Origin of the sequence: Hymenobacter cyanobacteriorum (assembly GCF_022631375.1) — a bacterium.
GTDB lineage: Bacteria > Bacteroidota > Bacteroidia > Cytophagales > Hymenobacteraceae > Hymenobacter > Hymenobacter cyanobacteriorum.
In genome coordinates this window covers 1-56,528 of record NZ_JALBGC010000002.1, presented here as the reverse complement: position 1 = coordinate 56,528, position 56,528 = coordinate 1, and the positions used below count along the sequence as shown (strand labels likewise).

Genomic DNA, 56,528 nt, shown 5'->3' with positions numbered 1-56,528 from the left:
TACGCCCACCAACGGCACGCTCATGGCCATGCTGGCGGCTACGGGGGTCCGCTTCGAGCAGTGGCTGAAGTTTGCCGCGCCGCTCTGGGCCGCGCTGTTTGCGCTCGGGGCCGTGGCGGTGGTGGTGGGCATCATGGTAGGGGTGTAGCGCGGACTTTCAGTCCGCGAGTAGGGCCATGACTCCGGCAGTCAATGGCATGACTCGCGGATTAAAAGTTCGCGCTACTCCTAATCCGCCCGCAGCTCATCGGCCGCAAACACGCGCGGCAGCTTGCGCTTGCGCTCCACAATCTGGTAGGTGGCGGTGTCGGTGGCTTCGTTCCAGAACACGTCGGACACGTGGCCGAAGTGGCGGTACTGGCCGGGCTGGGGCGTCACTTCCTCCACGGCGTCGCCGAAGCTGAATTTCGGCTTGTGGTAGATTTCCTTGAATAGCTCGGGGCGCACCAGAAACTGCTGCTCGTCGTAGCGAATGGTAATCCACTCGCCTTCCTCGTCTTCGGCAATTTTCTCGAAGAGCTTGCCCACGGGCTCCAGCAGCTCGAAGGCGCGGCGGTTGGCGGGGTGGATGTAGCGGAAGCCGTACTCGGGCGACCAGCCGTAGAGGCCAAAAATGACGGGTTTGGGACGGGTTTTCAAGCGCAGAAGTTCAGAATCGGAAAACAAAGCAACAACGCAGGCGGGCAAAAAGCTTCCGCTGCAAGAGGTGTAGCGCGGACTTTTGGTCCGCGACCCAGCACGTTGGGATACGCACGGCACGAGGGCGCGGACTAAACGGCCGCGCTACGTCTTGCGCCGGTCCGAATCGGCCAAAAAGCCCGCTCACCCGTATACCCGGGCTCCCCTGCCCAGTACCGGCCGCATTTTCGGCTGCCCGGGCGGCGGGCAGTTGTCTTGTTACATGTCTCACGCTTCCGCTTCCAAAACTGCTGCGCCGGCTCCAAAAACCGCCAAAGCCCCCGCTGTAAAAGCCCCCCAAACCGCCCCTTCCGCTCCCGCCGGCCCCGCGCCGCAGCCCGGCATGGGAGCCGTGCCCCACGCCGCTGGCACCACCTTCCGGGTATGGGCCCCCCACGCTGATGCCGTGGCCATTATCGGCTCGTTCAATAATTGGAAAGGCGACAAAAATCCCCTCCAGCACGAAGCCGACGGCTACTGGGCCGTGGACGTACCCAACGCCAAACCTGGCGACGAATACAAATTCCACATCACCAACGGCAAGCAGACTTTCGACCGCAACGACCCCTACGCCCGCCAGGTGACGAACTCGGCCGGCTCGTCGGTGGTGCACGACCCGAGCTTTGACTGGGGCGACGACAATTTCCAGATGCCCGCCTGGAACGAGCTGGTGATTTACGAGCTGCACGTGGGCACCTTCAACGCGCCCGATATGGAGCATGTGGGCACGTTTATGAGCGTGGCCGAAAAGCTGCCGTACCTGCGCGATTTGGGCATTAACTGCATTGAGCTGCTGCCGGCTACCGAATTTCCGGGCAGCCGCTCGTGGGGCTACAACCCGGCCTGCCCGTTTGCGCTCGAAAGCGACTACGGCGGACCGGTGGCCTTCAAGGAAATGGTGAAGGCGGCCCACCACCACGGCATTGCGGTGGTGCTCGACGTGGTGTACAACCACTTTGGCCCCGGCGACCTCGACCTGTGGCAGTTCGATGGCTGGCACGACAACGACGGCGGGGGTATCTACTTCTACAACGACTGGCGCGCCAAAACGCCCTGGGGCGACAACCGTCCCGACTACGGCCGCCCCGAAGTGCGCCAGTACATTCGCGACAACGCCCTGATGTGGCTGAACGAGTACCGCTGCGACGGCCTGCGCGCCGATGCCATCGCCTTCATCCGCAACGTGAACGGCGAGGAAAACCCCGGCGACGACCTGCCCGACGGCTGGAGCCTGATGCGCTGGATTAACGAGGAAATCGACAAGACGATGCCCTGGAAAATCACCATCGCCGAAGACCTGCGCGGCAATGCCGCCATCACCGAAGCCACCGAAAAAGGCGGCCAGGGCTTCGATTCGCAGTGGGATGGCTCGTTTGTGTACCCCATCCGCGACGCCCTGACGACGCCCAACGACGCCGACCGCGACATGAATGCCGTGGCCGGGGCCCTCACGCAGTTGTATAACGACAACGCCTTCCGCCGCGTCATCTACACCGAAAGCCACGACGAAGTAGCCAATGGCAAAAGCCGCGTGGCCGAGGAAATCATGCCCGGCGCGGCCGACCACTGGTTTGCCAAGAAGCGCACCACCCTGGGTGCGGCGCTGGTGATGACGGCCCCCGGCATCCCGATGATTTTCCAGGGCCAGGAAATGCTGGCCGATGGTGCGTTCGTCGACACCGACCCCATCCGCTGGGAGCGCGCCGAGCAGCGCGGCGGCCTCGTAAGCCTCTACCGCGACCTTATCAGCCTGCGCCGCAACTACCACGGCACCACGCGCGGCCTGAGCGGCCAGCACACCCAGGTTTTCCACGTGAACAACGACGAAAAACTGGTGGCCTTTGCCCGCCAGGCCGGCGAGGGCGGCCCCGGCGACACCACCGTGGTACTGGCCAACTTCGCCAATCAGGCCCACGAGGGCTACACCATCGGCCTGCCCGGCCCCGGCCACTGGCAGGTGCGCTTCAACAGCGACTGGCAGGGCTACGACGGCGAGTTCAGCGACATGCCAAGCTTCGGCATCGAGGCCGAAGAAGGCGAATACGACGGTTTCAACTGGCACGGCAGCATCGCCCTGGCCCCCTACGCGGTGCTGATTTTGTCGCAGGAAGGGTAACGTTCGCGCCGTTGCCCGTATGTAGGGGCGGGGCTTGCCCCCGCCCGTCGTTGAACAGCTCGATGCTGAATCGTTCAACGACGGGCGGGGGCGAGCCCCGCCCCTACCCGTTTCAATCAGCCGCTATCAAGTCTACCCGAGCACCTAATCCCCCAGTTCTATGCATCCAACATCCTCCCCTGACCCTACAGCGCTCGAAAACCCGGCTTCGCCCCTGGCAGCCCAAATCAACCGCCCCAATTCCGAGCTGAAAAACACTTTGTTCATCATCGCCGGGGTTATTTCGGCGGCGTTTGGCCTCAAGTCCTTCCTGCTGTCGAGTCACTTCATTGATGGCGGCGTGACGGGTGTTTCGATGCTGCTGGCGGCGGCTTTTCGGCTGCCGCTGTCCATCCTGATTCTCGTTATCAATCTGCCCTTCATTGCCTTGGGGTATAACCAGCTGGGCCGGCGCTTTGCCGTGCGCAGCGCGCTGGGCATTGGCGGGCTGGCGCTGGTGCTGGCCGTGGTGCCCTTCCCCGACGTGACGCACGATTTGCTGCTCACGGCCGTGTTCGGCGGCGTGTTCATCGGGGCCGGCATCGGGCTGGCCATGCGCGGCGGCGCCGTGCTCGACGGCACCGAAATAGCCGCCCTGCTGGTGAGCCGTTTTCTGGTATTGCTCAAAGTCAGCGACTTGATTCTGATTCTTAACGTCGTTATTTTCGGCGTGGCGGTGTTGGTGCTGGGCACCGAGCCGGCCTTGTATTCGATGCTGACCTACTTCGCCGCCGCCCGCGTGCTGGAGTTCGTGCTCAACGGCATCGAGCAGTACACCGGCGTCACCATCGTGTCGGAGTACAGCGACGCGGTACGCAAGGTCATCACCGAGAAGCTGGGCCGGGGCGTGACGATGTACCAGGGCAAATCGGGCTACGGTAAGCGCGGCGAGCTGGGCCTGGCCCGCGACATCGTGTTCACCGTCGTCACCCGCCTGGAGCTGCCCGCCCTGCGTGCCGCCGTGCAGGAAGTCGACCCGCGCGCTTTCATTGTGCAGTATCGGATTGATGACGCGCAGGGTGGCATCATCAAGAAGCGCGCACTGCACTAGCGGCACTGGTTTCTTTCAGACAAAAAGAATGTCATGCAGAGCGCAGCGAAGCATCTTGCCAGCGGCAGTAATCAGTAATCGTTGAACGATTGGATTAGTGACTGCGGGCAAGATGCTTCGCTGCGCTCTGCATGACGTTTTGGTTTCCTTCATTCCCAATCCTTTCAAGTCACTTCCCTTTGCAACCTACCCCCACTGCGCCCCAATTCCATGCCCCGGCCGGCACCATCATCGGCCGGGCTGATGGGCCGGTGCTGCGCGCCACGGGCATCCGCTACGCCCGGGCCGCCCGGTTTTGCCCGCCCGAATCCGAGCCGGACGCTTTGGAGCCCATCCACGCCACATCGCCCGCGCCGGCCTGTCCGCAGCTCGCCGACCCGCGCGTGGACCAGGTGATGGGCAGCCTGTTTGAAGCGCTCAAGTTCGACGAAGACTGCCTGCGGCTGTCCATCACGCTGCCGGCCGATTACCGAGCCGGGGAAAAACTGCCCGTCATCGTGTGGGTGCACGGTGGCTCCTACGTGTCGGGCGCGGGCGATTTGGCGATTTACGACCCGGCCGTTTGGGTGGCCGAGCAGCGGGTGGTTTTTGTAGCCGTGACGTACCGGCTGGGGCTCTTCGGGTTTCTGGGCAGCGGCAGCATGCCGCCCAACCTGGGCCTGCTCGATTTGCTGGCAGCCCTGAACTGGGTGCAGCGCAATATTGGCGCGTTCGGCGGCGACCCGGCCTTGGTAACCATGTTTGGTCATTCATCAGGGGCCGATGCCATTGCCCAGCTCATGCTGACGGATGGCGCGGCCAGCCTGTTTCGCCGCGTAATGCTGCACAGCGCGCCGCTGGGCCTCACCCGCAACCGCCAGCGCATGCTGCGGGCCATGAGTGCGGCCGTGGGCAACATCCCGCCCACCGCTACCGCCGCCGAGGTGCTGGCCCGCGAAAGCGCCGTGATTAAAGCCGCCCGCTGGCAAGGCCTGAAAAGCGGCATGCCCTTCGGCCCGCAGTACGGGGCCGCGCCCCTGCCGCCCGAAACGGAAATTGATGCTACTTGGGCCACAGTGGCCCCGCACATCGATGTCCTCATCGGCGCCACGGCCGAGGAAACCCGGTTTTTCGCCGTTATCGACCCCACGTTCAACTGGCTGCAGCGCCTGCCGCTGGCGGGCGGCCCGGTGGTGCGACTGCTCACAAGTGTCACCTCGAACCGTATTTACCTCGACCCCGCGCGGGTGTTTGCCACGCACCAGGCGCGGGCGGGTGGCCGCGCCTGGCGGTTTCTGCTCACGTATCAGCCGCCGGGCAGCCCATTCGGAGCCGCGCACGTTGTCGACTTACCGCTGCTGCTGGGCAACCGGGCTAGCTGGGCCGAAACGCCGTTGCTAGGCACGGCCGATTGGGCGGAATTTGACGCGGTCGGCCGGCAGGTGCGGCAGTTGTGGGCCGATTTCGCCCGCTCGGGCGAATTGCCGGCGCAAGTAGTCATTCCCGGTGTGCTGGAGGTGGAAAAAGCATAACGTTTGTCATCCTGAACGCAGTGAAGGACCTTATCGCGTTAGAGCGCTTTGTGCGGACGTGATAAAGTCCTTCGCTGCGCTCAGGATTACAGGCGTGCTACCAAACAGAACCGAACATCAGGCCCAGCCCACGAAAAAAATGCCTTCCGCAGTTGGCGCGTGCGGTCCAAACCGGCTTACCTTTCAGCCACGTTCTTTCGCCCGCTTCGCCCTTCCTCAAGCCTATGCAACCCACCCCCCACGCCCCCGATACCCTGTTTCCCGATTCGCTGCTGGTTGAAGTGGCCTGGGAAGTCTGCAACCAGGTGGGCGGCATCTACACCGTTATCCGTTCGAAAGTACCGGCCACCATGCCCGCCTGGGGCGACCGGTACTGCCTGCTCGGGCCGTATTTCCCCAACATGGCCCAGGGTGAGTTTGAGCCCTACGACGACCTGACGGTGCACACCGGCGCCGACCCGTTTGCCGCCGCCGTGCGTACCATGCGCGCCCAGGGCTACGACGTGCAGATTGGCACCTGGCTGGTAACCGGCCGGCCGCGCGTGGTGCTCATCAACCCCTTCCAGACCTACGACCGCCTCGGCCAGCTGAAATCGGACCTGTGGGCCCGCCACGGCATCCCGGCCCCCGACAACGACGACCTGCTGCACCAGGTCATCGCCTTCGGCCACCTCACCACCGTTTTCTTCCAGCACCTCGCGGTCCAAAAAGCTGCCGGGCAGCGCCTGCTGGGCCATTTCCACGAGTGGATGACCGGCGTGGCCATCCCGGAGCTGCGCCGCCTGCAAGTGCCGGCCCACCTGCTCTTCACTACGCACGCCACGCTGCTGGGCCGCTACCTGGCCATGAACGACGCCAACTTCTACGACCACCTGATGTGGGTGAACTGGGAAGCCGAGGCGCGGCATTTCAACATCGAGCCCGCCGTGCGCATGGAGCGCGCCGCCGCCCACGGCAGCCACGTGTTCACCACCGTGAGCGAGCTGACGGTGCGCGAGTGCATCTATTTGCTCGACCGGATTCCGGACGCGGTACTGCCCAACGGCCTCAACATTGAACGCTTCGTGGCCCTGCACGAGTCGCAGAACCTGCACCAGCAGTACAAAGCCAAAATCCACGAATTCGTGATGGCGCACTTCTTCCAGTCGTACGCCTTCGATTTAGATAAGACGCTGTACTTCTTCACCTCGGGCCGCTACGAGTACCACAACAAGGGCTTCGACCTCACGCTCGAAGCCCTGGCCCGCCTCAACTATCGCCTCCAGCAAAGCGGCTTAGAAGGCCAGGTGGTGATGTTTTTCATCACTAAGCGGCCCTTCACCAGCATCAACCCGCAGGTGCTCGAGCGCCGCGCCATGCTGAACGAGGTGCAGGAAACCTGCCGCGCCATCGAGCGCCAGGTAGGTGAGCGCCTCTTCTACGCCGCCGCCGCCAGCCAGGACCACAAGCTGCCCGAGCTCGGCGCGATGGTGGACGACTACTGGAAGCTGCGCTACCGCCGCCAGCTGCAGAGTTGGAAAACCAACGCCCTGCCCCCCGTCATCACCCACAACCTGGTGAACGACGGCGACGACGACATCCTTGATTTCCTGCGCCGCTCCGAACTGCTGAACCACCGGCACGACCGGGTGAAAATGGTGTACCACCCCGATTTCGTGTCGCCCGCCTCGCCGCTGCTGGGCATGGAGTACGGCCAGTTTGTGCGCGGCTGCCACATGGGCATCTTCCCGAGCTACTACGAGCCCTGGGGCTACACCCCGCTCGAATGCGTGGCCCGCGGCGTGCCCGCCATCACCTCCGACCTGTCGGGCTTCGGCGACTATGCCCTGCAAAACGTGCCCGAACCCGAAAATAAAGGCATTTTCGTGGTCCACCGCCAGGAAAAATCCTTCGATGAGTCGGCCGAGGAGCTCTGCGACATGCTCTGGCATTTCGTGCAGCTCAGCCGCCGCGAGCGCATCATCCAGCGCAACGCCGTGGAAAGCTCCGCCGATATTTTCGACTGGAAAAACTTGCGCGTGCACTACGACCGCGCCTATGCCTTGGCGCTGGAGCGGCAGTAATCAACATGCATTGCCCATGAAACTGCCCTTTGGCGATAAGCTCGAGATAATGTTGCGGGATGGCCGCCTGCCAATGGGAGCCCTTGCTTCACTCATTGCCTCAGTAAATCTGATTTCCAAACTGTCTGATTCAGATTATTCGCTACCAGAGTTACTGATAGCCGCTGTCTTAATCATTTTTGGCTTATTTCTAATTTACCAAAGCATTGACAGGCATAAATTGCTGTGGGAGCTAGCTGCCGACACCAGCCGCGTTACCGGAAGCTTTGAACCATCCCGCACAACGAGCCAAGAGCTTGACGGGACAACTTACTATCGCGTGGCTTATAGCTACCAGTTTGAAGGGGTGGTTTATACCCACTGTGTAGAGACGAGCTATCCAGAAAAGTACAGCGGCCAAGAACTCATTTTCATTCAGCGTCTTCGGCCAGAAAATGCCGTATTCGCCGCGGACTTGCCAGGAGTAGTACGAAAGAAACTACTGGCCGTGACTTCTCTCTGATTTATGCGCCGCAATGTGAATATGCTGGCAGTAGCCGGCATCATATCGATAGCCTCCGCCGCCTTCGCCCACGAGGTCTGGCTCGAAGCTCCGCGCTTCCGCTTGCAGCCCGGCGAGACGGTGCACGTGCGCGCCTTTGTCGGCACCAACTTCTCCGGCGGCCCCTGGACTACCAAAGCCGCCAAAGTGCAGCGCCTGCGACGTTTTGGCCCCACCCCGGCCGATACCGCCAACCTCACCCCGAAAAACTTCACCGAAACCGATACTTTCCGCACCGCCTTCACCTTCGCGCAGCCCGGCACCCACGTGGTGCTGCTGCAAAGCACCAGCTCTTTCATCGAGCTGCCCGCCGACCAGTTCACCGCCTACCTGCGCGAAGAAGGGCTCGACTACGCCCTGAAGCTGCGCCAGGAAAACGAGGAAACCACCAAGCCCGGCCGCGAAACCTACAGCCGCTGCGCCAAAACCCTGCTCCAGGTGGGCGACCCCGCCCTGGTGCCGCTGGCCGCCGACAGTGCCTGCCGCCACGCCTACGGCCTGCCGCTGGAACTGGTGCCCGAGCAAAACCCCTACCGCCTGGCCGCCGATAAAGCCCTGACCGTGCGCGTGCTGCGCGGCGGCAAGCCCGCCTTTGGCGCGGCCGTGCAGGTATGGCAGCGCCAGCCCGGCGGCCTGCCCACCACGCATTACACCACCCGCGCCAACCAAAGCGGCCGGATTTTGTTACGTTTATCCGGCCCCGGCCCCTACCTGCTGGCTACGGTGGACATGCGCCCGGCGCCGGCCCGCCTGCACACCCGCGCCGACTGGCAATCGACCTGGGCCTCGCTTACTTTTGCCGGGCCACCCGCCGCAATCCGGCCAGCAATAAAACATTAGCCAGCTTCACCAAAGATTTTGGTTTTTCTCTTTACCTTCGCCGTTCTCTTACCCCTCTTGCCCTACGCTGTATGAAGTACACGATTGATAAAAAAGATAGCTACACCATTATTACGATTGAGGAGAAGAAGCTCGACACCACCGTTGCGCCCGACCTCAAATCGGAATTCGTGAAGCTGAACGCTGAAGGCATTAACAACCTGATACTCGACCTCACTAACGTGAAGTACACCGATTCGTCGGGCCTCAGCTCCATCCTCATTGCCAACCGCCTGTGCAACTCTACCGGCGGCCTGCTGGTGCTCACCGGCCTGCAGGACCACGTCCTCAAACTCATCACCATCAGCAAGCTCGAATCGGTGCTGCACATTCTGCCCACCGTGGAAGAAGGCATCGACCGCGTGTTTCTGCACGCCATCGAGCGCGACCTGACGGACAAGGAGTAATTTTTTTAGCTACAAGCTATAGGCTGCAAGCTGCAAGCTGATGTTCTGCTTTTAGCCAGAACGACGGCTTGCAGCTTGCAGCTTATAGCTTGTAGCTTTTTCACCGTATGACGTTCGAGCTGAAAATTCTTGGGTCGGCCTCGGCCACACCCACCGTGGGGCGCCACCCCACGGCGCAGGTGCTCACGGTGGGCGCCCAGCACTACCTCATCGACTGCGGCGAGGGCACCCAGTGGCAGATGCTGGAGTACCGGGTGCGCCCGCATCACCTGCGCGCCATTTTCATCTCGCACCTGCACGGCGACCACTATTTCGGCTTGTTCGGCCTGCTGGGCACCATGCACCTGCAGGGGCGCACGCAGCCACTGTGTATCATCGGCCCGCCCGGCCTCGACGAGGTGCTCGTGACGCAAAGCCGCGTGTCGGGCGTGCAGATTGGGTTTCAGCTGGAGTTTACGGTAGTGGATACCGAAGTGCACGCTCTCGTGTATGAGGATGCCGGCCTGCGCGTGCATTCGCTGCCCATGCGCCACCGCGTGCCCTGCGCCGGCTACCTGTTCGAAGAGCAGCCCCGCCGTGCCAACCTACTGAAGGAGAAGCTGCCCGCCGGCCTCACGCCCGGGCAGCTGGCCCGCCTGGCCCAGGGCGACGACCTGCCGGCCGACGAGCACCAGCCCGGCCTGCGCCACGCCGATGTGGCCGGCCCCGTGCCCATCCCGCGCCGCTACGCCTTCTTCTCCGATACGCTCTATACGCCGGCCCTGGCCCCGCTCATCGCCGGGGCCGACCTGCTCTATCACGAGGCGACCTTCCTGGACGAACTGCGCGAGCGCGCCGCCCAGACCCATCACAGCACCGCCCGCCAGGCCGCCCTGCTGGCCCAGGCCGCCGGCGTGAAACAGCTGCTGCTGGGCCATTTCTCCAGCCGCTACAAGGCTCTGGAGCCGCTGCTGCACGAAGCCCGGCCGGTGTTTCCGAACACAGCGCTGGCGGTGGAGGGGCTGGTGGTGAGCCTGTAAATTATTGATTCATGGGTGTAGGGGCGGGGCCTGCCCCCGCCCCTACCTCCTGCTTGCTCCCCAATCTTCCTATGAACACCTACGCTCACAAGAAGCAGCAGCTCTACCTCGTGCTCAGCGGGATTTTTCTGGTGAATGCGCTACTGGCCGAAATCATCGGTGTTAAAATTTTCTCGGCCGATAAGCTGATGGGGCTGCCCGGCAACCTTACGGCGGGCGTGCTCATCTGGCCGGTGGTATTCGTGACAACGGACATCATCAACGAGTACTTCGGCAAGGCGGGCGTGCTGCGCATCAGCTACCTCACGGTGGCGCTGATTCTGTTCGCGTTTGGCGTCATCTACCTCACCACCAAGTTGCCGCCGGCCGATTTCTGGCTCGACGTAAACAAGACCGATAACGCCGGCCGGCCTTTCAACATCGACTTTGCTTACCAGAGTATTTTCCGGCAGGGCCTGGGCATCATCACGGGCTCGATTGTGGCCTTTGCGGTGGGGCAGATGCTCGATGCGACGATTTTTGCCGCCATCCGGCGGGCTACGGGCGGGCGCTACGTGTGGCTGCGCGCCACAGGCTCGACCTTGATTTCGCAACTGGTCGACTCGTTTGTGGTGCTCTACGTGGCCTTTTACGTGTTTGGCAACTGGACGATGGACCAGGTGCTGAGCGTGGCCAATACCAACTACTGGTACAAGTTTGCGGCAGCCATTCTGCTCACGCCGGTGCTCTACCTGGCGCACTTTCTGATTGACAAATACTTAGGCGACGAAGAAACCACCGAACTGCAGGAAGAAGCGGTGGAAAACGTGAGCGTGTAACTTTTTTCCGCCCGTCTGCCTTTCAGCGCCATGCGATTCTTCCATTTTCTGCTGGCGGCCGGGGCCTTTTTGCTGCCCGCCGTGGCCCGTGCCCAGTTCAACTTCGCCCCGGGCACCTACCAACTCGCCAACGGCTCGAAAGGCGAAGCTTCGCTGAAGCTGGCGCTGGCCGAAAACGGCAGCCCGACGATGATGGTAGGCGTGAAAAACGGCAAGGAACGGAAGTTTCGTGCCGCCGAGGTCACGGCTTTCACCGTCGAAAACCACCGATTTGTGCGGGTGAACGACTTCCGTTTCCTCAGCGGCACCGATGCCGATTTCAAAGACCCCGCGCTGCTCGAAATCCTGGAATCCGGGCCGGTGGAGCTGTTTTACTACTACTACCAGGTCGAGATGGGCACCAACTTCAAGGCCCATGTGAAACTGCCGGTGCTGCGCAAAGCCGGCACAACGACTTTCTTTGCATACTGTCCCGGCCGCACGCCGGGGTTCGACCAGAAACTGGCGCCAGGCGGCTTCGTCGCGGCCCTGTTTCCGGCCGACCCAGTGTTGCAGCGCCAATTTGCTACCAATGCCATCAGCCGTGCCCAGCTCGCGGCCGCCGTGCACGCCTACAACCAAGGCGTGCGCTTAAATCCTTAATTAGCCGAACCCCTAGCCCACTGTAGTTGTGAAAAAGTGTATCTGCGGCCTTGCACTGTTGCTGGGGCCGCTACTGGCTTCGGCCCAGTCGGGCCTCGGGACGTATATTCTGGTCGATAATCGCACGGTAGTATATAAGGGCGACTTAGACGTTTCCGGGCGGGGCCTCGTAGCCCGACCAGAGAATGGCAAGAAACAAGTATGGCAAGCGAGCGAGGTGTACTGGGCCCGCATCGGAAACCGCCGTTACCTGCCCGTAGGCGGGTTTCAGGTGAATCCGTCTCCCCGCTCCCGCGTCGAACATGGCTTGGCCCAGGTGCTGGATAGCGGGCGCGTGTTGTTGCTACGCTACGACTACGATGTGGGCGGCGGCTTCAGTGGCATGCCGGGCACTAACATGGTGGTCAACCCCACCTCTACGCGGTCAATTTACCTGCTTCAGGTTCCTGCCGAGGATGATGCGCTGGCAATTCCGATGAACCTGCTTTCGGGCAAAGGCCCGGAGTTCCGCCAGATGCTGGCCCCGTACTTTGCATCTCGTCCCGACCTGATTCAACAGCTGGAAAGCGGAGTCGTTGCCCGGCGCAACCTGCCGGCCTTCGTTCACGCTTTTAATACTGGTCAGCCCTTCATACCCAAAGCGGATGAAGGGACTTCTGAATAACCTAATTACCACCATGTCCCGCATTCTTACCGGCATCCAGAGCACCGGCCGGCCGCACCTCGGCAACCTGCTCGGCGCCATCCTCCCGGCCATCGAGCTATCGAAAAACCCGGCCAACGACTCGCTGTATTTCATCGCCGACCTGCACTCGCTCACCACCGTGCGCGACCCCGCCGTGCTGCGCGCCAACACCTACGCCGTGGCTGCCGCGTGGCTGGCCTGCGGCTTCGACACCGAGAAAAACCTGTTTTACCGGCAGTCCGACGTGCCGCAGGTAACGGAGCTGACCTGGTACCTGAGCTGCTTCACGCCCTACCCCATGCTGGCCAACGCGCACAGCTTCAAGGACAAGAGCGACAAGCTGTCGGATGTGAACGCCGGCCTCTTCACCTACCCGGTGCTGATGGCGGCCGACATCCTGCTCTACGACGCCGACACCGTGCCCGTGGGCAAAGACCAGATTCAGCACCTCGAAATTGCCCGCGACATTGCCAAAGCCTTCAACAACCGCTACGGCGAGACGCTGGTGGAACCCCAGGCCCGCGTCGATGCCGAGCTGATGACTATTCCCGGCACCGATGGCGCGAAGATGAGCAAGAGCTACGGCAACATCATCGATGTTTTCGCGCCCGAAAAGGAATTGCTGAAAGTCGTGAAAACCATTATTTCGGACAGTACGCCACTGGAGGAGCCCAAGAATCCGGACACGGACGTGACGTTCAAGCTGTACGCGCTGCTGGCCTCGCCAACCGAGCGCGAGGCCATGCGTGCCAACTACCTGGCGGGCGGCTACGGCTACGGCCATGCCAAGAAAGAGCTGTACGAGCTGATTCTGCGCCGCTTCGGCCCAGAGCGAGAGAAGTTCGATTTTTACATGAACAACCTGCCGGAATTGGATGCCGCGCTGGCCATCGGGGCCAAGCGGGCGCAGGAGTACGGCGCGGGCGTGCTGGCCAAAGTGCGCCAGAAAGTGGGCTACGGGCGTTAGTCAGAACGTCATGCTGAGCGCAGTCGAAGCATCTTTACCGCGAGAGTAATTATTTACTTGCACGATAGAGATGCTTCGGCTGCGCTCAGCATGACGTTCGTTCTTTTGGTTTAAAACGTCTGCTGGGCCGAGAAGCTGAAACCAACTTTGCTGCCGCGGCTCACCTGTTGGTTTTCCAGCTTCTGCTTGACGCTGATTTTCTGAATTTCGGGCAGCGGCGGGGCAATGAGGTCATTATTGACGGCGGCAATCATGGCGCTTTCCACGAAAAGCTTCATCATTTCGGGCGTGATGACGTTGTCGCTCATGTCGTTGTCGGGCAGTTCGAGTTGCTGCACGCCTTCGAGGAAATAGTGGCTGTTGATGTTGACGAGCAGGCGGCCAACGAGGTAGCCGGGGTCGTTCAGGCGCTGGTACTTGATGCTGTCGGCCATGAAGTTGTAGGCCATGATGTGGCCGAAGAAGCGGCGGCGGAAGTCGGCTTCGACGTATTTGCTGGGCATGGGGCCGTAGTCGTCGGGAAAGGTGACGATGTTGGAATGCATGACGAAGACCAGCAAATCGCCCGAAAACCGGATATGAAATTCCATGTCGTTGATGGAGCGGTACTCAATCACCACACTCGAATCGAGGGGCGTGAGCTTGCGGCTGAGCTCCACCACGAGCTCCTGCGACACCAGCCGCAGGCAGTCGAACGCGGCCTGGGTGTTGCGGTAAATGGCCTGCTTGGCGGTCGATTTCTGCTTAAGGCCCTCGAAAATCTGGTTGAGGCGGTCGGCCGGGGCCTCGGTGGGCGAGCCGGCTTCGGCGGTGGGGCGGTTGTCGGTAGCGGTGGCGCCGGAATGCGTGGCGGCTACATCGGCAGGCTTGGCCGGAGCAGCTTCGGCTGCAGTTGGCTTTGAAGCTTTGCCGGTGCGTTTAGTGGTTTTTTTGGGAGCTGGAGTCGGTTTGGAATGCGCTGGCGCAGGCGGCGAACCCGCCGTTTCGGTGGTGGTGAACAGCTCGGGTTCAGCGCTTTTCTTGGATGGGGATTTGGCCATGCGGAGAGGAGATGATGCCGCTACAGGCAGCGGCGCGGAAAAAGGCAGCCGATGAAGTGGCAACGGCTGCCCCGCCCGGCTGCTGTCTGCCCTCAGGCTACGGGAGGTACGCAAGCAGCCCCGGCCGTAGTTTCATCGGGCTCGAATGAATCGTCGCGAAACCCGGCGCCTTCGGCGATGCCCAGCGCCGGCGGCGCGCTCAGTTGCGCTACCACGGGCCACTGCGGGCTGCGGAAAGCCACCGTGCGCAACCCGTTCGGGCTAGTGCCATGAGCCGGCAATAACATGCCAGCGGCCGACGCCAGCGCTAGGGCTTCCCCCACCGACCGAACGGCCCCGGCCGGCACGGTGCGGCGCTCCAGTTCGGCCAGCAGCACGTCGCCGTCCACTTCGGCAATTCGCTCGGTGAGCATTTTCTCCAATGCGGCGCGGTGCGCCACGCGCGCGGCATTGGTCTGGAAATGGGCATCGGTGGCCCAATCGGGCCGCTCCAGAGCGGCGCACAGGTGCCGGAACTGGCCATCGGAGCCCACGGCAAGCACCAACTGGCGACCATTGGCGGCGCGGTACCCGGTGCCGTAGGGCACAATGCTGGGGTGGCCCGAGCCCAGCGGCTGCGGGTCGTGGCCGGTCACGAGGTAGGTGGCGGCCTGGTTGGCGAGGGCCGAGAGGGCGCTGTCGAGCAAACTCACCTGCACCAGCGCGCCGCAGCCCGTGCGCTCGCGCTGAAACAGGGCCGTGAGCAGGCCTTCTTTCAGCTGGTGCGCGGCCAGCAGGTCGACCATGGCCACGGGCATTTTCTGGGGCGGCTGGCCGGGGCCGGCGGCATTGAGATACATGAAGCCGGCCTCGGCCTGCAGCACGGCATCGTAGCCGGCGCGCGGGTTGTCGGGGCCGTAGCCGGTGAGGTGGCCATAGAGGAGGCGCGGGTTTGTGGCGGCCAGCGTGGTGTAGTCGGCGCGCAGTTTTTCGGCATCGCCGGGCTTGTAGCTGGCCAGCACGATGTCGGCCTGGGCGGCCAGGCGGTGCAGCTCGGCCTGGCCGTTGGGTGTAGTCAGGTCGAGCACCAATGACTTTTTGCCCCAGTTGGAAGCTGAGAAGTAGGCCGAAACCGAAGATTCCGCAGCAGCTTCAGGAGCGGCCGTTTCGGCGCTGGTTTTCCAGGTGCGGGTGATGTCGCCGGCCGGGCTTTCAATTTTTAGCACTTCGGCTCCGAGCTCGGCAAAGAACTGGCCTACCTGCGGGCCGGCCAATACTGAGGCGAGTTCGAGGATGCGGAGATGGGCGAAAGGAAGCGACATACCGAAATGATGGGAAAGCCAGCAAGCTACGTGCGAAGCCACAAATTGCCTCAACTCGCCAAATAGCCATAATCGCGCAGCTGCTCGCGCACATCGCCTTCCAGCTTCAGCAGGCGGCCCTGGTGCAGCAGGTACACCACGTCGCAGATGGGCAGTACTTCGGCGTAGCGGTGGTCGGTGATGAGCAGGCCTTTGCGTGCTTTCACGCGCTGCATTTCCTCAGCCAGGGTTTCGACGTGTACCGGCATAACGCCCGAGAATGGCTCGTCGAACAGCGAGAAGGCCGTGTCGGCATGAAGCAGTAGCAACGCCTGCACCAGCCGCGCCGACCCACCCGACAGCTCGCCCAGCGTCTGGCCGAACTGCGGGCGCAGCTCCGGAAAGCGGGCCGTTGCTGCTTTAATGTCAACGCCCAATAATGCAGCGGCCCGCGCCAGCGTTAGCGACGGGGGCAGCAGCGGCTCCTGCGGCAAATAATTCAGCAGGCCGGGCTCACGGAAGGCGGGCACCACGCGCCGGCCGTTCACGCGCACCGAGGCATCGGCCACGGCCCGCGCCCCGAAAATGGTTTGAAGCAGCACTGACTTGCCGCTGCCGTTGCGGCCCAGCAGGCCCACAATCTGGCCGGTTTGCACCCGCAGGTAGATGCTACCCAGCACCTGACGCCCCCCGAATTCGATGCGAATGCCGTCGGCCTCCAGCACCTGCGGGCCGGCCGGGTTAGTTGAATTCTGGCTCATGATAGCACCGTACGCATGAGCAAAGCACCACCCAGAAACAGCCCGCCATCGAGCGCCACCACGCCGGCCCACAGCCGCCGCCGCGACATATGCAGGTTGAAATAGAACCAGTACTGCCCCGGCCGCAGCTGCTCCGACAGGTACCATACCACCGGCGCGGTGGCCAGCTTGGTAAGCAGCAGGCCCGGCAACAGCCCATCGCTCCAGCCTTCGTGAATGGCCGGCAACAGCACCGCCAGCAAAATCAGCCCCGAAATGCCCAGCATGAATGGAGCAACACCGCGGTAGAATAGGCCCACGGCCCGCAGTTGAGTAGTCAGAAGCGCCATCGAAAATACTTGGTTCGGCACCCCAACGCGGCGGCCGGCCGTTTATTCTACTCGCCCGGTGCGGGCGAATATGGGGAAGCTGGCTAGTCGCGTCTGCGGCCCCCACAGCCGCGTCAGTTCGTCGGCCACCAGCGCTACCATGTCGGCTCCGGCGTGCTGCCGGGCGTAGTTGGCCGTGGCCGACCACGTGCGCAGGTAATTCAGCATGTCGTCCACCGTCCAGTGCTTTTCCACGGCGAAACGGGCGTGCCGCACGTCGGCAAAGGGGAAGGGCAGGTTGGTGTATTCGTTTTCGATGTGGCGGCGGTTGGCGTCCCAGTACGGAGCCGAAGTCACGTCGTGAAAGGTATCGAGCACGCGGTTCAGCTCGGGCGTTTCGAGGCGGCACAGGTTATAGCCCCACTCGGCCAGCAGCGCGCCGGGCCGGGCCACGCGGCGCACCTCGGCGTGGTAGGCCTCGCTATCGAACCAGTGCACGGCCTGGGCCACGGTGATGAGATCGAAGCGCTGATTGGGGAAGGGCGTGTGCTCGGCCGTGGCGCGCTGGTAGTGGATGTTGGGCCGTGCCGGGGCCTGCGCCAACTGATTTTCGCTGAGGTCGGTGGCATCCACGCGCACGAAGGACTCGGCTAGTACTGCCGCTACCTGGCCGTTGCCGGTGGCGCAGTCCCAAGCGCGCTCGCGGCTGGGCACCTGGGGCAGCAGCCAGTCGTAGAGCTCGGGCGGGTAGGCAATGCGGTAGCGGGCGTAGTCGGCGGCCTGGGTGGAGAAACGGTCGAGGGCGGGCATGGGCGTGGGGTGGTGGATTGGGTTGATAGTAACAAAAGAACGTCATGCTGAGCGCAGCGAAGCATCTTGCCCGCCACCACTAATCATTTACCACTGCGGTAGAGATGCTTCGACTGCGCTCAGCATGACGTTCTTTTTCAATCCGCCCACCCACCAATCCACCACCGCGCAACACCCGCTGCCCGGCGTATCTTTACCCCAAATCAAGCGGTTTGCTGGCCCAGGCATCACGGTCAGCCTTTTACCCATTTCAATCAGCTGAACCTTGACGTTTCACGAATTCAACCTCCACGACGACCTGCTCTCTGGCATCGACGCCATGAACTACCAGCAGGCCACCCCCATTCAGGAGCAGGCCATCCCCAAAATCCTCGAAGGCAAAGACCTCATCGCCTGCGCCCAGACCGGTACCGGCAAAACCGCCGCCTACCTGCTGCCGCTGCTCGACAAGATTTCGCACGCCAAGCACGGCCACACCACCACCCTCATTCTGGTGCCCACCCGCGAGCTGGCTACCCAGATTGACGAGCAGGTGATGGGCTTCGGCTACTACGTGGAAGCCAGCTCCATCGCCATCTACGGCGGTGGCAAATCCGAGAACTGGGAGCAGCAGAAACGCGCCCTCACCAGCGGGGCCGATATCATCATCGCCACGCCCGGCCGCCTCATTGCCCACCTGCAAATGGGCTACGTGAAGTTCGACCAGATTAAGTATCTGGTGCTGGACGAGGCCGACAAGATGATGGACATGGGCTTTAGCGATGACATCTTCAACATCGTGCGCCAGCTGCCAAAGGAGCGCCAGACGCTGCTGTTCTCGGCTACCATGCCCAGCAAAATCCGCGACTTTTCGCAGCAGATTCTCAACCAGCCCGACGAAATCCGCCTGGCTGTGTCGAAGCCTGCCGCCGGTATCGACCAGCAGATGTACATGGCCTTCGACCGCCAGAAAATCTACATCCTCGAGCACATCATCAAAACGCAGGATGTACAGAGCATGGTGCTTTTCACCAGCCAGAAAGCGGCCGTGGGCGGCATCGTGAAGGCCGTGAACAAGCTCGGCATCGAGGCCCGCGGCATCAGCTCCGACCGCACCCAGGAAGAGCGTGAGGAAATCATGCGCGCCTTCAAAAACAAGCAGTTTCCCATTCTGGTGGCTACTGATGTGCTGAGCCGTGGCATCGACATCGACTCGCTGAGCCACGTGGTGAACTACGACATTCCCCGCGCCGCCGAAGACTACGTGCACCGCATTGGCCGCACCGCCCGCGCCGCTACCAAAGGCACCGCCATCACCTTCATCTCGGACCAGGACCAGGACCGGGTGCTGAAGATTGAGAAGCTCATCGAGCGCGACCTCGAAAAGAAGAACATCACCGAGGAGCTGGGCCTCGGCCCGGCCCCCGAGTTCGACCCCAAGCGCTTCGCCGGCCTGGGCGGTAAAATCGGCGGCCGCCCCGAGCGCGGTGGCCGTAGCGGCGGCAGCGGCGGCGGCCGCGACCGGGGCCCCCGCCGCGAAGGTGGCGGCCGCGATGGTGGCCGCGACGGCGGCAAGCCTCGCCGCGACGCCCCCGACCCCAAAGACCCCAAGCACTTGGAGCGCCTCGCCGCCGCCAAAAATGCCTTGGCCGCCCTCGATGCCGGCATCGCCCCGGCCGTGCCCTACCAGCGCCCGCCCCGCCCCGAAGGCGAAGAGCGCCGCGACCGTGGCCCCCGCCCCGAGCGCGCCCCGCGCCCCGAAGGCGAGGCCCGCCCACCTCGTGAGCCCCGCGCCCCGCGCCCGGAAGGCGAAGCTCGTCCCCCCCGTGAGCCGCGTGCTGACGGCGAAGCCCGCCCGCCCCGCGAACCGCGGCCGGAAGGTGAAACCCGCGAGGCGCGTGCCGATGGCGAACGCCGCCGTAGCCGTGGCGGCCGCAACCGCAAGCGCGGCCCCCGGCCCGAAGGCGGTGGAGCTGCCAGTGCCCCGGCAGCCCCTGCTGCCGAATAGGGATTGAACCCTACGAAAAAGCCCCGCCGTTATCACGGCGGGGCTTTTTCGTAGGGTTATTTCTCGTCCTTCACCGTGGCCCGAGCTACCAGGTACGGAGGCAGTTGCTGAACGGCCGCATTGAGCCTGGTGATGTTCTGCTGTTGGAGCTTTTTGTCTTCCAGGTTGGAAGTGTAATTCAGAAAGAGGTAGTAAGCCAGCACGCGATTATAGGTATCGAGGCTGGGGTCGGCCACGATGCCGAGCAGGCGCTGCTCCAGCTCGCGCGGCTGGCGGGTTTCGGCCAGCGCGCGGCCCAGGCGGCCCAGGCTGCCGAAGTAGTGGTTGTGGCTGGCATTGTCGATGCGCAGGCTGATGCCGAGCATAAGGTCGGGCACGTTGATGTCGAGCTCTTCCAGCTCGCGGAGGTAGGTTTTGCGGGCAGCGTAGGCGTAGCTGCCATCCGACATGCGCTCGAACCGGTCATTCATAATGTCGAGGTGGGCGCGCAGAAACGTTTCCCAATGCACGGTTTCGGCCGAGAGCCGGGCAATGTTTAGGGCGTGGCGACGGGGGCTGTCGTCCTGGCTGCAGCCGCCCACTACAATGCGGCTGCGCTTGAATTCCAGGGATTTTTGGGGGGAGTAGTAACGGGCTACGTATTCTTCAAATTCATCATCCGTGGCTCCAACGGTGCTGGCATTGGTGACGGCCCGGGCCAGGAGTTCGCGGAACTTCGGCGTTTGAGCTAGCTGGTCTACTTTGCCCAGCCGCAGCGAGTCCCAGGTTTGGTAGGCGTGCCACAGGGCCTGTTGTTCCTCGTCGCTCTTTTTCCAGCTCGATTCCAGCTCCGGCCGCTGGGTTTGCTGGTGCACGTAGCTCATAAACGCGGTTTCGGCCCGGGGAGCGGCCGGCCGGTACCGCATGCCCGTGCGCCGGGCCGATTCAAAATAAATCTGCGTCGTGGTGTCAATCAGGCAATCGGCGTACTGCACCAGATTGGCATACTGAGCGGGCAAGGGGGCTCGCGTGAGGCGACTAGGGAAATAAAAAGCCTGCAGCGACGCATCCGAATACGACGTCTTGGCTTCGTGCTGCACCACCCAATGGCCCGGCGTCGGCGGGGGCACCTTGCCGGCCACCTGCAGTATGAATTTGCCCCGCTCGTTGAAAGGAATGCTGCGGTAGACCGTCGTAACCGATTTTTTACCCTCGTCTTCCTCGTTTTCTTGGTAGCTGATTACCAGCAGGTCTTTTTCTACTTCTGCAGCCGGGAATCGCGCCAGAAAAGCCTCGGGCGCAATGCCTTGCTCCAGTGCCAGCTGGGCTTGCTTGAGGTCGCCTTTTTCCAGCGAAACGTAACAGCCCTGCCCCTGCTCGTAGCTGCGGTAGGCGCGGCGCAGCTCGCACACTTTGTGCCGGAGGTTGAGCGAGTCGACGATGTGGCGCAGCTGGCCCATGGTTTGGGGCGAGTACACCAGTCCATTGGGGGTGGGCCCGAATTCGCCCCGGCTGGCTACCGCTACGGGCTGGCTTGGCTGGGCGCCACAGGCGCTGGCCCCCAGTATCAGGAAGGCGCATAAGAAACTGCTGTACCTCATCGAAGCGCGGCGCTGAACCGGAGCCGCCACCGGGGAAAGGTGAATAACCCTATATTTCCCCAACGATGCGCGCCCGGGCCGTATTGCACACGGCTAGCCGGCGTCGGCCAGCAGTTGCAGGTGCGCGGCCGGCACCTCATCCGTCAGCCACACACCATTGTCGGCCTGGAAGAACGAATGGCCGGCCCGGTGCATCGCCCCGGCCGCTACCGCAAATACCACCAGCCGGCCGTGCCGCTGGCCCACTGTGCGGGCCGTAGCCACGTCGGCACTTAGGTGCACGTGGTGGCGGGCCATCTTCCGCAGGCCATCGCGCAGAATATTTTCCTTGTGCTGGATGGCGGTGCCGTGGTACAGCACTTCGGGCGGCGCTACGGGCGTGTAGCCCAGTTCCACGTCTACCGAATGGCCCTGGCTGGCGCGAATGCGGCTACGGTCGTCGTTGAAGCGAAAGCGCTGCTTGGCATTCGTGTCCACAATGTAGTCGAGCTCCTCGAACGTCAGCGGCTGCTGGTGCTTGGCCAGCTGTGCCAGCAAGGTTGGCACGTCGACCCAGCCCTGCTCATCGAGGCTGATGCCGATGTGGGCGGGCTCGTGGCGCAACACAAGGCTCAGCAGCTTGCTGCGGCGGGTCGTTTCTTTTTCGGAAAGCATGCCCAAAAATACGGTTGCTGATTTTACCCCAGCACCTGCCCTACTCCAAACAGCACCGTAAATACCAGCGTGCTCAGGGCCATCTGCTTCAGCAGCGGGTCAATCTGCATCGATTCTTTGCGCTGCCACACCTGCAGGGCATTGAACACGAACAACGGCGTAGCCAGCGCAAACAGCCACTGCCAGGGCGAATGGTAGGTGAGCGCCACAAACACCGTGGCGCAGCCCACGCCCAGCACCAGCAGCAGCCAGTGGTAGCGCCGCGCATGAATCGGCCCCAGCCGCACCGGGATGGTGATTTTTCCCGCCAGCACATCAGAATTGATGTCGCGGATGTTGTTCACGTTCAGCACCGCCGTGGCAAAGCAGCCGAGCGCGGCGGCCGGCAGCAGCACTGGCAGCGGCAGCGTGCGCGTCTGCAAAAAATACGTACCGCACACGCCCACAATGCCGAAAAACAGGAACACCGAAATGTCGCCAAAGCCCGCGTAGCCGTAGGGGTTCGAGCCGGCCGTGTAGTTCACCGCCGCCCAGATGGCCGCTAGCCCCAGCGCCAGAAACGCCAGAAACAGCCCCAGCCCGGCCGCGCCCAGCGCCACCCACAGCAATGCCAAGCCACTGCCCAGCGCCAGCAGGCCGCAAATCCACATGCCGCGCTTCATCTGGGCGGGCGTGATGGCGCCGCTCTGCACGGCGCGCTGCGGGCCTTCGCGGTGCACGCTGTCGGCGCCGTTTTGCGAGTCGCCGTAGTCGTTGGCGAGGTTGCTGAGAATTTGGAGCAGGATGGTGGTTAGGGCTGCCAGCGCTACTACCAAACCGTTAAACTGGCCGGCCGCGGCGGCGAGGAATGCGCCAGTGAGAATGCTGGCCAGAGCTAGCGGCAGCGTGCGAGGGCGGAAAGCGGAAATCCAGGGCGACATGGGCAAAGGGGTAAGCGGTGGTCGACCGCAAGGAAAACAAAAGCACGTCATGCTGAGCGCAGCCGAAGCATCTCTACCGCGCAACTAATCCAATTGATGGAGATTACTACTGCGGTAGAGATGCTTCGACTGCGCTCAGCATGACGTTCAGGATAGCCGAAAACGGCCGGAGTTACTTGGCAATATCCGCCAGCAGCTCGGGGCTCAGGGGCGTCACTTTCGAGGGGTAGAACTTCACCACGTGGCCTTTCTCATCAACCAGGTACTTGCAGAAATTCCAGGTCGGAGCCTCTCCTACCGCGCCGTTCTGGCTGCGGTCCGACAGGTATTTATATAGCGGGGCCATATCCACACCCTTCACCGACACCTTGCTGAAGAGCGGAAACGTCACGCCGTAGTTCTTCTCGCAGAAGGTGGCAATCTGGGCTTCGGTGCCCGGCTCCTGCCCGCCGAAGTTGTTGGCCGGGAAGCCCAGTACCGTCACTTTATCGCCGTGCTGCTTGTAGAGCTGCTCCAGCTCCTTGTACTGCGGGGTGTAGCCGCATTCTGATGCGGTGTTCACAATCAGCAATTTCTTGCCCTTGTACTGGCTCAGTTTCACATCCTTGCCGTCGATGGATTTCACGGTGAAATCGTAGACGGATGTGGGCGCGGCGATGGGGGCGGCAGTTTCAGTCATGGCGAGGGAATTGGCCGGCTTGGCGGCGATGAAAACCACGGCCGAAGCGGCAGTGGCCAGCGTGAGGAGAAAAGACTTGTTCATGGGATGGGAAACGGTTCGGTACCCAACCAGAAGGAGGCCAGCAGGGTTTCGGGCAGTAGCGCGGACTTTTAGTCCGCGAATTCGTATCGTCAGCTTCGCGGACTAAAAGTCCACGCTACATCAGGTAGTCGGAGGCGTGAGCCACTTCTCCAGTTGCACCGGCTTATAAGCCGCCATCTGGGCCAACAACTCTACTGGGTTGGCCGATTGCAGGAGTTGCGCGCGGTTTTCGGCGCGCAGCAGCTGGTCGTCGCGCATGCGGTCGAGGGATTGCAGAAGCAGGTCGTAGTAGCCGTCGACGTTGAGCAGGGCCACGGGCTTTTGGTGCAGCCCAAGCTGGCCCCAGGTCAGCACTTCAAATAGCTCTTCGAGGGTGCCGTAGCCGCCGGGCATGGCAATGAAGCCGTCGGCGCGGTCGGCCATCATGAGCTTGCGCTCGTGCATGGATTTCACGACGTGCAGCTCCGTGCAGCCTTTGTGGGCCAGTTCCTTAGCATCCAGAAAATCGGGAATCACGCCGACTACCTGGCCGCCTTCCGCCAGCACGGCATCGGCGATGGTGCCCATGAGGCCCACGCGCCCGCCGCCGTACACCAGCGTGAGGTTTTGGGCCACCATAGCCTTGGCCAGAGCCTGCGCCTGGGTGATATAATTCGGGTTGGTTCCGGCGCTGGAACCGCAGTAAACGGCAATGCTTTTCATTTATAGAACGATGTAGAGACGCGACACTTCGCGTCTCCTCGTTGAACGATTCAATCTTCGCAAGCGAAACAACAGCAGCAACGAGGAGACGCGAAGTGTCGCGTCTCTACAATCGTTCTGACGGATTACATGCGCTCGGGCACCTGCATCCCCAGTAGCTTCAGCGACTGCTTAATCTGCTCGCCTACGCGGGCCGACAGCGCCACCCGCAGGCTACGCTTGGCCACGTCGGTTTCCTGGAAAATCGACACCTCGGCGTAGAACCGATTGTAAGCCTTCGCCAAATCGTAAGCGTACTGCGCGATAACGGCGGGCGAGAGGTTGCGGGCGGCTTCGGCTACTACCGAGGCGTAGCGGGCCAGCTCCTGCACCAACTCCCGCTCGGTGCCTTCGAGGCTGGTGATGCTGCTCCAATCAGCCGATTCATCAATGCCCAGCTCGGCGGCTTTGCGCCGGATGGCGGCGATGCGGGCATGCGAATACTGGATGAACGGGCCGGTGTGGCCTTCGAGGCTCACGGACTCTTCGGGGTTGAAGAGCATGCGCTTCTTGGGGTCCACTTTCAGCAGGTAGTATTTCAGGGCGCCGAGGCCCAGCATGTGGTACAGCTCTTCCAGTTCTTCGTCGCTGAGGCCTTCGGTCTTGCCTTTTTCGAGGGTGGCGGCTTTGGCGGCGGCCACCACGTCGCGCACCAGTTCGTCGGCATCGACTACGGTGCCTTCGCGCGATTTCATCTTGCCGGAGGGCAAATCCACCATGCCGTAGCTGAGGTGGTGGATGGCGTCGGCGTAGGGCTTGCCCAGCTTCTGGAGCGTGGCTTGCAGCACCTGCATGTGGTAGTTCTGCTCGTCGGCGATGACGTAGATGCTGCTGTCGTAGCCGAAATCCTGGTATTTCAGCTCGGCCGTGCCCAAGTCCTGGGTGATGTAGACGCTGGTGCCGTCGGCGCGGAGCAGGAGCTTTTCGTCGAGGCCCTCGGCCTGCAAATCGACCCAGACGGAGCCGTTTTCCTTCTTGAAGAACACCCCTTTTTCGAGACCTTCTTCCACCCGCTCCTTGCCCAGCAGATAGGTTTCGGACTCATAGTAATATTGGTCGAAATCGACGCCGATGTTCTTGTAGGTTTCGTCGAAGCCCATGTACACCCAGCCGTTCATTTTACGCCATAGTGCCAAGACTTTCTCATCACCTTGCTCCCACTTAACCAACATCTTCTGCGCTTTAACAATCCATAAATCATTGTATGAATTTCTTAGACGCTTATAGAAAAAGCGCAACGGCGATTCCTTATCATCAGCTGCGATTCTACCAAGACTCTTAAGAAGCTGTGGCAGAAACTTAGCAAATGCTATGTCTTTCTTTTCTTCCTTCGCAACGTTATCAATTAACTCAGTAATTGTTTGAAGAATAATTAAACGCCTAACAATCGTGTATTTCTGACTTTTGTATTCCTCTATGTACTTCAGAATTCCTTCGACAATTGAGCGTACTTCTCCTATCTGGTACTTATTAACTACCTCAAAGAAAACGTAATACTTCCCAGCAAGATGGTCGCCCTTTAAGGTAGCAGAGGGTTTTTCTCCTCTACCTATTTCTTGGTAGGCAATCATCGACTTGCAGATGTGGATGCCGCGGTCGTTCACCAGGTTGGCTTTGGTGACGGTGGCGCCGGTGGCTTTCAGAATCTCGGCCACCGAGTAGCCCAGGAAATTGTTGCGCAGGTGGCCCAGGTGCAGGGGCTTGTTGGTGTTGGGTGAGGAGTATTCGACCACCACGTTTTGCGGGCCGCCGTCGGTGCCCACGGGCGCGGTGGCGGGCTGGGCGCGCAACTGATTGAACACGGCCAGCCACTCAGCATCGGCGATTTCGAGGTTCAGGAAGCCTTTCACCACGTTGTAGCCGCTCACGCGGGGCTCGTGGGCTTTCAGCCACTCGCCCAGGGCCTGGCCGATTTGCTCGGGGCCTTTGCCCAGCGCCTTGGTGAGCGGGAACGTGACGAGGGTGAAGCTGCCGGCAAACTCCTTGCGCGTGGGCTGGAGCGTGAGGCTGGCGGCGGGGATTTCAACGCCAAAAACAGCCTGAGCGGCGGTTTGCAGGGCGGTTTTGAGGGAGGATTCTAACTGTTGCACGGGGCAAAGGTACGGGCCGTTGTGCGCGATAGTAACGCGAACTTTGTAGTTCGCGTCCCCACGCCGTTAGAGCAGACCCAATGGCGCGGGATGCGCGCACTACGAAACTCGCGCTACTGGCCAGCCGGATACCCTCGGCGCACCGGTTACGTATAGTTGCTAACCAGCTGCTTGGCGCACTCATCCGGTCAGCCGGCCTTGCCATGAAAGTTCTGCTTGTTCTCAGCTTGTTGGCCCTGAGCATCCCAGTGGCCCGGGCGCAAGTCGACCCCGCTGCAGTGGCCCAAGGCCAGGTGCTCTCCGGCATGATGCGGGGCCACGCCGAGCGCGACCGCAAAGCCAAACTCTCCGGCAAGCGCCCAGTCAAAAAGCCGCTTACGCCCGCCGAGCAGCGGGCCGCCCATCGGCGCGAAGTGGAAGAAGCCATGCGCCGCCCGCCGGCCCGGCCGGGTTCCATCCGTTAAGCGCTTCGTCGGCCGAATACCCCACCGAAACTTGAAGCAACGGAAAGCCCCGTCAGTGTCTGGCGGGGCTTTCCGTTGTGCCCTAATCAAAGTTTAGGAAACTCATGTTCGAGCAGAATTTCCTAAACTTTGATTAGTAAACGAGTTTCTTAAACTCGTATCTATCAGTTAATGTCTGTTTTTGTCCCATTATAGAATCAGTCAGCGCTTTAGATTAAACAGTCTAGAGAAACGAGCGTTTTAGAACGCTGACTTGGTTTGGCTCAATTGTACCACCGCACTTCCGGATACTTCAACGTATCGGAAGGCCACTGAAACGTGCGGGTGCAATTGGCCGCGGCCGTTACCGTATCGGGCGGAAGCTCAAACACGCGTATCCGGTAGCCCCCGCTGGGCGCCACGGCGACCGGAAAAGGGGTATACCCCGGCGTCCGAAATCCGATGGTTACCTTCAGGTACGTGATGCACCCCGGGTATAAGGTTTTATCCAACGTTGCCGCGATGTGACTCAAGCGCTGGTTGGGCGTGATGTTGGGGTAGGTATCGCTGTAGATGTTCATCGCGTTGTTGCCTGGCCCGTACTTATCCGGATAGAAGGTGTTGGCCCGCATCCACACGGTTTCCACCCGGGCATCGCCTTGGTTGATAAAGTGGTACCCCACCGTAAAGTCCTTGTTTACGGGTGCGGGCACTTCATCTTTCTGGCAGCTAGCCAAGGCCAGACCAATGCCCAGCAGGGGCAAGTATTTTCGCGTCATTTTGGAACAGGGGGATGGGGCGTGCAAATTAGCACCGGCTCGTGAAGGAGCCGCTCCCGCAGGGGCCTAGTCAGGGGGGGGAGCAATGCCCGATTGTTGCGTAGCCAGCCAAGAGGATTCACGAGGCCTACAGTGCTAGCCAAGGCACAAGCTCAGCCAAACGGTGGAATTGATATTCTACTATTATTTCATAAGGTAGACTGCTTAACGCAAAAACTCCACCCAGCAAGCCCCGCCAGCTACTAGCGGGGCTTGCTGTTTCTTCAGCGGCTTAGGCGGCGGGCTTGGGCCCGCCCGGCTCTACGCTTCGCCGCAAACGGATAATTCATTGCCATTCGGGTCGGTGAAATGAAACCGCCGCCCGCCCGGATAAGCAAAGATTGGCTTGCTGATGATGCCCCCGGCCGCTTCCACTGCCGCTTGCGAATCTTCCAACGCATCGCCCCAAAGCACCACTAGGGGGCTGCTGGGCGGCACACTCTCAGCCCGGTAAAACCCACCTGCCAGTTGCCCGTCCTCAAAGGCCACATAATCGGGCCCATAATCCTCGAACGACCACCCGAACGCCTGGGCGTAGAAGCGTTTCGTCGCGTCCAAGTCAGTGGCCGGAAACTCGACGTAGAAGACGGAATTGTTGATTGGTTTACTCATTTTGCAGCATGGGTGATGGGTGAGGCAGTAAATATAGGAGGCGCTGGAATGACAGTTTTAGTGGAATATTTACTCACAAACGAATTCCATTCCTTCTCGCGGATTCCATCTTTTTAACTGCTCCCCTAACCGGTTCAGGGTAGCCGGAACTGTAAGGATGAAGAATTCGCAACGGTAATAATACGGCGTTTCATAGCCATCCCGAACCTGAACTCGCATTGCAGCCGCGCCATTAGGCGCATAGCAAAACACTTCAAATTGAAGGTAGTTGGCCCATTTAGAATCATCGTCTTCCATCGGACAGAATTTTATTCTGCTCTCGATATTTTGTGGAAAGTCTGCAAGCTCTTGCCCGAATTGCTTGAACATGTCGTCGTATCCATAAACCGATAATTCAGTAGCTGTTTCACCATTCGATAAGGCAACATTGTACTGTAATAGCCCATCCCCGTCATCCCAACCGATGACCTTGATTCTTATCATTTCCGTTTGCATCACCAGTTGCTATAGAATCATTTTTAGGGCCCGCGCTACTACCTGCTCACCACTGCGCTGGCCGCAGTTTAGCGCGCAGCGCGTAACTGCTGGCCGATGGGTAAGGCGAGTTTGCAACTCGCCGTTGGAAAGGCAGGAATGATGGAGATTGCTGCTTCGCGTCAGCGAGTTGCAAACTCGCGTTACGTGTGGGCCAGCAGTTACGCGCTACGCGCTAAACTGCGGCCAGCGGCGCAATTTAGCGCTACTACCTGCTCACCACCGCCTCCAGCCGTAGGCGCTTCTCAATGGCATCCGTTGCCTTTTCCAGAATGTTGAAGGCATTCTTCGCCATCGTGTTGCCGTTGTCCAGCGTGGGGTTGATTTCGACCATTTCGAAGCACACCACCCGCTCGTTTTCCAGCAGGTCCTGGCAGAGGTTTTCGGCTTCGGAGAGGTAGAGGCCGTCCTCCACGGGCGTGCCCGTGCCGATGCTGAAGCTCGAATCGAGGCTGTCGACGTCGAAGGAAATGTATACCAGGTCGCAGAAGCGCAGGTGCTCGTAAATCTCGCGGGTGAGGCGGCGCGAGCCTTTGGCCTTGATTTCGGGCAGCTTTACCCACTTGATGCCCAGCTCTTCGATGAGGGCGTCTTCCTCCTCCTCGGTGTCGCGCACCACCACGTACACCAGGTGCTCGGGCAGCAGCTTGGGGCCGGGCTCGCCCAGGTTTTGCAGGCGGCGCCAGAAGAATTCCGTTTCCGCGTCGGGCACGTTGCGCTGGTGCTTCAGGTTGTCGACGCCCAGCGAGGCGGCCAGGGGCATGCCGTGCACGTTGCCGCTGGGCGTGGTGTAGGGCGAATGGATGTCGGCGTGGGCGTCAATCCAAATCACGCCCAGCGTTTTGGTGGGGTACGCGGCTTTGATGCCGGCAATGGTGGCGTTGGCGCTGCTGTGGTCGCCGGCCAGCACCAGCGGGAACTCGCCGAAGCGCAGCGTCTGCTCCACGGCGGCGGCAATGCCCTTCTGCACGGTGTAGATGGCGTCGATATGCTTAGCGAACGGGAACGGCGTTTTATCAAACAGCACGTGGTTCAAATCGGGCAGCGTCACGGTATTGAACCGGCGGAAGTAGTCGGAGCCTTTGTTGAGGCAGGCCACACGCAGGGCGTCGATGCCCATGCCGGAGCCCCGGGTACCAGCCCCAAGTTCGGAGCGGACTTCCAGTAATTTGATGCGTTTCATCGGAGGGTGGGATTTTGGGATAGCAGAATGGCGGCATCGTTCCAAAGCTGCTTTTTAAGTTTCAAGCCGGAGGCTTAAAGCTTAAAAGAAAGCCTTCGAGCGCTGCCTTGCGGCAGAAGAATCTGCCGTAGCCAAGTCGCTAATATTCCATCGTCACGATGCGAGGCGGGATAACGCAAGAACAACAATCGGTTCCCGGCCGTTAACCCAACCCCGGCGGTACTTTTGTACGGCCCGCCGCAAAGGTCGGGAATTTCTGTTAGTTGTCAGTTGCTCGTTGTCAGTTGTCAGGACTTTTTTTCGTCCGACAACACAACAGGCCCTAACAACTGACAACCAGCAACTGACAACTAAAAATGGATACGTACCACGACCTCATCTCCCAAACCTTCGACTTCCCCACGGCCGATTTCACCGTGCAGGACCACGAGTTGCGCTTCCACGACATCGACCTGATGGCCCTCGTCGAGAAATACGGCACCCCGCTGCGCCTCACCTACCTGCCCAAAATCAGCTCCCAGATTCAGCGGGCCAAGAAATGGTTTGCCGACGGCATCGCCCAAACGGGGTACACCGGCTCGTATTCCTACGCTTACTGCACCAAGTCTTCGCACTTCCGCTTCATTCTGGAAGAGGCCCTGAAAAACGACATCCACCTCGAAACCTCGTCGTGGTTCGACATCAGCATCATCCGCAACCTGCACGCCCAGGGCAAGGTCGACAAGCAGAAGCACATCATCTGCAACGGCTTCAAGCCCGAGGCCTACAAGAAGGAAATCGCCGACCTCATCAACGACGGGTTCGTGAATTGCATGCCCATCATCGATTCGCCCAACGAAATCGAATACTACCACGACCACGTGAACGAGAAGGTGAACATGGGCATGCGCCTGGCCTCCGACGAGGAGCCGCGCTTCCAGTTCTACACCTCGCGCCTGGGCGTGCGCTACGCCGACGCCATCCCCATCTACGAGCAGCGCATCAAGGACGACCCCCGCTTCACGCTCACCATGCTGCACTACTTCATCAGCACGGGCATCAAGGACACGTCCTATTACTGGTCGGAGCTGAGCCGCTTCGTGCACAAGTATTGTGAGCTGCGCAAGGTGTGCCCCACCCTCACCACCATCGACATCGGCGGTGGCCTGCCCATCCAAACCAGCATCCAGCCCGACTACGACTACCCCTACATGGTGGCCGAAATCCTGCGCACCATCCAGCGCATCTGCGCCCAGGAAGGCGTGCCCGAGCCCCATATTTTCACCGAGTTCGGCATCTTCACGGTGGGCGAAAGCGGGGCCACCATCTACAGCATCCTCGACGAGAAGCTGCAGAACGACAAGGAGCTCTGGTACATGATTGACGGCTCGTTCATCACCAACCTGCCCGACACCTGGGCCCTGAACCAGCGCTTCATCATGCTGGCCCTCAACGGCTGGGAAAAGCAATACAAGAAAATCCAGCTCGGCGGCCTCACCTGCGACTCGCAGGACTACTACAACTCCGAGAAGCATATCTACCAGACCTTCCTGCCCGAGCGCAAGCCCGCAGATGCGCAGCCGCTCTACGTGGGCTTCTTCCACACCGGCGCTTACCAGGAAAGCCTGAGCGGCTACGGCGGCATCAAGCACTGCCTCATTCCGGCCCCCCAGCACATCATCCTCGACCGCGCCGAGGACGGTACCCTCACCGATACCGTTTTCGCGCCCCAGCAGGAAGCCGGCAGCATGATGCGCATCCTCGGATACGAATAATTCAATTTCGGCGTTAGCGGTTTTGCGCCGGATATTGCTTGCTTTGCGTATATTTGGAACCCAACCGCGTCACCCCCAATCTCGTTTTATATAAATTATGAAAAAGTTCGCATTGCTCGCCGCCGCCGGCCTCGTTCTCTCGCTCGGTGCCTGCAACCGCCAGAAATGCCCGGCCTACAGCAGCACTAAGGAGGCTAACCGCATTTCCTCGCCCATCACGGCCAGCACGGCCACGCCCGCCGCGCGCCAGTAGTGCTTTCTGGTTTCGTTTAAAAGGCCGGCTTCCCACGTGGGAGGCCGGCCTTTTTTGTGGGTATTTGTTTGGTAACGTTTCAGCAAACGTCGGATTCCTTGGTACCGTAACTTTAGCGCATCAAGCATTTGTGAGATTTTTGCTCACCGCCGCCTCAACTACCTCTGCCACTATGCGCCGCCTGTATTCGCTTTTTTTTTACTGCTTCAGCATCATTTCCCCTACTGCCAGCGCCGAGCAGGTATCTGACAACAGCTTTTTACTCTTGTGCTTTGCGCTCTATTTTCCCTTAAGCTTCGTCGCCCACTTTTGCGAAGTGGCTTTCGCCTGTAACATAGGGGTGTGGGGCGTGGTTGGATTGTTGGCGGGGATGAGCATTGTGTTATATCAAATGTTGTTGGCTGAAGGCAAGTGGAAACGCATTGTGGCACAATACCCAATGCGGCCTGTGCGTAAGGGCGACATTTATTTAGGCATGGGATTATTGCTGCTCGCAGGGCTGGCTTCTGTTTTTGTCCCTGTACTCTAAGTCAATACTTAAACCCTCACAACTCTATTCGGAGCGTTTGATTAAGCGCTTATTACCAGTCACACCCGGCCCGAAAACTGACACCTCCGTGTAGCTAGGCAACCGCCGATACGCAGTGATGCTGTCGCTGCCCGCCGCCTTCACCAGCGAATCGCCGGCCTGGATGTAGTCGTGGCCGGCGGCCGTCAGGGCCAGCGCCGGGGTTTCGCCGTTGGCCATCTGCACCTTCTGCATGCCGTGCGAATACGATAGCATTTTCGCCACGCGGCCGGCCAGTTGCAGGGCGCGGTAGCGTTCGATTTCGCGCTTGGCATTGGCCGTGGTGGTGAAATACAGGAACACCTGCCCCAGCACCACGCACCCCAGCAGAAACAGCATGTTGCGGTTTTTGGTGGCCCATTGTCTTATCGTTGCCATCGTGCTAGTGGCTTAGAATAACATCCGTCGCGGCCCGCAAATCCGCCACGTGCGGCGCGAAGCCTGCCGCGTTTTCCTCCTCCCCCACCAGAATGCCGCGCACGCCCACGGCCGCGCCGGCCTGCATGTCGCGCAGGCGGTCGCCCACAATCCAGCACTGCGATACGTCGAGGTTGAAGCGGGCCACGGCCTTTTCCAGCATGCCCGAGTTGGGCTTGCGCAGGATGGATTCGCTTACGCTGGGGTGAGCATCGGCGAAATACAGGGCGTCGAGGAGGCCGCCGCAGGCACTTTGCAGCTTGGCGTGACAGGCCTGCACCTCGGCGGCAGTATAGAGCTTTTTGGCGATGCCGGCCTGGTTGGTGACGACGATGAGGTAGTAGCCGGCGGCTTTGAGGCGGGCCAGGCTTTCGGGTACGCCATCGCAGATAATGAATTTTTCGGGCTCCCAGACGTAGGTGCCGATTTCCTCATTCAGCACGCCGTCGCGGTCGAGAAAAACGGCTTTGTTTTTTGTTAACATAGCTGCAAAGCTACGGGCGAACCCGCCCGGCGCGGCGGCTACCTTTGTAGCCCTTCTTTGCGCATCCAGTCTATGAAAATTGCGATTATCGGCGGCGGCATCAGCGGCCTTACTCTGTCGTGGTACCTGCAGAAGGCCGGCGTGGCCTACGACCTGTTCGAGGCTGACACGCACCCCGGCGGTAACCTGCGCACTTGGGCGGCGCCCGGCGGCTACCTGCTCGAAACCGGCCCCAACTCCCTGCAATTGAGCCCCGAGTTGGAAGAATTGCTCGCCGACCTCAACCTGACCAGCCAGATTGAAGATGCTGCCGCCGTGAGCCAACTCCGCTACGTGCTGCGCGACGGCCGCTACCAGGCCCTGCCCGGCTCGCCGCCGGCCCTGCTCACCAGCGGCTTCTTCAGCCTCAAAGCCAAGTGGCAGCTGCTCAAGGAATTCCGCCAGCCCGCCGCGCCCATCGATGAAACGGAAACCGTGGCCCACTTTTTTCGCCGCCGCTTCGGCCCCGAAATCGTCGATTACGCCGTGAATCCCTTCATGGCCGGCATCTACGCCGGCGACCCCGAGAAGCTCCTCATCAACAAAACCTTCCGGCAGCTGCCGGCCCTGGAGCAGGCGCACGGCTCGGTGCTGCGCGGGCTGATGAAAGGTGGCAGCAGCGCCGGCCGCCGCCGCATCATCACCCTCAAAAACGGCGTGCAGACCATTGCCGACACCCTGGCCGCCAAGCTCGCCAACTACCAGCCGGGCACGGCCGTGTCGGCCATTTCGCGCGCCGCCGATGGCAGTTACCAACTCGAATTGAAAGGTGCCCGCGGCCTGGAAGCCGCGCCCGGCTACTCGCACCTGGCGCTGGCCCTGCCTGCCTACGCCGCCGCGCCGCTGCTCGAGCTGCTGTTTCCGGCCGCCGCCACGGCGCTGGCAGCGGTGCACTACCCGCCTATGAGCGCCGTGTACTCGGCCTACGACCGCGCCGCCGTCGCGCACCCGCTCAACGGTTTTGGGGCGCTGCACCCCAAGGCAGAAAACGCCTACGCTGCCGGCTCGGTCTGGACCAGCTCCATCTACCCGCAGCGGGTGCCGGCCGGGCAGGTGCTCTTCACCACCTTCGTGGGCGGCACCCAGTACGAGGATGCGGCCCGACAGCCCGAGGCCGCGCAGCTGGCCGCCGTGCACGCCGAGTTGACCAAGTTTTACGGCATCACAGGGGCACCGCGCTGGCAGGGGCGCTACTACTGGCCGCGCAGCATTCCGCAGTTCGACCAAGCCATTGTGGGCGCGCACGCCGCCGCCGAGACCCTGGCCGCCGAGCGGGTGCTGGCCGTGGCCAACTGGCGCGCTGGAGTGAGCGTGCCCGACTGCATTCGTTACGCCCGGAATACAGCCGACTTGTTAGCCGCTGGCCGTTAGTTGATTTTCAGACAGAATATTAACAGCGCCATAATTTGATGTCCGAATTTTTTCACTAAAATAGCTGGCTCATTCCTCGCCTAGCGTGCAGCTTCGGGAGGGCAAAGCCTATCTTTGAGGCCAATTTGTAAGCTATGAGCGAAGGCCTCGTCCTAATCCCCACGTACAACGAGCGCGAAAATGCGGAGTTCATCATCCGCAAGGTGATGTCGCTGCCGCGGGCTTTCGACGTGTTGATTATCGACGACGGCTCGCCCGATGGCACCGCCAACATTGTGCGCGGGCTGATGGCCGAGTTTCCGGGCCGCCTGTTTCTGGAAGAGCGCACGGGCAAGCAAGGGCTGGGCACGGCCTACATCCATGGCTTCCGCTGGGCGCTGGCCCAGGGCTACGAATACGTGTTCGAGATGGATGCGGACTTCTCGCACAACCCCGACGACCTGCTGCGCCTGCACGATGCCTGCGCCATCGAGGGCTACGACGTGGCCATCGGCTCGCGCTACATTCAGGGCGTGAACGTGGTGAACTGGCCCATGTCGCGGGTGCTGATGTCGTACTTCGCCTCCTGGTACGTGCGTTTGGTGACGGGCATGCCCATCCGCGACGCCACGGCGGGCTTTAAGTGCTACACGGCCCGGGTGCTGCGCGCCCTGGATTTGAACAACATCCGCTTCGTGGGCTACGCGTTTCAGATTGAGATGAAGTGGCTGGCCTACCAGTTGGGCTTCCGCATCAAGGAAGTGCCCATCATCTTCACCGACCGCACCCGCGGCACGTCCAAAATGAGCAAGGGCATCGTGGAAGAAGCCTTTTTCGGCGTGCTGCAAATGAAGGTTAATAGCTGGTTTAGTCCGCTGAAGCGGGCGGCGTAGCTGAGCCACCTGTCATCCTGAGCGCCGCGAAGCCAGACGGGATTTTTGTTCCGCTGACCTCCTGCCCTGCTTCGTACCTTGGCGGCACGCATGGAAAACTCGCCCCTCTCCTGGTTTGGGTTCACGGCTTTTGTCATCGGCCTGCTGCTGGTCGATTTGCTGGTGCTCAACCGCAAAGCCCACGAAGTAAAGCTGCGCGAGGCGCTGGGCTGGAGCGCGTTCTGGGTGGCGCTGTCGCTGGGTTTCAACCTGCTGGTGTACCGCACCATGGGCCACCAGGCCGGCCTGCAGTGGCTAACCGGCTACCTCGTGGAGAAGGCGTTGAGCGTCGACAACCTGTTCGTTTTCCTGCTCATCTTCAACTACTTTAAGGTACCGGCGCAATACCAGCACCGCATCCTGTTCTGGGGCGTGCTGGGGGCATTGATTTTGCGGGCCGTCTTCATTCTGGCCGGGGCGGCATTGCTGGCGCGGTTCCACTTTCTGATGTATCTGCTCGGGGCGTTTCTGGTGTATACCGGCATTCGCATGGGCTTTAGCGGCGGCGACGGGCCCGAAATCGACCCGGCCAACAACCCCATTGTGCGCTTCCTGAACCGGCGGCTGCCCATCACCCGCTCCATCGAAAGCGGCGCTTTCTTCGTGAAGAAAGACGGCCTGCGCTTCGCCACGCCCCTGCTCGTGGTGCTGGTGATGGTGGAAACCACCGACGTGGTGTTTGCGGCCGATTCCATCCCGGCCATTCTGGCCATCACCCGCGATACCTTTATCGTTTTCAGCTCCAACGTGTTTGCGCTGCTGGGGCTGCGGGCCATGTATTTCGCGCTGGCCAGCCTCATGCGGCTGTTTCACTACCTGCACTATGGCCTGGCGCTGATTCTGGCCTTCATCGGCAGCAAGATTTTGCTCGAGCAGGTGCTGCCGATGAGCATGCCGCTGTCGCTGGGCATTGTGGGCGCGCTGCTGCTGCTAAGTGTGGTGGCCTCGCTGCTGTGGCCCAAAAAAGAAGGAGTGTAAATCTGCGGCCGGCCGTAATTTTAGCGGCACCTTCTTTTCACTTCACTCATTCATTGATGTTGCTACCTCGCCTCACCGCTGCCGGGATGTTGCTGGTTGTGCTTTTATTGGGACAAAGCGCCGTTGCCCAGGTGCTCGACCCTGCTTTTGCGGCGCCAGCCAGTATGTATGCCCCAGCTTCTATCTACACCATCGGGCCCTTGCAAGCCGATGGAAAACGACTATTGAGCGGTACGTTCTCCCGCCTAAACGGGCAACCCGTGAGCCGGCTGGTGCGCATCGATGCCGCTGGCAACCTCGACGCCGCGTTTTCGCAAAACGTGGGGTTTGCCGGCATAGCCCTCCGCATCAAGCTATTGCCAACAGGGCAATATATGCTTAGTAATAACAGCATTGGTTTTATGGCCGGGGGCATTACCCGCGCCGAGCTGCTGCGCCTGAATGCCAACGGCACGGCCGACGCCACCTTCAACGCGGGCACGGCCGGCGGCAGCGCCAACTACAGCCGCGATTTCGACGCGCAGCCCGATGGCAAGGTGGTGGTAGTAGGCAGCTTTGGCACCTTCAACGGCGCGGCGGCCGCGGGCGTGGTGCGACTGAATGCCAACGGCAGTGTGGACCCGACCTTTAATGTGGGCACCGGCATTGGTGCCGGCAGCAGCACCAATCTGGTGCTGGCGGTGCTGGTACTGCCCACCGGCAAAATTTTGCTCGGCGGGCGCTTCGCCACCTTCAATGGCCAGCCGGCCAATGGCCTGGCCCGCCTGAATGCCGACGGCAGTGTCGACCCCACGTTCACCTCGCCACTGAACCAAAACGGGGCGCGGGTCGAGGGTTTGGTATTGCAACCCGATGGTAACGTGCTGGCCTATGGCACGCTGCCCGTGAACAGCACCACCCACCCCACGCCCGGCCTGGTGCGGCTGCTGCCAACGGGCAGCCTCGACCCGACGTTTTCGTCGCCCACCTTTCTCGACATCCGGGTGGGGCCCAACAACGGCAATGGCCCGGCCGTGGTGCTGCAGCCCAATGGCAAAATAGTCGTATCGGGCAGCTTCTCGGTGGCGGGAGCCGACCACCTGGCGCGCCTGAACGCCGATGGCACCCAGGACACCAGCCTGCAGCTGGCCAATACCGGCGACGGGGCCCCCAACACCATTGGCCTGCAAGCCAATGGCAGCATTTTGGTGGGTGGGTTTTTCAATACGTTCAATGGCATCCGAGCGCCCCTGGTGCAGCTCACCAGCACCGGCGCGCCCGACCCCGGCTTTGCTTGCGTAGCGCAAAGCGACGGCAGCGTGCTGAGCATGGTGCGCCAGCCCGATGGCAAGCTGCTCATTGGCGGCCTGTTTACGGAAATCAACGGCCAGCCCGTGAGCTACCTGGCGCGCCTGACGGCCAGTGGTGCGGTGGATGCCGCTTTTTCGGCCGCCACCGGCTACCTGCCCACTTCGGTGGGGTGCCTGGCCCTGCAGCCCGACGGCAAAGTGCTGGCCGGCACCGTGCGCGGCACCTTCCGGTTCGGCACCGATGGCCGGCCGGATGCCAGTTTTTCGGCCCCCTACACCACCATGACCATGGCCGTGCAGGCCGATGGCAAGCTATTGATTGGCGGGCAGTTCACCGTGTCGGCCGGTGGGATGGTGTATAACCGGCTGGCGCGCCTCACCAGCACCGGCGCGGTAGACCCCTCATTCGCCAGCCCAGCTGCCAGCAGCTGGACGACCAACTCGACCGACGCCATTCTGGTACAGCCCGATGGCCGCATTCTGGTGGCCGGCTCCTGGCTGCCGCCGGGCCAGCCGCTGGTGGCCGGCGTGGTGCGCTACACCGACAGCGGCGCGCTCGATTATACGTTTAACAACCCGTCTTCTTTCACCGGCGCGAGTGGGGCCGCGGCCCGCGTGTACGCCCTGGGCCTGCAGGCCGACGGTAAAATTCTGACGGCGGGCAGCTTCAGCGCCGCCGATGGCGTGGCGGCCAAAGGCGTGGCCCGGCTCACCAGCGGCGGGGTGGTCGACCCGGCTTTCGTATCCGACGCTACGCTGAACGGCACGCCGAGTGCCGTGGTGGTGCAGCCCAACGGCCGGGTGCTGGTAGGCGGCGGCCTGTTCTTCAGCAGCCCCACCGGCAACCACTACGGAATTGCCCGCCTGCTCGATAATGGCGCGACCGATGCCACGTTCACCAACAGCGCTGACCCCAACAACGCTGTGAGTGCGATGCTGGTGCAGCCCGATGGGGCCATTGTGCTGGCGGACAGCTTTGCCACCGTGGGAGGGCAGCCGGCCGCAGGAGTCGCCCGCCTCATCGCGGCCAACGTGCTGGCTGTGGCCGCGCCCGCCGCCGTAGCAGCCCGCACGGCCGTGTGGCCCGTGCCGGCGCACGGCGAGCTGCGCATTGTGCCGGACTTCAGCGCCCAGCCCCGCAGCCTGGCCCTGCTCGATGCAACCGGCCGCCCGGTGCGCACGCAGGCCATCAGCGGCACCACCGAGCAGCTGCTGGACCTAGCCGGCCTGCCCACAGGCCTGTACCTGCTACGGGTGCACTATGCGACGGGCACCGTTACGCGGCGCGTTGTGGTGCAATAGCATGCCGGTAGCACACCAAAAAGGGCCGCGCTGGATAGCGCGGCCCTTTTTGGTGACTTGGTCACTCGTCCTATTTCGGCGGCTTGGCGGGGGCGGGCTCGGGCGCCCCCGTATTCACGCCGGCATCGGGAGCGGCGCCGGTGTTCAGCAGGTCGATGAGGTTGAGGGGCTCGAAGTCGCTCGAATCGGCTTGCTGCACAGCGCGGGTGGTATCGGGCCGGGCGGCAAACGACATGTACTGCCGGGCCGGGCCGGTGAGGTGCAGGGCGTAGGGCAGGTTTTCGCGGTCGTTTTCGCTGATGAGGCCACGCGTGAGCATGATGTCGGAAATCAGCCGGAAGAAGTAGCGCGTGCTGCGGCGCAGGTCGCCGTAGGCATCGAAGGAATAGCGCGCAAACTTGGGCTTGGGGATGATGCTGGCCAGGTACAGGCTCTCGGGCAGGTTCAGCTCGTTGGGGCGCTTGCCGTAGTAGAACAGGGCGGCATCCTTCACGCCGTACACGCCGCGCTTGCCGCTGGGCCAGCGGTACTTGCTCGGGCCCCATTCAATGATGTTCAAATAAACCTCGAACATGCGCTGCTTGCTGGCCAGGCCGGTGTTTTCGATGAGCCACACCATCAGGGCCTCCTCGACCTTGCGGGCCACGGTTTTCTGGCGGGTCAGAAACACGTTTTTCACCAGCTGCATCGAAATGGTGCTGCCGCCCCGGGCAAAGCGCCGCTCCTTGATGTTCTGGATGGCCGATTTCACAAACGCCTGCTCCATGAAACCGTGGTGCGAGAAAAAGCGCGGGTCCTCGGCCGTGGTGATGGCGTGGACGAGGTAGGGCGACACATCGTTGTAGGGCACAAAGTCGGGGTTTTGCGGCCCCACGGCGAAGGTGCGCACCGAGTCGCCTTTGTCGTTGTACACCGTTTGCAGGAAGGGCGTGTTCAGCTTGTTCAAGTCCTCCTCGCCGAAGCGGGTGAGGCGGAAATTCTTGCCGCGCAGGCTGGAGTCGAACTTCAGGCTGTCGACGTTGGCCATGTCGAGGCTGGCGCTGAGGCGGTAGCGCAGCGTGCCGGTGCCCTGGGTGCCGCGAATCTCGTCGAAAATGCCGGTGGGCAGCGAGTTGAAGAAGTCGTTGGCCGGCGTTTCGTCGGAGGTTACGCTCAGGTTGATGGCGCGGCTGGGCTTGGTCCAGATGGCAATTTCGGGGTTGAGCACGATTTTGTTCACCGTGATGCGGCTGCCCTTTTCCAGGGCCACCGTGCCGCGGCCCAGCGTGGCGATGAAGTCGAGGGCACCGCGCTTCACCTCAATCTCATTGGCCGCCAGTTTGGGGTGGTAGAGGCTGAAACCGCGCGCCGCCAACGAGCCACGCACCGTGAGGCGGCCGCCGGTGTCGTCGTCGTCGAAATCCTTGCCATCGAGCCGCACCAGCACCGTGTCGAAGCTCACCAACGCCCCAAAACGCTTGGGCACGTAGGGCAGCTGCACCGAGCCGCCCACTCCGAACACCCGCGCCGTGAGGGCGTAGTCGCCCGGCTCGATGTGGCCGCTCACGCCCAGCTGGTTGGCCAGCGAGTCGACGGTGGCCGTCATGCGGCCCGAAATGTCGCCGTCCTGAATTTTCAGCTCCGGCATACGCAGCACGGCCGAGTGGCGCGGGCTCTCGAAGCTCACGAAGAAATTCTGGAAGCTGGCCTCGCCGGGCACGTTGTCGAAGGCTGTTTCCAGGGCTTGGTTTAGCATCAGGCCGTAGTTGGTGCCTTTGGAGTTGTCGCGCGGGACGGCCGCGCTGGCTTTTTTCTTGATGAGGAAACCGTAATTGTCGGATGTAGCGGTTTTGCGGGCCGTGAGGCGGGCCGTAATCACCTGCAAATCACTAAATACCGGCCGGCCGGCAAACAGCGAGCGCACGCTCAGGCCGGCCTGCAGGCGGCGGGCGGTGAGCAGCGTGTCGGTGGGCGTGGCGCGGGGCACCAGGCTCATGCCGGTTATTTCGACGGTTTTAAAGCCCACGAACCGGGCCGGGCCCAGGGTGAGAATGACCGGGTACTTGCGCTCAATTTTCTCTTTCACCAGCCCCAGGGCCGAGGTCAGCAGCTGCTGGCGCTTCCACTGAAACACGGCCAGGGCCAGAAGCACCACGGCCACGAGGCCGATGAAGATGCCGATGAGAAGACGCTTGGTCGAAGGAGATATGCGCACGGAAATCAGTCAGGTGGTTTGGCTCAGCCAACGCCAAAGGTAAGAAAACGGCGGCGGGCTTCCGCCCGGCTTAACGCAAAAGTCCAAAAGCGAGTGCCATAATGGTTGCCGACGCAGCTTAGCAGCCGGCCGAATTCATGTATAGCGAAACGCCCGCGAAAGGTTGCCGCTGGGTGAATGAGGCCCGTCATGCTGAGCTTGCCGAAGCATCTCTACCACGAGAGCAAATAAATTACTTGCGCAGTAGAGATGCTTCGGCAAGCTCAGCACGACCGTCAATTAATTGCGGCTGGTAGACCCGGTCGCTGGTACTTTTGCCCCATGCCCAGCCCCCTCCTCGCCCTCTCGCCCCTCGACGGGCGCTACGCCTGCGCCACCGCGCCCCTGGCCTCCCGCTTCTCCGAAATGGCCCTGATACGCTACCGCGTGCTGGTCGAAGTCGAGTACTTTATTGCACTGGCCGAGTTGCCGCTGCCCCAGCTGCAAGGCGTGTCGGCCGAGGCGTTTCCGGCTCTGCGCGGGCTCTACGAGAGCTTTTCGGAGGCGGATGCGGAAGCCATTAAAGCCCACGAGGCCGTGACGAACCACGACGTGAAGGCTGTGGAATACTGGCTGCGCGATGAATTTACGCGGTTGGGTTTGGGCGATTTTATCGAGTTTATTCACTTCGGCCTGACTTCGCAGGACGTGAACAACACCGCCATCCCGCTCAGCTTTCGGGATGCGCTGGTGGGCGTGCTGCTGCCCGCCTACGCCCAGGTGCGCAACGCCCTGGCGGCCCGCGCCCAGGAGTGGGCCGCCGTGCCCATGCTGGCCCGCACCCACGGGCAGCCGGCCTCGCCCACGCGGCTGGGCAAGGAAATTGAGGTGTTCGTGGCCCGGCTCGATGCGCAGGTGGCGCTGCTGGCCCAGGTGCCGTTCGGGGCCAAGTTTGGCGGGGCTACCGGCAACTTCAACGCGCACTTCGCCGCCTACCCGGGCACCGACTGGCACGCCTTCGCCGCCACGTTTGTCAACGACCGGCTGGGCCTGAGCCGCTCCTTCCCTACCACCCAGATTGAGCACTACGACCACCTGGCGGCCCATTGCGACGCCCTGAAGCGCCTCAACACCATTCTGCTCGACCTTGCTCGCGACGTGTGGCAGTACATTTCGCTCGGCTACTTCAAACAAACCATCAAGGCGGGCGAGGTGGGCTCGTCGGCCATGCCGCACAAGGTGAACCCCATCGACTTCGAAAACGCCGAGGGCAACCTGGGCGTGGCTAACGCCCTGCTCGAACACTTCGCCGCCAAGCTGCCCATTTCGCGCCTGCAGCGGGATTTGACGGACTCGACCGTGCTGCGCAACCTGGGCGTGCCGCTGGGCCACATCCTCATCGCGCTGGGAGCTTTGCAGCGCGGCCTGGGCAAGCTCGCCCTCGATGAAACCGCCCTGCACCGCGACCTCGAAGCCAACTGGGCCGTGGTGGCCGAGGGCATCCAGACCATTCTGCGCCGCGAGGCCTACCCCGACCCCTACAACGCCCTCAAGGCCCTCACCCGCACCGGCGAGGCCATTTCGGCCGCCAGCATCGGGGCGTTTATCGACGGGCTGGATGTGAGCGACAGCGTGAAAGCGGAACTGCGCGGCATCACGCCGCACCGCTACGTGGGGCGGTAGGCAGCACTGCGCTGGCGCGTAACGGGAAGGCTTTTGTTGATTATTTCCTACGGTCAATTTTTATTCCGGTCAATATATTGCGCAATCCATTTACGTCTTGCCCTAGCTCGCAGCACCGATGTCATTGCCGGAATCCCAGCCGTTACTTGTTCCGCCCACCCGGCAGCATTCGCCGACCAATTCCCAACAGCGCCAGATTGCAGCGGCGGTGGCCGAAGTAGCCCACCGGGCCGACCTGCACCCGGGGGTTACCATTATTGCCAACCTGCTGCTCGACCGGGTCGAGTACATGTCGCAGCGGGGGCTGCAGGAGTTGCACACCACCCAGGAGGACATCCGGGCGCTGGGGTCGGGCTATTGGGCTGAATATTTCAACCCAGCCGATGCCGAGGACTACCTGCCCAAAGTGTTCGAAATGATTCAGAACCCCGACCCCTGGGCCGTTACGAGCGTGTTTCAGCAGGTCCGCATCGGGCCGGGGCGCAGCTACGTGTGGCACCTGAGCGCCACGCGGGTATTGCTACGCGACGAAGACACCGGGCAGCCGCTGCTGCTGGTCACCACGTCCATTCCCGTCGACCCGATTCATCACGTGACGCACAAGGTGAGCCGGCTGCTGGCCGAGAACAACTTCCTGCGCCAGCACAACGTCCGGTTTGGCCGGCTGACCCGGCGCGAGCGCGAAGTGCTGCGGCTGCTGGCGCTGGGCCACTCGGCGCCGGAAATTGCCGAGCAGCTCTTCATCCCGGCCCAAACGGCCGAAACCCACCGGCGCAACGTGCGCCAGAAACTGGGGGTGGCCACGGCCTTCGAGCTGAGTGAGTACGCCCGGGCTTTCGACCTGATTTAGTGGCCGGAACGGGCCGTAAATACCTGCTTCCGGGTATTGTGGCAAGCAGTGGAAGACGAACATTTTTGCGATGTTCATTTTCTGTTCATCTTTCTCTGTTTGTTCGATGCGTAAACTATTACCCGTGATGAGCCTAGCCTTGGCTCTTACCCTGCCCGTCGCCCACGCCCAAACCCCGGCCTGGACCGGGGCCGTGCAGCCCACCAACCCCACCCCCACCGACGACACGGGCGCGCTGGGCCGCGGCCTTACCGTGGATGCGGCCGGCAACCAGTACGTGGCGGGCGTGCTGCAAAACGGCGCCGGTAGCGGTGGGCGCGCCACCCGCGTGTTTGGCACCACTACCCTCACCGGGGGCAACGGCTACGGCAGCGGCTTCGTGGCCAAACTGTCGCCCACTCAGCAGTGGCAGTGGGCCCTAAAAGCGACCAGCAGCGGCGAAGGCGCCACTTTTCAGGAAACGGCCGTGAGTCCGGCCGGCGACACCTACGCCATGGGCTACGTTTCCGACGATGCCAGCATTTTGCCCAACGGTGGCTCGGTGCTCACCGTGGGCAGCTCCACCTACACCACCACCAAAGACTTCGCTTCCTTCATTACCCGCCTCAATGCCAGCGGCCAGCCGCAGTGGCTGGCCGGCGTGTCGGGGGCCCAGATTTTTGGCCTGGGCTGGGACGCTACGGCTGGCAACCTTGTGGTGGCGGGTGTATACGTCGGCACGGTAACATTTGGCAGCACCACCCTGCCGGCGGCCCCCAGCACTGGCTTGTTTGTGGCCCGCCTGAGCGCCACGGGCCAATGGGTGAGCGCCGTGGGAGCCACCACCAACGGCACGGCCAGCAGCAGCCGCTTTGTGGTGAGCCAGGCCACCGTGGGGCCACAGGGCCAAGCCGCCATTGCTTTTCGCATCCGCAACGGTGCGGTCACGCTCGGCAGCACCACCATCACCTCCACCAGCGCTACCCAGGCAACCAACGTGGTGGCGCAACTCAGCGCGGCCAACCAATGGGCCTGGGCCGCCCAAACGTCGGCCCCGGGCACCAGTTCGGTGGCCTACGCGACCCATGACCTGCGGTACGACCGCGCGGGCAACTTGCTACTGACAGCCGAATCCATTGGCAACGGCTTGCAGTTGGGCACTACTACCGTCAACGCCGACGAGTTTGTGGCCCGGCTTTCGCCCACTGGCCAATGGGGCGCGGTGGGCACCATTGGGCACGGCACGGCCAGCACCAGCTACACCGATGCCCTGGCCGTGGACGGGCAAGGCAATGCCGTGCTGCTGGGCTCCTTCCCGGCTGCGGCTACGTACACCTTTGGCACCCGCTCGTTGGTAAGCCCCGCCACGGGCAGCAAATTCGTGGCTCGCTTCAACCCCACCACCACTAGCTGGGACTATGCCCAGCTGGCCCCGGCAAGCAGCGGCGACGGCTACGGTTTCGAGGCGGCCGCTGTCGACGGTACCGGCAACCTATTGGCCACCGGCAACCTGCGCGGCGGGGTCACGTTCGGTTCTACGGTGCTCACCAACCCTACCACCTTCGGCACCAATGCCTTTGTGGCCCGGCTCAGCAACGCGGGCTTGCCCACGGCTGTCCGCCAGCCCGCCGGCGCAACTCCGCTGGCTCTCTACCCCAATCCCATCACTGCAGGAACTTCCGCCACGCTGCGCCTGGCCGCTCCGGCTGCCACGGCCCGCCCCGTGGTGCTGCGCGATGCCCTGGGCCGCGCCGTAGCCCACGCAACAATTGCCGCCGGCAGCCAGGAAGGCACCGTTGCCACTCAAAACCTGGCCCCCGGCCTTTATATGCTCGAAGCCGGTACCAGCCGCGCCCAACTCATTATTGAATAAGACGTTGGGCGGCTTGCCTTCCCAAAGCAGTTGTTGGTTCCAGCCGGGGCTGGCCGCGAATGCGGCCGGCCCCGGTTTTTTTGCGACGGGCCGGGCTATTTTTACCTCTACATCCGCTCCCGTGGCCGACCTTTTGGAATGAATGGAGCGGCCAACCGCGCAGCAGGCCGCCGGTTGCCCCTGCTGGCTCTGTGGGCCTGGCCCGGGGCCGCTCCGGGTGCTGCACCACGGCGCCCTCCTGGCATGCGTCTGGTTCATTAGTCAACTTTTCAACTCGCCATCCTTCCACTCATTTTTGTTATCTCGATGCGTATTCCTGTCTTTCCTCTGCGGCGTTCGGCCGCCCTGTTGCTGCTTACGACGCTGGGCGCCTGCTCTTCCAGCAAAAAAGACGACCCCACGGCCACGCCCGCCAAAGGCATGAGCTGGACCGTCGACGGCACGACCCAGACCACCACAACGCTGCAATCGCAGAAATTCCAGTCGTCGATTTCGGTAGCCGGCACCATTCCCGCCAGCGCCAACCCCACCTACCTGTCGCTCGAATTTCCGAATGCCGTGGGCACCTACACGTTCAGCCCCACGGCGGCGGCTTCGGCCACCTACGTTGCCAACGCGGGCACCAGCAGCCCGAGCACGGCTTACTACGCCGGAGCCACGGGCAGCGGCACTGTTACCGGGGCCGGCACCATCGTTGTCACGGCCCTCACCGCCACTAGCGTGCAAGGCACATTCACCTTCACGGGCATCAACGCCAACACCGGCAATGCCAAGTCGATTACCAACGGCACCTTCAACGTGGGGCTGTAATCCGATGCGCGGATATGCACAAGCCGCCGTGGCCCTGGGTCGCGGCGGCTTTTTTCGTATCCGCCAAGCTGGGCGTATTTCCGGGCCGGGCGCGCCCGGCCCGGAAATACCCGGAAATGGGTATTGTAGCCGGTAAGCACGGGCGGGACCTTTGAGGCTGTTTTTACTTACGCCTAATTGGTTTGCACTATGCCCATCTATTCTCGCACTACTCATTTAGTTAGCCTCTTCAGCCGCCTGTTGGCAATGGCCGGACTGGCCCTGACGCTGGCCCACCCGGCCCACGCCGGCGGCCCCGGCCCGGGTGGCGCGGCGGGCAGCACGCCCAGCCTAAGCACGGCCCTGAACCCCGACGGCACGCTGCGGGCCGGGGCCACGGGCTCGTTCGATGCCCGGCATTTCACGATGAGCACCGCCGCTGATGGGCGGCCGGTGTTTCGCCCCGCCGGGGCTACGCGCACGGCCGGGGCCGGCGACGACCGGTGGCGCGACGGGTTCGGCGCGGCGTTTTCGTCGGCCGGGGTGCGGACGGTGGTGCAAATGGGCACCGATGTGTACGTTGGCGGCCGGTTTGCCGCGGTGGGCAGCATCAAGGCCAACAACATTGCCAAATGGAACGGCACCAGCTGGAGCACGCTGGGCAGCGGCACCAACGACGTGGTGTCGGCGCTGGCCGTTATGGGCACCGACCTGTATGTGGGCGGCGACTTCGTGGAAGCCGGGGGCGTGGCCGCCAAGCGCCTGGCCAAGTGGAACGGCAGCAGCTGGAGCGCCCTGGGCGCGGGCCTGAACAGCGGCACCGTGAGCGCGCTGGCCGTGCTCGGCACCGACCTGTACGTGGGCGGCTTTTTCACCTCCACCATTGGCGGCATCACGGCCTACGGCGTCGCCAAATGGACCCCGGCCACCAGCACCTGGAGCAGCCTGGGCACCGGCACTTCCAACGGGCTGCTCAACGGAGCCAGCGTTTCAGGGGGCTCAGCGCTGGCGCTGGCCGTATCGGGCACCGACCTGTACGTGGGCGGGACATTCACCAAGGCCGGGACCGTATCGGCCTCCAACGTGGCCAAGTGGAGCACCACCACCAGCACCTGGAGCACGTTTGGCGCGGGCGTAGACGATGGCACGGCCAACAGCGGCAGCGTCAATGCCATTGCCGTATCGGGCAGCAACGTGTACGTGGGCGGCTTTGTGTCGCGGGCGAACGGCACGCTGGCCGTAAACAGCGTGGCCCGCTGGAACGGCACCACCTGGAGCGGCATGGGCAGCGGCCTGAAGATTTACTTGGCCAACGTAGCCGATGCGCGCGTTCCGATTTATTCGCTGGTCGTTTCGGGCAGCAATGTGTATGCGGCCGGCGACTTCAACACGGCCGGCGGCAACACGGCCATTGCCAATGGCGTGGCCATGTGGAACGGCAGCGCCTGGAGCAGCCTGGGCACCGGCGCGGCCAACGGCATTGCGACGGCCGCCGCCATAGGCGGGGCCGGCGCGGGCCGCGCCCTGGCCGTGGCCAGCGGCGGCGGGGTGTATGTGGGCAGCTATTTTGCTCGCCCCCGGCCTGTATGTAGTGCGCTGTGGCGCCGCCGGCAAGCTGGTGGTGGAGTAATCCGGCAAGCTGCTACCCGCTCTGACACCACTGGGCCGCCCCTCGATAGCAACCAGCTCAGATGGCGGCCCAGTGGCTCGGGAGAGTGGCAAAATACCCGTTTTCAGGTATTGTAAACCCTTGGCAGGGTTCTGCATCTTTGCTTAGTCATCAATACCCCGTATTTCAATTATTTATGCAACACCTCAACGCAGCTCCTCGCCTGTTCCGGCGTTTGCCTTCCGTGCTGCTGGGCACGGCCCTGGCGTTTGGCTTGGCCGCCTGCTTCGGCAGCGACGATAAAAAGGACGACCCCACGCCGACCACCGGCGTGAGCGACGCGCTGCACTTTGCCTTCAAAACGCCCGACTGGAACCGAACCATCGACTGCGAACGCCTCGATCTGCCCTATAGCACCACCAATGGCGTGGCCTTTGTGTCGGCCACGTCGGCTTCCACCAATTCCACGTTCTTCCTCACGTATCCCAAAGACAGCTCGGCCATGGTGGCCGCGGCCAACCTGCGGCGCTACCCCATTACGGCTTTCGGGGCCAATACCGCCGCGTTCGAGCTTTCGCACAAGCTGCCGCTCACCGATGGCAGCAGCGTCCGGCTCGTGAGCCAGGCCGGCCAGAGCGCCGATGCTTACAACGAAATTGTGAACGTGAAATACGACGGCCGCGATGGCAACTACGCTCTGTTCAAGGTGAAAGGTAGCTACCTGATGCAAATGACTGAAATCAACGGCAACACGGCGGCCGCACCCCGAGCGGTGTCGGGCACCTTCCATTTCCGCGTGCGCACCCTGCGCCGCTAGCAGTACTACTCCATCCTTTTTTCTGCTTTTAGGGGACGGCCGTCGGCCGTCCCCTTTTTGCGGCGGACCAATGCCCCCCTGGTGCTGGTTGGCGACCCGAAAACGGGCCGTTTTCGAGGCACTGCGTCCGGCCCTACCTTTGAGGACTTGAACCGCGCGGCGAGTTCCCCGCTCTGCCTTGCTCATTTGCCTTCGCGCCCACCCGCTTTGACCCTGCACCCCGACTGCCGCCACTTCCGCGGCGACCTGCCCTGCCGCCCCAACAAAACCCACGGCTACGTGTGCGAGGGCTGCCCGGCCTACGCGCCCGTCACCAGCCGCATCCTCATCATTAAGCTCGGGGCCATCGGCGACGTGATTCGGACCACGCCGCTGCTGCGCCGCCTGCGCCAGGAGCGGCCCGGCTGCTACATCACCTGGCTCACGCTCACGCCCGCCATTCTGCCGCAGGGCGAGATTGAGGAGATTCTGAAATTTGACTTCGCCAGCGCCTTACAGTTGCAGGGCCGCGAGTTCGATGTGGTCATCAACCTCGACAAGGAAAAGGAAGCCTGCGTGCTGCTGAACAACATCACGGCCAAGGAGAAATTCGGCTACGCCCTGCGCCCCTACGACGGCGTGGCCTGGCCCGTGAACGAGCTGGCCGAGCATAAATTCCTCACCGGCGTGTTCGACCAAATTAGCCAGGCCAACACCAAGCCCTACGTGCAGGAAGTTTTCGAGCTCTGCGGTTTCGACTTCCAGGGCGAAGAATACGTCTTTGATACCCACGACGACAAGGGCTACGACTGGTCTGCCCTGCCTGCCACGCATCCCCGCATCGGCCTCAACACCGGCTGCGGCGACCGCTGGACCACCCGCCTCTGGAGCACCGAAAAGTGGATTGAGCTCATCCAGGGCCTGCAAGCCGCCGGCTACACGCCCGTGCTGCTGGGCGGCGAGGCCGAAGACGCCCGCAACCGCGCGCTGCACGCCGCCACCGGCGCGGCCTACCTGGGCACCTTCCCCCTCCCCCAGTTCATCAACCTGATGAACCAGATGGACGGCATCGTGACGCAGGTGACCATGGGCATGCACATCAGCATCGCCTTGCGCAAGCCCACCATCCTGATGAACAACATCTTCAACCCGCACGAATTCGACCTCTACGGCCGGGGTCAGCTCGTTCAACCCAATAAGGCTTGCGTGTGCTTCTACCGGGGCTCGTGCCAGCTCGGTACCAGCTGCATGGAAGATTTGCCGGCCGCCAAAGTATTGCAGGCCGTGCGCGAAAGCGTGCCGTTAGAAGCGCCGCTGGCCTAACCCTTTTTGCGCGAGGCCCCGCGTACCTCTTGTAATTTGGCGGCATAATCGGCCGGGAGCGTAGCGGCAATCAGCCCGGAAAGTGCTTCTGTGGGCAATTCTTCCGATTTTTTGAAGTTCACGCAGCCTTTGCCCATCTTCAGCTTGGGCGCGGCCGCCGCCAGTTGCTCCTGCAGCGCGGGCATCAGGTACATGGGCACTACGTGCAGGCTCAGGTGGCCTTTCTGGTTGGCTAGCCCGATGTACATGTCCTTCCCTACCCGAAACTCCAGATACTTCGGGCCCACGTGCTCGGTATAGCCAGCCGGCATGGCCTGGCGCACCAGTTGCCAGGCTTCCGCAGCCGGCTGCTGCCGCTCGGCGGGCAGGGCAGCGATGAAATCATTGAAAGTCATTCCGTTCGTCGTGCTCATCAGTGCAGGTCGGTTAAGTGCAACCGCAAATTACCGGTTCAGGAGCTACCGTAATTTCAGCTGCGCCACTTCTTTGAGCGCGGACACCATCACCGGCCACGAAAACTGCTTTTTCTGCTCGCGCACGCCTGCCGCGAAGTTTTCCTCGCGTTGGTTCGCGTAGAAATCCACCACTGCGTCGGCAATGGCGGCCGGCGTGGGCGGCACCACGTAGCCCACCACCCCGTCCGGAATCAGCTCGGCCAGCCCGCCCACATCCGTCACCAGCATGGGCCGCTCGAAGTGGTAGGCAATCTGCGACACGCCGCTCTGCGTGGCGTTTTTGTAGGGCTGCATAATTAAATCGGCCGCGCAGAAATAGTCCACCACCTTTTCGTTCGGAATGAAATCCGTGGCCCGCACAATTCTATTTTCTAATTGATAGCGCTTAATTAATTCCTCGTACGGCGCGGCGTCTTCGTAAAATTCGCCGGCAATAATCAACTTAATGGGCAGCCGCGCCAACCGCTCATCGGCAAACGCTTCGAGCAGAATATCCAGTCCCTTGTACGCCCGGATAAAGCCGAAGAATAACAAATAGCCCGTCGTATCAGGCAGGCCCAACGCAGCCAGCGCTTCGGCTTTCGGCTTAATCGGCCCGAAATTATCGTACAATGGGTGTGGCCGGTACAGCGACGGCTTGCGCCCAAAACCTAGCCCGCGCAGGTCGTCGAGCACGCTGCGGCTCATAGTCACGAATCCGTCGCAGGCGCTCAGAAAATAGCGCGTCAGCGGCCCGTCGCCCGGCCGTTTTTCGTGCGGAATCACGTTATCGGTAATGGCTACCACGCGAGTGTGGCCGTTGCCCCGCACCAGCCGCGCCACCGTACCCAGTGCCGGCCCCATAAACGGCAGCCAGAACCGGAAAATCACCAAATCGGGCCGTTCGCGCCGCAATTTCCGCCCCACCGCCACCCACGACAGCGGGTTCACCGAGTTCAGGCTGACTTCTATGGCCAAATCTGCCGGCCCCGGCTCGGTGCTGAACTGCGTCTGGCCCGGAAACAGAAAATCCGGGTATTGCAGCGAAAACGTGACTATCCGCACCTCGTCGCCCGCCTCGCGGAAAGCCCGCGCCAGCCGCTCATTGTAAGTAGCCAGCCCGCCGCGCAAAGGGTAAGCCGGGCCGATAATTACTACGTTCATAAGCCAAGAAACTGTCATCCTGAGCGCAGCGAAGGACCTTATCACGGTTGACCGAGTCGTCCCGACGTGATAAGGTCCTTCGCTGCGCTCAGGATGACAGGAAAAAATTAATTCAACGTTTCGCGCACCAGATAGTCGTTGCGCTTTGGCCCGTTCAATTGTACCATTTCGCCCAGAAAACCCGCCACGAACAGCACCACGCCTACAATCACGGCCGTGAGGGCCAGGAAAAACAGCGGCTGCTCCGTCACTTGCCGGGCCTTGAGGTTGTGCAGCGACAGCCACACCTTCTCCCCCATCAGCCACAGCGAAATCAGCAGCCCGAGCAGAAACGACAGCGTGCCCAATGTGCCAAAGAAGTGCATCGGCGCGCGCCGAAACCGGCCCACGAACGTGATGCTCATCAAGTCCAGAAACCCGAAAATGAAGCGCTCCAGCCCGAATTTGGTCACGCCGTATTTGCGTTCCTGGTGCTGCACCACCTTCTCCCCGATTTTCTTAAACCCGTTCCATTTCGCAATCACCGGAATGTAGCGATGCATCTCGCCGTACACCTCAATGCTCTTCACCACGCGCGAGTCGTACGATTTCAGCCCGCAGTTGAAATCGTGCAGCTGAATGCCCGACATCGCCCGCGTGGCCCCATTGAATAGTTTGGTCGGAATGGTTTTCGACAGCGGGTCGTAGCGTTTCTGTTTCCAGCCGCTCACCAAGTCGTACTTGTCCTCCACAATCATGCGGTAGAGCTCGGGCAGTTCCTCGGGCGAGTCCTGCAGGTCGGCATCCATCGTGCACACCACGCGCCCCCGCGCTGCCTCAAAGCCTACGTTCAGCGCTGCCGACTTGCCGTAGTTGCGGTTGAAACGGATGCCGCGCAGGGTGTCGTCGGTCGCCGCCAACGCCTCAATCACCGCCCACGAGTCATCGGTCGAGCCGTCGTCAATCAGAATCACCTCGTAGGTCAGTTCGTGCGCCTCCAGCACCCGCGCAATCCAGCGCGTGAGTTCGGGCAGCGATTCCGCTTCGTTGAGCAGCGGAATAACGATGGAAATTTCCACCGGGAAAGTGGCCGCTATTTTATTCAAATTCGGGTTGGGCATTTTTGATGAATGCCGAAATAATCATCGCCAGAATAACGCCTACCAGCACGGTGCCCAGCAGGGCGGCCACCAGCGTGAACGGGCCGTTCATAAATTTCGCCGACATCGCCATCGCCTGGTCAATCTGCTCATCCGTCATGCCGCCGCGGGCTTCCATATCGGCGCGAATCTTTTCCGTCATGCGGCCGACCACCTCGGGGTCGATAAAGCTCATGTACACATAAGAAAAAATTCCCGACAGCACTCCAACCACGGCCGACAGGACTGCTCCGATGCCCACACCCTGGCCAAAGCTCATGAAACCCTGGTTGTTCTGCTTGAAGTTCTGCATGGCCAGCACCAGGCCAGCAATCAGCACCGCAAACGATACATAGCGCAACGGGCTGCTTTCCTGGTGCGCCACAAACAGGCCAAACGAAATAATAATGCTCACCAGACCGGTAAGCAGGCCGTAGCGTAGGCCGACCGAAGTAGTGGTAACGGGCGTAGTATTGGTTTCCATCGCAGTTGCAGAAAGTGGTTTAAGTGAAAGTGAGCCGCAAAGTAAACCGAATTATTCGCGCAGGAATATTCCGGCCGGCACAGCCAGCACCAATCCCAGCACCAGCACCTGCAGAAAGTTGCTCGTGGCCATGTTGCCTATCGTCATGCGCTGCACTTGTTCCACCTGCTGCTGCCGCACCGCCGGCGATGCCACTGCCTTCGGGTTTTCGCGCTGCTGGGCCTGCACAATTTCTAGTACTTCAGCGCGGTGCCGCGCCACGGCCGGCTCGCCCGCGCCATACGCCAGCCCCACCGTACCAACCGCCGAAATAGAAGCGGCCAGCAGCGCCGTAAGCACGCCCACTCCCAGCGAAGCCCCCAGCCCGGGCTTGTTGGGCTGTGCGGCCTTTCGCAACAGCCATTGGCTCGCCACCACCGCCAGGGGCACCAGCAGCTGCGCCAGAATCTGCTTCGGCCCAAAGCCATTGCTGCCCGTCAGTTGCAAGCCCACCATCCACACCACGCAAACCAAGCCCGCTCCCAGGCCAAAGCGCAGAGCCAGCTGTTTCACGGCTCCCGCCGGCACTTGCACGACGCGGGTATCAGGTTCTCGAATCGGGGCAGCCATAAAATCGTCTCACGAATTTAAAGCGGCAAGTTACGCCCTACCGTGCATCACCGCGCCCAACAACCCGAGTTCTGGCCGCTACGCCGCCACGGCCACCTTGGGCGCGACGGCCTTGCGGCTACCAAATCGCACCAGCAATGCTTCGGCCAGCAACGCCAGCAGCACCAGCAGCAGGCAGTAGCGCCACAGCGGTTGTCCCGTCTGCTCTGCCTGATATTTGGCCAAGCCCGCCCCGTCCACTCCGCTTTCCACTACCTTAATATTCGGGTGATTTGGCCCAATCAGCCCCCGCAATTCCTCCGCCGAGTACGCGGCCAATTCCGACTCGCGCTTGTCCTGATTAAAGGCCAGCGTCGTCAGCACCTTCCCGCCGCGCTGCACCTGGTAAAACCCCAGCGCGTCCATACCCATTGGCAAGTCCAGCCGAAGCTCGTTCGTCACAATTCGTTGCGTCGGAATCAGCACCACACTATCCTTCACCAACCGGAAGTTCGCTTCATCGGCCCGACTGGCTGCGCTGCTCGCCGTTTCGGCAGCTGGCAGCTTCAGGGTTAGCGTGCCCTGCGTCAACCGGTACGCCGGCAGCTGCTCGTTCTGGTAGCTCCGCATCGCCATCCGGTACATCACCGGCACAAACAGCGCATGCGCTGAAAAATCGGAATACTGCTTGGCAAAAGGAGCCGAAAACACATACACCTGCCCGCTACCACTCGCAAAGTTAGCCAGGTAGCTTTCGCCATCCCGCAGCCGCAATATGTCAGTCCCGGTACGCGACCAGCGCAACACCGGCGCCACCCGTGGCATGGAAGCTCCGCGCTGCTGTGCTCCAAATACATCCCGAAAAAATGGTTCGCCTGCGCTCGGCATCGCTACTTCGCGCAATTCCGGCGCGGCCGTCGAGGCCTCCCATTGCACCGCTCCCAAGCCCAGGGTTTTAAAGAGCTGCTGGTACGACTCGTGGCTATTCACCGTGCTCGCAGGCACCACCACCACACTTCCTCCACGCCTCACTACGCCACGCAAACCATCGCGCAACCCCGCATCAATGCGCTCAATCTCGCGCACCAACACTAGGTTAGCCCGCTGCAAAGCGCCGTAATCAACGTTTTGCGGCTTTGCAAAGGAGTAATTAAAAAGCGGCTCATTGCTGTACAACTGTTGGGCCACCGGCTCAGCACCTATTTCCAACACTCGAATAGCTGCTGCCGGCTGCAGCGTAAAGTAGTAGGTATTATCAAACGTAACTGGTACATCTTCCGTCACTACCCGCCCCAGCGCCAAAGCATCATCCAGCACCTGCACCTGCACAACCGAAGTCACCGCCTGCCCCGGCTCCACCGTCACCCGGTACGCCGCCACCTGCCGCGCCCCCAGAAACACCTTCACCGCCGCCCCACTCAAACTATTTTCCCCACCATTACGCACCCGAATTTGCAAGCCCACATTCGCCCGCACGCGCACAAAAGCGTCATCCAACCATACACTGTCAACATAAAGGTTACCACTCGCCTTTTTAACCAACGGCACCAACACCACTTCTTTATTCTTAAGGTCAGTCAACGTTTTGACATCAACAGCCTTTTTTTGAAAGTCCGAGAAGATGTATAAAGCACTAGCCTCACCGCGCGGAGAAACTATCTCCTCCCGCAACTTCAAAAGCGGATTTTGCGCACTCGGCTTCAACTCATCGAGTGCTGCTTGGTAAGCAGTAGGAAGCAATAACCTACTACCAGTATTTATCAACCGCAATTGCCCCCCACTAGAACTTTTCTGCCCCATACTCCGGGCTTGGCTCACCGCATCAGCCAATAGCGAGTTCTGCCCCAAGCTACCCGCCTGCATGCTAAAAGAATTATCTACCAGCACATCCGTACCAGCTGACATTCCCCCCGATTTCTGGGCCGGAATAAACGGCTGACAAAAAACCAAAACCAATCCTATTAGTCCCAACACCCGCGTGGCCAGCAAAAGCCATTGTTGCAAATTCCGGTGTCGTACCGTCACCAACTCCACCTCACGGATAAAAGCGGTATTGGTAAACAGCAACCGCTGAGGCCGGCGTAATTGCAACAAATGAATAACAATAGGAATGGCTACTGCCAATAGCCCAAATAAGAACCCTGGATACATCAATTGCATAAGCAAATCAACAACTAAAAACCCAAAGTCAGTTTCATTAATGAATAGGGTATAACAGCAAAAATCCCCTTAGCGTGCTGGTGAAAGCATGCGAAGGGGATTTTCCTTGGAAAAGGTTGGCGGCGACCGACTCTCCCACCGGTGAAGGCAGTACCATAGGCGCACCGGGGCTTAACGGCTCTGTTCGGAATGGGAAGAG

General features: G+C 61.7%; 54 protein-coding genes and 1 rRNA gene (1 of these 55 running past the window's edge). 29 read left to right on the top strand and 26 right to left on the bottom strand.

What is annotated here, in order from left to right; genetic code table 11:
- Window positions 1–148, top strand: partial view of a YfcC family protein gene (locus MON38_RS05500; RefSeq protein WP_241935151.1) — the end only. 1,208 nt of this gene lie to the left of the window's left edge; 148 of the gene's 1,356 nt are visible here — the last part of the coding sequence; its start codon lies off the left edge, out of view; the stop codon is at window positions 146–148.
- Window positions 149–228: 80 nt separating this feature from the next.
- Here the strand turns inward: MON38_RS05500 and MON38_RS05495 are convergent, their stop codons facing one another.
- On the bottom strand, window positions 229–639 hold the full coding sequence (locus MON38_RS05495) for a DUF6960 family protein (RefSeq protein WP_241935150.1): 411 nt from the start codon (window positions 637–639) through the stop codon (window positions 229–231).
- A gap of 262 nt (window positions 640–901) precedes the next feature.
- Between MON38_RS05495 and MON38_RS05490 the strand changes: the two genes are divergently transcribed.
- From MON38_RS05490 to trpS, 12 genes are all read left to right on the top strand, one after another.
- The gene (locus tag MON38_RS05490; RefSeq protein WP_241935149.1) at window positions 902–2,794 is read left to right on the top strand and encodes an alpha-amylase family glycosyl hydrolase; all 1,893 of its coding nucleotides are present in this window, start codon (window positions 902–904) and stop codon (window positions 2,792–2,794) included.
- A gap of 160 nt (window positions 2,795–2,954) precedes the next feature.
- Window positions 2,955–3,884 carry a YitT family protein gene (locus tag MON38_RS05485; RefSeq protein WP_241935148.1) on the top strand — a complete coding sequence of 310 codons (930 nt, stop codon included), beginning with the start codon at window positions 2,955–2,957 and terminating at the stop codon, window positions 3,882–3,884.
- A 179-nt stretch (window positions 3,885–4,063) separates the two neighbouring features.
- Complete coding sequence (locus MON38_RS05480; protein ID WP_241935147.1) at window positions 4,064–5,395, top strand: carboxylesterase family protein; 1,332 nt, start codon at window positions 4,064–4,066, stop codon at window positions 5,393–5,395.
- 224 nt (window positions 5,396–5,619) lie between these two features.
- Entirely contained in the window at window positions 5,620–7,458 is a 1,839-nt protein-coding gene (locus MON38_RS05475; RefSeq protein WP_241935146.1) for a glycosyltransferase, read from the top strand.
- A 16-nt stretch (window positions 7,459–7,474) separates the two neighbouring features.
- Window positions 7,475–7,960, top strand: a complete 486-nt coding sequence (locus tag MON38_RS05470) for a hypothetical protein (protein ID WP_241935145.1) — start codon at window positions 7,475–7,477, stop codon at window positions 7,958–7,960.
- Window positions 7,961–7,963: 3 nt separating this feature from the next.
- A complete protein-coding gene (locus MON38_RS05465) occupies window positions 7,964–8,839 on the top strand; it encodes a DUF4198 domain-containing protein (protein ID WP_241935144.1) in 876 nt (291 codons plus the stop codon).
- A gap of 71 nt (window positions 8,840–8,910) precedes the next feature.
- Complete coding sequence (locus MON38_RS05460; protein WP_168675310.1) at window positions 8,911–9,285, top strand: STAS domain-containing protein; 375 nt, start codon at window positions 8,911–8,913, stop codon at window positions 9,283–9,285.
- A gap of 107 nt (window positions 9,286–9,392) precedes the next feature.
- Complete coding sequence (locus tag MON38_RS05455; RefSeq protein WP_241935143.1) at window positions 9,393–10,304, top strand: ribonuclease Z; 912 nt, start codon at window positions 9,393–9,395, stop codon at window positions 10,302–10,304.
- 71 nt (window positions 10,305–10,375) lie between these two features.
- Window positions 10,376–11,122, top strand: coding sequence for a queuosine precursor transporter (locus MON38_RS05450; protein ID WP_241935142.1), 747 nt, complete (start codon window positions 10,376–10,378; stop codon window positions 11,120–11,122).
- Between the two features lie 30 nt (window positions 11,123–11,152).
- Window positions 11,153–11,764, top strand: a complete 612-nt coding sequence (locus tag MON38_RS05445; RefSeq protein WP_241935141.1) for a hypothetical protein — start codon at window positions 11,153–11,155, stop codon at window positions 11,762–11,764.
- Window positions 11,765–11,792: 28 nt separating this feature from the next.
- Window positions 11,793–12,428 (top strand): hypothetical protein, encoded by a 636-nt coding sequence (locus MON38_RS05440; RefSeq protein ID WP_241935140.1) that lies wholly within the window; start codon window positions 11,793–11,795, stop codon window positions 12,426–12,428.
- Between the two features lie 13 nt (window positions 12,429–12,441).
- Window positions 12,442–13,416, top strand: coding sequence for a tryptophan--tRNA ligase (trpS, locus tag MON38_RS05435; protein ID WP_241935139.1), 975 nt, complete (start codon window positions 12,442–12,444; stop codon window positions 13,414–13,416).
- 110 nt (window positions 13,417–13,526) lie between these two features.
- Here the strand turns inward: trpS and MON38_RS05430 are convergent, their stop codons facing one another.
- The 5 genes from MON38_RS05430 to MON38_RS05410 form a co-directional block, all read right to left on the bottom strand.
- Window positions 13,527–14,456, bottom strand: coding sequence for a hypothetical protein (locus MON38_RS05430; RefSeq protein ID WP_241935138.1), 930 nt, complete (start codon window positions 14,454–14,456; stop codon window positions 13,527–13,529).
- A gap of 92 nt (window positions 14,457–14,548) precedes the next feature.
- Window positions 14,549–15,757, bottom strand: a complete 1,209-nt coding sequence (locus tag MON38_RS05425; RefSeq protein ID WP_241935137.1) for a CaiB/BaiF CoA transferase family protein — start codon at window positions 15,755–15,757, stop codon at window positions 14,549–14,551.
- A gap of 50 nt (window positions 15,758–15,807) precedes the next feature.
- Window positions 15,808–16,497, bottom strand: a complete 690-nt coding sequence (locus tag MON38_RS05420) for an ATP-binding cassette domain-containing protein (RefSeq protein ID WP_241935136.1) — start codon at window positions 16,495–16,497, stop codon at window positions 15,808–15,810.
- Complete coding sequence (locus MON38_RS05415; protein ID WP_241935135.1) at window positions 16,494–16,826, bottom strand: hypothetical protein; 333 nt, start codon at window positions 16,824–16,826, stop codon at window positions 16,494–16,496. Before MON38_RS05415 ends, MON38_RS05420 begins: the two co-directional genes overlap by 4 nt.
- A 42-nt stretch (window positions 16,827–16,868) precedes the next feature.
- Window positions 16,869–17,615 (bottom strand): class I SAM-dependent methyltransferase, encoded by a 747-nt coding sequence (locus MON38_RS05410; protein ID WP_241935134.1) that lies wholly within the window; start codon window positions 17,613–17,615, stop codon window positions 16,869–16,871.
- 265 nt (window positions 17,616–17,880) lie between these two features.
- Here MON38_RS05410 and MON38_RS05405 point away from each other — a divergent pair, with 265 nt between their 5' ends.
- The gene (locus tag MON38_RS05405) at window positions 17,881–19,602 is read left to right on the top strand and encodes a DEAD/DEAH box helicase (RefSeq protein WP_422388673.1); all 1,722 of its coding nucleotides are present in this window, start codon (window positions 17,881–17,883) and stop codon (window positions 19,600–19,602) included.
- A gap of 56 nt (window positions 19,603–19,658) precedes the next feature.
- On the opposite strand, the gene MON38_RS05400 is transcribed toward MON38_RS05405, so the two are convergent.
- The 6 genes from MON38_RS05400 to argS all read right to left on the bottom strand — a co-directional run bounded on the left by MON38_RS05400 (window position 19,659) and on the right by argS (window position 26,350).
- Window positions 19,659–21,212, bottom strand: coding sequence for a hypothetical protein (locus MON38_RS05400; RefSeq protein WP_241935133.1), 1,554 nt, complete (start codon window positions 21,210–21,212; stop codon window positions 19,659–19,661).
- Between the two features lie 63 nt (window positions 21,213–21,275).
- Window positions 21,276–21,836 (bottom strand): RNA 2'-phosphotransferase, encoded by a 561-nt coding sequence (locus MON38_RS05395; RefSeq protein ID WP_241935132.1) that lies wholly within the window; start codon window positions 21,834–21,836, stop codon window positions 21,276–21,278.
- A 23-nt stretch (window positions 21,837–21,859) separates the two neighbouring features.
- Window positions 21,860–22,756 (bottom strand): 1,4-dihydroxy-2-naphthoate polyprenyltransferase, encoded by an 897-nt coding sequence (locus tag MON38_RS05390; RefSeq protein ID WP_241935131.1) that lies wholly within the window; start codon window positions 22,754–22,756, stop codon window positions 21,860–21,862.
- 172 nt (window positions 22,757–22,928) lie between these two features.
- Window positions 22,929–23,519 carry a glutathione peroxidase gene (locus tag MON38_RS05385; protein ID WP_422388672.1) on the bottom strand — a complete coding sequence of 197 codons (591 nt, stop codon included), beginning with the start codon at window positions 23,517–23,519 and terminating at the stop codon, window positions 22,929–22,931.
- 120 nt (window positions 23,520–23,639) lie between these two features.
- Window positions 23,640–24,221: an LOG family protein gene (locus tag MON38_RS05380; protein ID WP_241935130.1), complete on the bottom strand. Its 582-nt coding sequence runs from the start codon at window positions 24,219–24,221 to the stop codon at window positions 23,640–23,642.
- Window positions 24,222–24,346: 125 nt separating this feature from the next.
- Entirely contained in the window at window positions 24,347–26,350 is a 2,004-nt protein-coding gene (gene argS, locus MON38_RS05375; RefSeq protein ID WP_241935129.1) for an arginine--tRNA ligase, read from the bottom strand.
- 203 nt (window positions 26,351–26,553) lie between these two features.
- On the opposite strand from argS, the gene MON38_RS05370 reads away from it, so the two are divergent.
- The gene (locus MON38_RS05370; protein ID WP_241935128.1) at window positions 26,554–26,814 is read left to right on the top strand and encodes a hypothetical protein; all 261 of its coding nucleotides are present in this window, start codon (window positions 26,554–26,556) and stop codon (window positions 26,812–26,814) included.
- Between the two features lie 263 nt (window positions 26,815–27,077).
- Here the strand turns inward: MON38_RS05370 and MON38_RS05365 are convergent, their stop codons facing one another.
- The 4 genes from MON38_RS05365 to MON38_RS05350 form a co-directional block, all read right to left on the bottom strand.
- Window positions 27,078–27,572 (bottom strand): hypothetical protein, encoded by a 495-nt coding sequence (locus MON38_RS05365; protein ID WP_241935127.1) that lies wholly within the window; start codon window positions 27,570–27,572, stop codon window positions 27,078–27,080.
- Between the two features lie 300 nt (window positions 27,573–27,872).
- The gene (locus MON38_RS05360) at window positions 27,873–28,223 is read right to left on the bottom strand and encodes a VOC family protein (protein ID WP_241935126.1); all 351 of its coding nucleotides are present in this window, start codon (window positions 28,221–28,223) and stop codon (window positions 27,873–27,875) included.
- A 69-nt stretch (window positions 28,224–28,292) separates the two neighbouring features.
- Window positions 28,293–28,721: a hypothetical protein gene (locus tag MON38_RS05355; RefSeq protein ID WP_241935125.1), complete on the bottom strand. Its 429-nt coding sequence runs from the start codon at window positions 28,719–28,721 to the stop codon at window positions 28,293–28,295.
- A gap of 244 nt (window positions 28,722–28,965) precedes the next feature.
- Complete coding sequence (locus MON38_RS05350) at window positions 28,966–29,940, bottom strand: arginase (RefSeq protein WP_241935124.1); 975 nt, start codon at window positions 29,938–29,940, stop codon at window positions 28,966–28,968.
- A gap of 356 nt (window positions 29,941–30,296) precedes the next feature.
- Here MON38_RS05350 and MON38_RS05345 point away from each other — a divergent pair, with 356 nt between their 5' ends.
- From MON38_RS05345 to MON38_RS05335, 3 genes are all read left to right on the top strand, one after another.
- Entirely contained in the window at window positions 30,297–31,694 is a 1,398-nt protein-coding gene (locus tag MON38_RS05345; RefSeq protein ID WP_241935123.1) for a type III PLP-dependent enzyme domain-containing protein, read from the top strand.
- Between the two features lie 97 nt (window positions 31,695–31,791).
- Complete coding sequence (locus MON38_RS05340; RefSeq protein ID WP_241935122.1) at window positions 31,792–31,947, top strand: hypothetical protein; 156 nt, start codon at window positions 31,792–31,794, stop codon at window positions 31,945–31,947.
- A 172-nt stretch (window positions 31,948–32,119) separates the two neighbouring features.
- Entirely contained in the window at window positions 32,120–32,476 is a 357-nt protein-coding gene (locus MON38_RS05335; protein WP_241935121.1) for a hypothetical protein, read from the top strand.
- A 24-nt stretch (window positions 32,477–32,500) separates the two neighbouring features.
- Here the strand turns inward: MON38_RS05335 and MON38_RS05330 are convergent, their stop codons facing one another.
- Both MON38_RS05330 and MON38_RS05325 read right to left on the bottom strand, forming a co-directional pair.
- Complete coding sequence (locus MON38_RS05330; protein ID WP_241935120.1) at window positions 32,501–32,893, bottom strand: hypothetical protein; 393 nt, start codon at window positions 32,891–32,893, stop codon at window positions 32,501–32,503.
- Between the two features lie 4 nt (window positions 32,894–32,897).
- Entirely contained in the window at window positions 32,898–33,416 is a 519-nt protein-coding gene (locus MON38_RS05325) for a D-glycero-alpha-D-manno-heptose-1,7-bisphosphate 7-phosphatase (protein WP_338423753.1), read from the bottom strand.
- 72 nt (window positions 33,417–33,488) lie between these two features.
- Here MON38_RS05325 and hemG point away from each other — a divergent pair, with 72 nt between their 5' ends.
- The 4 genes from hemG (at window position 33,489) to MON38_RS05305 (ending at window position 39,306) form a co-directional block, all read left to right on the top strand.
- Window positions 33,489–34,826, top strand: a complete 1,338-nt coding sequence (gene hemG / locus MON38_RS05320; RefSeq protein WP_241935118.1) for a protoporphyrinogen oxidase — start codon at window positions 33,489–33,491, stop codon at window positions 34,824–34,826.
- A 134-nt stretch (window positions 34,827–34,960) separates the two neighbouring features.
- On the top strand, window positions 34,961–35,698 hold the full coding sequence (locus MON38_RS05315; protein WP_241935117.1) for a polyprenol monophosphomannose synthase: 738 nt from the start codon (window positions 34,961–34,963) through the stop codon (window positions 35,696–35,698).
- Window positions 35,699–35,788: 90 nt separating this feature from the next.
- Window positions 35,789–36,715, top strand: a complete 927-nt coding sequence (locus tag MON38_RS05310) for a TerC family protein (RefSeq protein WP_241935116.1) — start codon at window positions 35,789–35,791, stop codon at window positions 36,713–36,715.
- 56 nt (window positions 36,716–36,771) lie between these two features.
- A complete protein-coding gene (locus MON38_RS05305) occupies window positions 36,772–39,306 on the top strand; it encodes a T9SS type A sorting domain-containing protein (protein ID WP_241935115.1) in 2,535 nt (844 codons plus the stop codon).
- A 70-nt stretch (window positions 39,307–39,376) separates the two neighbouring features.
- Here MON38_RS05305 and MON38_RS22825 read toward each other — a convergent pair whose 3' ends face one another.
- On the bottom strand, window positions 39,377–41,500 hold the full coding sequence (locus MON38_RS22825; RefSeq protein WP_241935114.1) for a transglycosylase domain-containing protein: 2,124 nt from the start codon (window positions 41,498–41,500) through the stop codon (window positions 39,377–39,379).
- 321 nt (window positions 41,501–41,821) lie between these two features.
- On the opposite strand from MON38_RS22825, the gene purB reads away from it, so the two are divergent.
- The 7 genes from purB (at window position 41,822) to MON38_RS05265 (ending at window position 50,381) form a co-directional block, all read left to right on the top strand.
- Window positions 41,822–43,162, top strand: coding sequence for an adenylosuccinate lyase (gene purB / locus MON38_RS05295; RefSeq protein ID WP_241935113.1), 1,341 nt, complete (start codon window positions 41,822–41,824; stop codon window positions 43,160–43,162).
- A gap of 118 nt (window positions 43,163–43,280) precedes the next feature.
- Window positions 43,281–44,012, top strand: coding sequence for a LuxR C-terminal-related transcriptional regulator (locus MON38_RS05290; RefSeq protein ID WP_241935112.1), 732 nt, complete (start codon window positions 43,281–43,283; stop codon window positions 44,010–44,012).
- Window positions 44,013–44,118: 106 nt separating this feature from the next.
- Window positions 44,119–45,864: a T9SS type A sorting domain-containing protein gene (locus tag MON38_RS05285; RefSeq protein ID WP_241935111.1), complete on the top strand. Its 1,746-nt coding sequence runs from the start codon at window positions 44,119–44,121 to the stop codon at window positions 45,862–45,864.
- 306 nt (window positions 45,865–46,170) lie between these two features.
- Window positions 46,171–46,674 carry a DUF6252 domain-containing protein gene (locus MON38_RS05280; protein ID WP_241935110.1) on the top strand — a complete coding sequence of 168 codons (504 nt, stop codon included), beginning with the start codon at window positions 46,171–46,173 and terminating at the stop codon, window positions 46,672–46,674.
- Between the two features lie 189 nt (window positions 46,675–46,863).
- Window positions 46,864–48,399, top strand: a complete 1,536-nt coding sequence (locus tag MON38_RS05275; protein ID WP_241935109.1) for a hypothetical protein — start codon at window positions 46,864–46,866, stop codon at window positions 48,397–48,399.
- A 59-nt stretch (window positions 48,400–48,458) separates the two neighbouring features.
- A complete protein-coding gene (locus tag MON38_RS05270; protein WP_241935108.1) occupies window positions 48,459–49,079 on the top strand; it encodes a hypothetical protein in 621 nt (206 codons plus the stop codon).
- A gap of 207 nt (window positions 49,080–49,286) precedes the next feature.
- Window positions 49,287–50,381: a glycosyltransferase family 9 protein gene (locus MON38_RS05265; protein WP_241935107.1), complete on the top strand. Its 1,095-nt coding sequence runs from the start codon at window positions 49,287–49,289 to the stop codon at window positions 50,379–50,381.
- Here MON38_RS05265 and MON38_RS05260 read toward each other — a convergent pair.
- The 7 genes from MON38_RS05260 to rrf all read right to left on the bottom strand — a co-directional run.
- A complete protein-coding gene (locus tag MON38_RS05260; protein WP_241935106.1) occupies window positions 50,378–50,794 on the bottom strand; it encodes a DUF1801 domain-containing protein in 417 nt (138 codons plus the stop codon). The two genes, MON38_RS05265 and MON38_RS05260, sit on opposite strands and share 4 nt — an antisense overlap.
- A gap of 45 nt (window positions 50,795–50,839) precedes the next feature.
- Window positions 50,840–51,979: a glycosyltransferase gene (locus tag MON38_RS05255; protein WP_241935105.1), complete on the bottom strand. Its 1,140-nt coding sequence runs from the start codon at window positions 51,977–51,979 to the stop codon at window positions 50,840–50,842.
- 107 nt (window positions 51,980–52,086) lie between these two features.
- On the bottom strand, window positions 52,087–53,079 hold the full coding sequence (locus MON38_RS05250; RefSeq protein ID WP_241935104.1) for a glycosyltransferase family 2 protein: 993 nt from the start codon (window positions 53,077–53,079) through the stop codon (window positions 52,087–52,089).
- On the bottom strand, window positions 53,057–53,581 hold the full coding sequence (locus tag MON38_RS05245) for a DUF4199 domain-containing protein (RefSeq protein ID WP_241935103.1): 525 nt from the start codon (window positions 53,579–53,581) through the stop codon (window positions 53,057–53,059). The genes MON38_RS05250 and MON38_RS05245 overlap by 23 nt, the downstream gene beginning before the upstream one ends.
- A gap of 51 nt (window positions 53,582–53,632) precedes the next feature.
- Window positions 53,633–54,190, bottom strand: a complete 558-nt coding sequence (locus MON38_RS05240) for a DUF4199 domain-containing protein (RefSeq protein WP_241935102.1) — start codon at window positions 54,188–54,190, stop codon at window positions 53,633–53,635.
- 78 nt (window positions 54,191–54,268) lie between these two features.
- On the bottom strand, window positions 54,269–56,329 hold the full coding sequence (locus MON38_RS05235) for a BatA domain-containing protein (RefSeq protein WP_241935101.1): 2,061 nt from the start codon (window positions 56,327–56,329) through the stop codon (window positions 54,269–54,271).
- A gap of 114 nt (window positions 56,330–56,443) precedes the next feature.
- Window positions 56,444–56,528, bottom strand: a 5S ribosomal RNA gene (rrf, locus tag MON38_RS22950); the annotation flags it as partial.

Excerpts from the sequence above, each read along its gene's own strand:
- MON38_RS05260 (WP_241935106.1), bottom strand. The coding sequence starts at position 50,794 with ATGAGCACGACGAACGGAATGACTTTCAATGATTTCATCGCTGCCCTG.
- MON38_RS05385 (WP_422388672.1), bottom strand. The coding sequence starts at position 23,519 with ATGAACAAGTCTTTTCTCCTCACGCTGGCCACTGCCGCTTCGGCCGTG.
- MON38_RS05245 (WP_241935103.1), bottom strand. The coding sequence starts at position 53,581 with ATGGAAACCAATACTACGCCCGTTACCACTACTTCGGTCGGCCTACGC.
- MON38_RS05420 (WP_241935136.1), bottom strand. The coding sequence starts at position 16,497 with ATGAGCCAGAATTCAACTAACCCGGCCGGCCCGCAGGTGCTGGAGGCC.
- MON38_RS05395 (WP_241935132.1), bottom strand. The coding sequence starts at position 21,836 with ATGCTTTCCGAAAAAGAAACGACCCGCCGCAGCAAGCTGCTGAGCCTT.
- MON38_RS05240 (WP_241935102.1), bottom strand. The coding sequence starts at position 54,190 with ATGGCTGCCCCGATTCGAGAACCTGATACCCGCGTCGTGCAAGTGCCG.
- MON38_RS05350 (WP_241935124.1), bottom strand. The coding sequence starts at position 29,940 with ATGAAACGCATCAAATTACTGGAAGTCCGCTCCGAACTTGGGGCTGGT.
- MON38_RS05455 (WP_241935143.1), top strand. The coding sequence starts at position 9,393 with ATGACGTTCGAGCTGAAAATTCTTGGGTCGGCCTCGGCCACACCCACC.
- MON38_RS05450 (WP_241935142.1), top strand. The coding sequence starts at position 10,376 with ATGAACACCTACGCTCACAAGAAGCAGCAGCTCTACCTCGTGCTCAGC.
- MON38_RS05430 (WP_241935138.1), bottom strand. The coding sequence starts at position 14,456 with ATGGCCAAATCCCCATCCAAGAAAAGCGCTGAACCCGAGCTGTTCACC.
- MON38_RS05310 (WP_241935116.1), top strand. The coding sequence starts at position 35,789 with ATGGAAAACTCGCCCCTCTCCTGGTTTGGGTTCACGGCTTTTGTCATC.
- MON38_RS05475 (WP_241935146.1), top strand. The coding sequence starts at position 5,620 with ATGCAACCCACCCCCCACGCCCCCGATACCCTGTTTCCCGATTCGCTG.
- MON38_RS05325 (WP_338423753.1), bottom strand. The coding sequence starts at position 33,416 with ATGTTAACAAAAAACAAAGCCGTTTTTCTCGACCGCGACGGCGTGCTG.
- MON38_RS05315 (WP_241935117.1), top strand. The coding sequence starts at position 34,961 with ATGAGCGAAGGCCTCGTCCTAATCCCCACGTACAACGAGCGCGAAAAT.
- MON38_RS05490 (WP_241935149.1), top strand. The coding sequence starts at position 902 with ATGTCTCACGCTTCCGCTTCCAAAACTGCTGCGCCGGCTCCAAAAACC.
- MON38_RS05335 (WP_241935121.1), top strand. The coding sequence starts at position 32,120 with ATGCGCCGCCTGTATTCGCTTTTTTTTTACTGCTTCAGCATCATTTCC.
- hemG (WP_241935118.1), top strand. The coding sequence starts at position 33,489 with ATGAAAATTGCGATTATCGGCGGCGGCATCAGCGGCCTTACTCTGTCG.
- MON38_RS05360 (WP_241935126.1), bottom strand. The coding sequence starts at position 28,223 with ATGAGTAAACCAATCAACAATTCCGTCTTCTACGTCGAGTTTCCGGCC.
- MON38_RS05275 (WP_241935109.1), top strand. The coding sequence starts at position 46,864 with ATGCCCATCTATTCTCGCACTACTCATTTAGTTAGCCTCTTCAGCCGC.
- purB (WP_241935113.1), top strand. The coding sequence starts at position 41,822 with ATGCCCAGCCCCCTCCTCGCCCTCTCGCCCCTCGACGGGCGCTACGCC.
- MON38_RS05290 (WP_241935112.1), top strand. The coding sequence starts at position 43,281 with ATGTCATTGCCGGAATCCCAGCCGTTACTTGTTCCGCCCACCCGGCAG.
- MON38_RS05235 (WP_241935101.1), bottom strand. The coding sequence starts at position 56,329 with ATGCAATTGATGTATCCAGGGTTCTTATTTGGGCTATTGGCAGTAGCC.
- MON38_RS05330 (WP_241935120.1), bottom strand. The coding sequence starts at position 32,893 with ATGGCAACGATAAGACAATGGGCCACCAAAAACCGCAACATGCTGTTT.
- MON38_RS05460 (WP_168675310.1), top strand. The coding sequence starts at position 8,911 with ATGAAGTACACGATTGATAAAAAAGATAGCTACACCATTATTACGATT.
- MON38_RS05410 (WP_241935134.1), bottom strand. The coding sequence starts at position 17,615 with ATGCCCGCCCTCGACCGTTTCTCCACCCAGGCCGCCGACTACGCCCGC.
- MON38_RS05380 (WP_241935130.1), bottom strand. The coding sequence starts at position 24,221 with ATGAAAAGCATTGCCGTTTACTGCGGTTCCAGCGCCGGAACCAACCCG.
- MON38_RS05255 (WP_241935105.1), bottom strand. The coding sequence starts at position 51,979 with ATGAACGTAGTAATTATCGGCCCGGCTTACCCTTTGCGCGGCGGGCTG.
- MON38_RS05370 (WP_241935128.1), top strand. The coding sequence starts at position 26,554 with ATGAAAGTTCTGCTTGTTCTCAGCTTGTTGGCCCTGAGCATCCCAGTG.
- MON38_RS05485 (WP_241935148.1), top strand. The coding sequence starts at position 2,955 with ATGCATCCAACATCCTCCCCTGACCCTACAGCGCTCGAAAACCCGGCT.
- MON38_RS05270 (WP_241935108.1), top strand. The coding sequence starts at position 48,459 with ATGCAACACCTCAACGCAGCTCCTCGCCTGTTCCGGCGTTTGCCTTCC.
- MON38_RS05425 (WP_241935137.1), bottom strand. The coding sequence starts at position 15,757 with ATGTCGCTTCCTTTCGCCCATCTCCGCATCCTCGAACTCGCCTCAGTA.
- MON38_RS05285 (WP_241935111.1), top strand. The coding sequence starts at position 44,119 with ATGCGTAAACTATTACCCGTGATGAGCCTAGCCTTGGCTCTTACCCTG.
- MON38_RS05345 (WP_241935123.1), top strand. The coding sequence starts at position 30,297 with ATGGATACGTACCACGACCTCATCTCCCAAACCTTCGACTTCCCCACG.
- trpS (WP_241935139.1), top strand. The coding sequence starts at position 12,442 with ATGTCCCGCATTCTTACCGGCATCCAGAGCACCGGCCGGCCGCACCTC.
- MON38_RS05445 (WP_241935141.1), top strand. The coding sequence starts at position 11,153 with ATGCGATTCTTCCATTTTCTGCTGGCGGCCGGGGCCTTTTTGCTGCCC.
- MON38_RS05280 (WP_241935110.1), top strand. The coding sequence starts at position 46,171 with ATGCGTATTCCTGTCTTTCCTCTGCGGCGTTCGGCCGCCCTGTTGCTG.
- MON38_RS05415 (WP_241935135.1), bottom strand. The coding sequence starts at position 16,826 with ATGGCGCTTCTGACTACTCAACTGCGGGCCGTGGGCCTATTCTACCGC.
- MON38_RS05305 (WP_241935115.1), top strand. The coding sequence starts at position 36,772 with ATGTTGCTACCTCGCCTCACCGCTGCCGGGATGTTGCTGGTTGTGCTT.
- MON38_RS05390 (WP_241935131.1), bottom strand. The coding sequence starts at position 22,756 with ATGTCGCCCTGGATTTCCGCTTTCCGCCCTCGCACGCTGCCGCTAGCT.
- MON38_RS05340 (WP_241935122.1), top strand. The coding sequence starts at position 31,792 with ATGAAAAAGTTCGCATTGCTCGCCGCCGCCGGCCTCGTTCTCTCGCTC.
- MON38_RS05465 (WP_241935144.1), top strand. The coding sequence starts at position 7,964 with ATGCGCCGCAATGTGAATATGCTGGCAGTAGCCGGCATCATATCGATA.
- MON38_RS05470 (WP_241935145.1), top strand. The coding sequence starts at position 7,475 with ATGAAACTGCCCTTTGGCGATAAGCTCGAGATAATGTTGCGGGATGGC.
- MON38_RS05365 (WP_241935127.1), bottom strand. The coding sequence starts at position 27,572 with ATGACGCGAAAATACTTGCCCCTGCTGGGCATTGGTCTGGCCTTGGCT.
- MON38_RS05250 (WP_241935104.1), bottom strand. The coding sequence starts at position 53,079 with ATGCCCAACCCGAATTTGAATAAAATAGCGGCCACTTTCCCGGTGGAA.